The sequence below is a fragment of the Kitasatospora sp. NPDC097643 genome (assembly GCF_040302625.1).
GTDB lineage: Bacteria > Actinomycetota > Actinomycetes > Streptomycetales > Streptomycetaceae > Kitasatospora.
Genome location: NZ_JBEOSA010000059.1, coordinates 1 through 57287, shown reverse-complemented (window position 1 = coordinate 57287; position 57287 = coordinate 1). Strand labels below are relative to the sequence as shown.

Sequence of the window (57287 nt, the reverse complement as noted above, 5' to 3'; positions counted from 1 at the left end):
GGTGCGCGGCATCGGGACGAGTGGCGCGCGGGCCCCGGCGCGGCGGCTGTCCAGGGCGGCGGCCATGGTCCGGACGGTGGAGCTCTGGAACAGCTCGCGGATGCCGAGTTCGGCCCCGAGGGTGGTGCGGATCCGGCTGATCAGGCGGGTGGCGAGCAGCGAGTGGCCGCCGAGGGCGAAGAAGTCGTCGTCGATGCCGACCTGTTCCAGGCCCAGCACCTCGGCGAACAGCGCGCAGAGGATCTCCTCCTGCGGGGTGCGCGGCGCCCGGCCGGTGCTGGTGGCGGTGTAGTCGGGGGCGGGCAGGGCGCGGCGGTCCAGCTTGCCGTTCGGGGTCAGCGGCAGCGCGTCCAGGAGCACGACGGCGGCGGGCACCAGGTACTCGGGGAGCCCGGCGGCGACCGCCTCCCGCAGGGCGACCGGGTCGAGCCCGTCCTCCCCGACGACGTAGCCGACCAGGCGCTTGTCGCCGGGCACGTCCTCGCGGGCCAGCACCGCGGCCTGCCGGACGCCCGGGTGGCGGCTCAACGCGGCCTCCACCTCGCCCGGTTCGATCCGGAAGCCGCGGATCTTCACCTGCTGGTCGGCCCGGCCGAGGAACTCCATCACCCCGGAGGCCCGCCAGCGCACCAGGTCGCCGGTGCGGTACATCCGCTCGCCGGGTTCGAAGGGGTTGGCGACGAAGCGTTCGGCGGTCAGCCCGGGCCGGTTCAGGTAGCCGCGGGCCAGGCCGACCCCGGCGAGGTGGAGCTCGCCGACCACGCCCGGCGGGACCAGGTTCAGCGCGTCGTCCAGCACGTAGGCGCGGGTGTTGGCGATCGGGCCGCCGATCGGCGGGATCCCGGTGCCGGGGCCGAGCGGCAGGCTCATCGTGGCGCAGACCGTCGCCTCGGACGGGCCGTAGGCGTTGATCACCCGGCGGCCCGGCAGCCAGCGGGCCACCAGCTCCGCCGAGGCGGCCTCCCCGGCCAGCACCAGCGTCATGCCCTCGGGCAGGCCGCCCTCGGCGGGCTGCTGGGCCAGCGCGGCGGGGGGCAGGGTGACGTGGGTGACGCGCTGCGCGGCCAGCAGCTCGGCCAGCGGCTCGCCCGGCATCAGCTTGGCGGCCGGGGCCAGCACGATGGTGGCGCCGGTCAGCAGGGCGGTGCTCAGCTCGGAGAAGGCCGCGTCGAAGCTCAGCGAGGCGAACTGGAGCACCCGGCTGCCGGGTTCGATGCCGAACCGTTCCACCTGGGCCGCGACCAGGTTGGCGATGCCCTGGTGGGTGACGACCACGCCCTTGGGCCGGCCGGTCGAGCCGGAGGTGTAGATCACGTAGGCCGGGCGCCGGGGGTCGCCGCCGCCCGGCAGCGGCTCGGCGGACCGGCCCGCCGGCGCGGGCGCGATCTCGGCCGGGACGAGCACCCGGACGCCTTCGGGTGCCGCGAGCGGCGCGTCCGTGAGCAGCAGGGTCGGCCGCGCGTCGGCCAGCATGAAGGCCACCCGGTCCGCCGGGTAGCCGGGGTCGATCGGCAGGTAGGCGGCGCCGGACTTGGCGACGGCCAGGGTGGCCACCACCAGCTCCACCGAGCGGGGCAGCGCGAGGGCGACCAGGGTCTCCGGCCCGGCGCCCTCGGCCATCAGGTGGCGGGCCAGCCGGTTGGCGCGGGCGTCCAGCTCGGCGTACGTGACGCTCTGGTCCTCGAAGACGACGGCGGTCGCCGCCGGGGTCCGGGCCGCCTGGGCGGCGAACAGCCCGGGCAGGTCGCCGGCCGGGACGGGCCGGTCGGTGGCGTTCCACCCGGCGAACGCCTGCCGGTCGGCGTCCGAGAGCAGGTCGAGCGCGCCGACCCGGCCGTCGGGGGCGGCGGCGGCCCCGGTGAGCACCCGCACCAGGCAGTCCAGCAGCCGGCGGGCGGTCTCGCGGTCGAAGAGGTCGGCCGCGTACTCCAGCGAGCCGGTCAGGCCCGCCGGTGCGCCGGTCTCGTCCCGGCGTTCGGAGAAGGCCACGCCGAGGTCGAACTTGGCGCGGTCCCAGCCGACGGTCTCGAAGGCGGCCTCGACGCCGGGGAACTCGGCCCGGGCCTCGGCGGTGTTCTGCACCTGGAGCAGCACCTGGAAGAGCGGGTGGCGGGCGCTGGACCGGCCGGGGTTGACCAGCTCCACCAGACGCTCGAAGGGCACGTCCTGGTGCTCGAAGGCGCCGAGGTCGGTCTCCCGGACCCGGGCGAGGAGCTCACGGAAGGTCGGGTCGCCGGAGACATCGGTGCGCAGCACCAGCGAGTTGACGAAGAAGCCGACCAGCTCGTCCAACGCCTCGTCGGTGCGGCCCGCCGCCGACATGCCGATCGGGATGTCGGTGCCCGCGCCCAGCCGGGAGAGCAGGGCGGCGACGCCGGCCTGGAGCACCATGAACAGCGTGCCGCCGTCGGCCTGCGCCAGCTCGGCCAGCGACCGGTGCAGCTCCGCCCCGACCGGCATCGACACCACGCCGCCGGCGTACGACGGCTCGGCCGGGCGCGGCCGGTCCGCGGGCAGTGCCAGCTCCTCCGGCAGCTCCGCCAACTCGCCACGCCAGTAGTCGAGTTGGCCGGAGACCAGGCTGTCCGGGTCATCCTCGGTGCCGAGCAGGTCGCGCTGCCAGAGGGTGTAGTCGCCGTACTGCACCGGCAGCGGCTCCCAGCCGGGCGCCCGCCCGGCGCAGCGGGCCTCGTAGGCGAGGGCGAGGTCGCGCAGCAGCGGGGCCATCGACCAGCCGTCGGAGGCGATGTGGTGCAGGACCAGCATCAGCACGTGCAGGTCCGGGCCGAGCCGGTACAGGGTGGGTCGCAGCGGCGGCTCGACGGTGAGGTCGAAGGGCCGCTGCGACTCCGTCTCCAGGGCGGCCGTCAGCCCGTCCTCCGCGCAGTCGGTGACCGTGAGCCCCGGCCGGGCCTCGTCGGCGGCCAGCACCCGCTGGTACGGCTCGCCGTCGACCTCGGGGAAGACGGTGCGCAGGGGCTCGTGCCGGTCGGCGAGGTCGGCGAGCGCGGCCTCCAGGGCGGCGACGTCGAGCTCGCCGGTCAGCCGGAGGGCGACGGGGTTGTTGTAGGTGCCGCTGGCGCCCTCGAGCCGGTTGACAAACCACAGGCGCCGCTGCGCGGAAGACGGGGGTATCACGGGGACTCCTTCACCGCGGCCGCAGAGCCGGCCGGGCCTTCGGGGCGCCGGCCGGTCTCTGCGCGACGGCGGCGGACGCTGGGGGCTACGAATGGGGGCGGGTGAGGGGGCGTTCCGCCGGTCAGCCGGCGTCGGGCTGGCGGCGGCGAAGGGCCGGGCGGGCCTTGCGGGCGCCGGTCAGCCGGGTCGCGAGGGCCGCGACGGTCCGCGCCTCGAAGATCGTCCGGATGCTCACCTCGACACCCAGCGCGGTGCGGATGCGGCTGATCAGCCGGGTGGCGAGCAGGGAGTGCCCGCCGAGGGCGAAGAAGCTGTCGTCGATGCCGACGCCCTCCAGGCCCAGCACCTCGGCGAACAGGGCGCAGAGCGACTCCTCCTGCGGGGTGCGCGGGGCCCGGCCGGTGCTCAGGGTGCGGTAGTCGGGGGCGGGCAGGGCTCCGCGGTCGAGCTTGCCGTTGGGCGTGATCGGCAGGGCCTTCAGCACCACCACGGCGGCCGGAACCATGTACTCGGGCAGCAGGGCGCCGAGGTGCTCGCGCAGCGCGGCCGGGTCGAGCCCGTCCTCCCCGACCACGTAGCCGACCAGGCGCTTGTCGCCGGGCACGTCCTCGCGGGCCAGCACGACGGCCTGCCGGACACCGGCGTGGCGGCTGAGCGCGGCCTCCACCTCGCCGAGTTCGATCCGGAAGCCGCGGATCTTCACCTGCTGGTCGGCCCGGCCGAGGAACTCCATCACCCCTCCCCCAGCCTCCGGCCGGGGGGACCCCCAAGTGCGCCAGCGCACCAGGTCACCGGTCCGGTACATCCGCGTGCCGGGCTCGAACGGGTTGGCCACGAAGCGCTCGGCGGTCAGCGCCGGCTGGCCCGCGTAACCGCGCGCCAGGCCCTCGCCCGCCATGTACAACTCCCCGGCCACACCCGGCGGCACCAGGTTGAGGTAGCCGTCCAGGACGTACACCTTCTTGCGGGCGATCGGCCGGCCCACCGGCAGCGACACGGCCGCGCCGTCCGCCTCCACCGCGGTGTGGCACATGGTGAAGATCATGTTCTCCACCGGCGAGTACCCGTTCACCAGCCGCAGCCCCGGGTGCTCCGCCATGATCCGGCGGACGTGCGACATGGACGCCGCCTCGCCGCCGGTCATCACGTGGGCGAGCCCGGCGAAGGTGCCCGGGTACTCGTCGAGCATGAAGTTCAGCAGGCTCGCGGACAGGTGGACGGTGGAGACCTTGTGCTCGCCGACCAGCCGCTCGATCACCGCCGGTTCGGGCCGCTGACCGGGCTGCAACACACAGGCCGCGCCCGAGAACAGCGCCCCGAACAGCTCCAGCGCGAAGGCGTCCCAGGACACCGGCGAGCACTGCAACCACACCTGCTCCGGCTCGAAGCCGACGAACTCCTGGTCCGTCAGCGTCGCCACCAGCGCCCGGTGCGAGGCCACCACACCCTTCGGCCGCCCCGTCGACCCGGAGGTGAACATCACGCAGGCCACATCGTCCAGGCCCACCAGCGTGTCCAGGTCCCCCGCTGCTCGCCCGGCGATCTCCCCCGCCAGCGCGTCCAGCCGCAGGACGGCGGCCGCCACCTCGGGTACGGACCGGGCCCACGTCCCGTCGGTGACCAGCACCGGCGCCGCGGTCTCCCGCAGCACCGTGCTCCACCGCTCGGCCGGGAAGTCGGTGTCCAGCACGGTGTACCCGGCGCCCGCCTTCAGCGCCGCGAGCACCGCCACCACCAGCTCGACGCCGCGCTCCAGCAGCACCCCGACCACGTCACCGCGCTCCACCCCGGCCGCCGTCAACTGCCGCGCCAACCGGTTCGCCCGCGCGTTCAACTCCCCGTACGACACCCGCTCGTCCCGGAACAGCAACGCCGGCGCCTCCGGGGTCTCCGCCGCGAACCGCTCCACCACCTCATGCGCACAGGCCGTGACCCGCTCACCCGCCGGACCGTTCCAGTCCTCCAGCAGCAGCCGCAACTCCTCGTCCCCGAGCAGGTCCAACTCCCCCACCCGCACATCCGGGAACGCCGCCACCGCCTCCAACACCCGGACCAGACACGCCCCCAACCACTCCGCCGTCCGCCGGTCGAACAGATCCGCCGCGTACTGCAGGGTGCCCGTGATGCCGCCCGTCGTGCCCGGGCCGCTGCGCCGTTCGGCGAGTTCCAGGGTGAGGTCGAACTTCGCCCCGGCCGCGTCGGCGACCCGGAAGTCCACGTCCAGGCCGGCCAGGTGCAGGCCCGAGGCTTCGGTGTTCTGGAGCACCAGCATCACCTGGAAGAGCGGGTTGCGGGCCGGCGAGCGCTCCGGGTTGAGCTCCTGCACCAGCAGCTCGAACGGGACGTCCTGATTCTCCAGGGCCGCCAGGTCGGTGCTCCGCACCCGCGCCACCAGTTCGCGGAAGGTCGGGTTGCCGGAGACGTCGGTGCGCAGCACCAGGGTGTTGACGAACATGCCGACCAGGTCGTCCAGCGCCTCGTCGGTCCGGCCCGCGACCGGGGTGCCGAACGGGATGTCGGTGCCCGCGCCCAGCCGGGAGAGCAGCACGCCGACCGCCGCCTGGAGCACCATGAACAGCGTGCCGCCGTCGGCCTGCGCCAGCTCGGCCAGCCGGCGGTGCACCTCCGCCGCGATCTCGACCCGGATCATGCCGCCCCGGTGGGAGGCGACGGCCGGCCGGGGCCGGTCGGCGGGCAGCGCCAGCTCCTCCGGCAGTTCGGCCAATTCCCGCTTCCAGTAGGCGAGCTGATGGGAGACCAAGCTCTCCGGGTCGTCCTCGGCACCGAGCAGCTCGCGCTGCCAGAGGGTGTAGTCGCCGTACTGCACCGGCAGCGGCTCCCAGTCGGGCTCCTCGCCGGCACGGCGTGCCGCGTAGGCGGTCGACAGGTCCCGCAGCAGCGGGGCCTGCGACCAGCCGTCGCCCGCGATGTGGTGCATGACCAGCACCAGCACGTGCTCCTCGGGGGCGACGGTCAGCAGTGCCGCGCGCAGCGGCAGGTCCGTCGAGAGGTCGAACGGCCGGGCGATGTACTCCGCGACGAAGGCCTCGACCTCCGCCTCCACGCGCTCCTCGACGGCGAACGGGATGTCCACCTCCGCCGCGTCCGTGATCCGCTGCCAGAACTCCCCGTCCCGTTCGAGGAAGGCCGTCCGCAGGGCCTCGTGCCGGGTCACCACGTCCCCGAGGGCGGCGCGCAGGGCGTCGGCGTCCAAGGTGCCCCGCATCCGCACGACCATGGGAATGTTGTACGTTCCGTTCGGCTCCTCGAACTGGTTGATGAACCACAGCCGGCGCTGGGCGAATGACAACGGGATCACGGGAACTCCTCAGGGTCCTGCGGGTTCGGTCAGTTCGACGCGTTGATCAGGCTCGCCGGCCGCATGTCCGTCCAGGCGGCCTCGATGTGGGCCAGGCAGGCCTCCCGGGTGTCCTCGCCGTGGGCCACCGTCCAGCCCTCGGGGACCTGGATCGAGGCCGGCCACAGGGAGTACTGGCCCTCCTCGTTGATCAGGGCCCAGTACGACGCCTCGGGGTTCTCGAACGGGTTGCTCATGACCCGGCTCCGTTTCTCGAAATCCTTTATGGGGCTTGCCAGTTGGCGGACAGCCCAGGTTCTGGTGTCGACCCTGTCGACCCTACGAGCGGCAGGTCCGCCCGGGCGGCACTCGGCGAGGCAGACCGGCGGCAGTTTCGGCCCGGCCGTCCGGTCCGGCCGCCTCAGTCCAGCCGGGCCCGGCCGATGGCCGGACGGACCAGCGCGATCGCGGCGGCGGCCGCCGCCAGGGCCCCGTGCAGGGCCATCGTCGCCGCCAGCCCCATCAGCTGGACGAACCAGCCGAGCATCAGATTGCCGAGCGGCGCGGCGATGAAAACGGTCATGCTGAGCACCGACATCACCCGCCCCCGGACCTCCGCCTTGCTCCAGAGCTGCACCAGCGAGGACAGCACGTTGCCGACCAGGCCGGACAGCACACCCAGCCCGAAGTACACGGCCACGGCCGGCACGATCGAGCCGAGCTGCCCCAGCACGACCAGCAGCGCCGCCTGCGCCGCCACGCCGTACACCACGACCCCGCCGCTGCGCCGTTTGGTCGGCCACACCACCGTCGCCAGGAAGCTGACGACGGCGCCCAGCGTGAAGGCGGTGAGCAGCGCGCCCACCCCCAGCGGGTGGCCGTACTGGTCGGCGAGCAGCACCAGGCCGACGTTGACCGGCCCCATGCTGGCGAGTTCGCTCAGGCCGATCAGCACGATCAGCCAGAGCAGGTCGCGGTGGCCCCGGATGTAGCGCAGTCCTTCGCGGATCCGGCTGCCCAGGCCGTCCTGCGCGGGCGCTCCGGCGGCCGGTGCCGGTGCGGCCCGCACCAGGGCGGGCACCCGGACCAGGAACACCGCGAGTGCCGAGAGCGCGAAGCTGGCCGCGTCGAAGGCGGCGACCAGCGCGGTGCCGCCGAGCCCGATCAGCAGCGCGCCGACCGGACCGCCGAGCGCCTGGCCGCCGCGGGTACCCAGCGAGTAGAGCGAGTTGCCGCGCAGCAGGTGCTCGCCCGGCAGCAGCCGGGGTCGCAGGGCCCCGGCGGCCGGCATGAAGAAGGCGTTCGCCAGGTTGGTGAGCAGCAGGACGAGGGCGAGGACGGCCACCGACAGGTCGGCGAGGTAGGCGACGGCGGCGGCCGCGCCCTGCACGGCGCAGCGCAGCGCGTCGGAGACGATCATCACCTTGCGCGGGCCGACCTTGTCGACGACCGCGCCGCCGATCAGCATCCCCGCCAGCGAGGGCAGCGAGGACAGCGCCAGCACCGCGCCGACCACGGTCGGCGAGGCCAGTTCGGTGAGCAGCACGGTGAGCGCCACGAACCAGGCGGAGTTGCCGATCGCGGAGAAGCCGTTGGCGGCCACAAAGCCCAGGTAGCCGAGGCGGAACGGGCTGTCGTACGAGACCGGCTCCGGTTCGTCCTCCCGGGCGAGGGTCTCGGTCTCAGCCATGGAGGTGTCCCTCCGTGGGCTGCGGGACGCGCTCGGCGGTGGTCGTCGGGCCGAACCAGACGTCCTCGGGGGTGAGCGCACCGCTGGTGTAGACCCCGAGCGCGCTGGTGACCAGCCGCAGTTCCAGGGCCAGGCACTCCAGCAGCCGGGTCAGGCCCGCCTCGGGGTCCTCGTCGGCGGCCAGCAGGGCGGCCCGGCCGAGGCCGACCGCGGTCGCGCCCAGCGCGAGCGCCTTGGCCGCGCGGGCGCCCTCCCAGATCCGCCCGGAGGCGAGCAGGCAGCCCTGCGGCGCGCCGATCCGGTGCAGGCACTCGTGCAGCGGCAGGCCGACCTGTGCCGGGAAGAGCCCGGGCACCCAGCCGGAGCCGCCCTCGGCGCCGTCGACGGTCACCGCGTCGGCGCCCGCGGCCCAGGCCACCCGGGCGGCCTCGGCGACGTCCCGGGCCGGCGGCAGCTTGACCCAGACCCGGGCGCGCGGGAAGTTGTTGCGCATCAGCCGGATCTGCTGGCGCAGGATCTCGTCGGTGAAGGTGCCGGGGCTGCTGCTGCGCAGCACCCGGGGGTCGTCCGGGCCGAAGACGTCCTGGAGCTGGAAGCGGTCGGCGAGCGCGGCCGCCTCCCCGCGCGGCAGCACGGTCATCCCGCCGAGGCCGGGCTTGGCGCCCTGGCCGACCTTCAACTCGAAGCCCAGGCGCCCGGATTCGAGCAGGCCGCGGGTGCGCGGGTCGCTGTAGACCAGGTTCCACACCTCGGCGTCGGCGTCCTCGGTGCTCTGCTGGACGACCAGCCCGCCGAGGCCGTCCGGCAGGTGTTCGGCGTAGGCCTCGATCCGGCGCAGCAGCGAGCGCTGCTCCTCGGTCTCCACCCGGCCGTAGCCGCTGACCGGGACGATGTTCTCGCCGATCGCCATCGGGACGCCGAGCCGGCCGGCCTGCCGGGCGACGGCGGTGCCGAGGTCGCGGCTGGCGACCTGGGTGGAGCCGAAGGCGGAGACGTAGACGGGCAGCGCGGCGGAGAACCCGCCGATCACGGTGGACAGGTCGACGTCGGAGAAGAGCGGTTCGCGGCCGAGGTCGATCAGCTTCTCCAGCCGCTGCGGCACGAAGACCGGCGGGACCAGCCGGGCCCGGTCGAGCGGGTCGCCGACGGGGCGGCCCTCGTCGCCGAAGAGGGTGTGGCCGTAGCTGTCGACGTCCGGGAAGGCGGCCGCGGCGCCCGACCTGGCCCGGGCCCGGATCGCGGCCTCGGGCAGGCCGGCGGCGTGCAGCGCGGTCACGGCGAGACCGTCCCGACGAGCTTGGGGAAGGCGCTGGCCTGCCAGACCGCCTCGACGCCGGCGATGTAGCGGGTGAGCCGTTGGAGGCCGATGCCGAAGCCGGAGCTGGCCGGGATGCCCTCGCGAACGGTCTCCAGGTACCAACCGTACTTGGCCGGGTTCTCGCCGGTCTCCCGCATCCGGGCGACGATCCGGGCGTAGTCGAACTCGCGCTCGCTGCCGCTGCACAGCTCGCCGTAGCCCTCGGGGGCGATCAGGTCGAAGTTGCGCAGGACACCGGCGGTCTCCTGGCTCTCCCGGTCGTAGAAGCCGCGCGAGCCCTTCGGGTAGTCGGTGACGAAGAACGGGCGGCTGGCCTTGCCGGAGAGCAACGCCTCGCCCGGCCAGTCGAGTTCGGCGTCGGGGCTCTGCCCGTGGCCGAGCTCGTGCAGCCGCTCGACGGCGGCGGAGTGCGGGATCCGGTCGAAGGCGGTGCTGATCAGGTCGGCGAACACGCCCGGGTCGCGGCCGAGTTGCTCCAGTTCCGCGTCGTGCTCGGCGACCACCCGGGCGGTCATGTGGCGGACCAGGTCCTCGATCAACTGGAGGATGTCGTCCCGGGTGGCGCCGGCGACCTCGACGTCGAGCTGGTGGAACTCGGTGAGGTGGCGGCCGGTGCCGGCGGTCTCCACCGGTTCGAGCCGGACGTTCGGCGCCACGTAGAAGATCTTGTCGAAGGCCAGCAGTGAGGCCTGCTTGTAGAGGATCGCGCTGGTCATCAGCTTGTAGCGGTGCCCGTAGTAGTCGATGTCGACCTGCTTGGCGCCCCGGTTGCCCGGGTCGGTGACCGGGCCGATGATCGGGGGCAGCAGCTCGGTGAAGCCGTTGTCGCGCAGGAACTCCCGGGCGGCGGAGAGCAGTCCGCTCTGCAGCCGCAGCACGCTGCGGGTGACCGGGGAGGTCAGGTGCTGCCGGGGGTGCGGCAGCCGGGGCGCGCCGTGATCGAGCGGTGTGTCCGTGGTCTGCGGTGTGCCGGTCTGCGGGGTGGTGGTCATGGCCTGGCGTCCTCCGGGGTGGTGGGGTCGGCGGTGATGGATCGGGCCGCCGGGCGGCCGAGTTCGGTGCGGTCGTAGGTGTGCTGCACGTACGACAGCGAGCTCAGCAGTCCGGCGGAGGTCAGCGGGCGGGTCCGGGCGGTGACGGCGGACGGGCCGAGCGGCATCGAGCCGAGAGCCGTCCAGCGCAGCCGGCCGGAGCCGTCGATGGTGCTGCGGGAGCGCCCGGCGTTGTCCGGGTGCAGGCAGAACGGGACGTCCAGGTAGCCGCGTTCGAAGGCCAGCGGCAGCGAGCGGGCGACCGTCCCGTCCAGGTCGAGCACCGCCTCGACGAAGGCCCGGGCCTCGGCGTAGACCTCGCTGTCCTGGGCGGTCGGGTCGGTCGCGGCCCGGGGGGTGTCGGCCGCCACCGCGGCGGCGTGCTCCAGGGCGGTGAGGTTCTCCTCGACGGTGGGGATCCGGAACGCCTCGGCGGCCGTCTTCACGATCAGCCGGGAGGCGCCGGAGCGCACCGCGAGCCGCGCCGAGGCGGCGAGCAGGTCGGCCGCCCCCTCGGGGGTCTGCGGGTACACGCCCATGTAGGTGTAGACCACGACGTGCCAGCTGGGCGTGGGCAGGAACTCGGCGGCGAGCCGGCGCAGCGCGGCCACCGCCTCCTCGTCCTGGTCGCCGTCGGTCTGCTGGGCGTAGCTCAACGAGACGTCGGGCACGCCGTTCTGGCAGAAGAACAGTCCTTCGAGCAGGCTCAGGGCGACCAGCAGCGAGGGCGGGCAGAGCTGGCCCATCATGCAGCCGCCGAAGGTCTCCAGGTGCGGCTCCTGGCCCGACTCCCGTACGGCGGTGAGCAGTCGGCAGCACTCGACCCAGTTCGCCACCGACTCGCGCAGCGGCACCCGCCCGTACGGCAGGCAGTACGAGGCCGGTCCGCCCTCGGTGGCGTGCAGGCCGGCTTCGGCGAGCGCGGTCATGATGGCCTGCGGCCGGGCCGAGCCGTGCCGGACCTGGATCGGGAAGCGGCCGTCCAGCGCGCCGTCGAGCACGGCCCTGGTGCGGGCGGCGCCCTGGGCGACGATCGGGTAGCCGTTGAGCCGGAGGCCGTCGGCGAGGGCGCGGCGGGCCGCGTCGTGGTCGCCGATCCGGGTGTAGCTGTCGAGGGTGAGGGTGCCGACGGTGGTGGCCCGGGCGCCCTTGACGGCCAGCAGGCCGTCCCGCATCTCCACGGGGTCGCTGAAGCCCATCCGCGGCTGGACGACCAGCTCGCCGCGGGCGTGCGCCCGGGCGACGAACTCGCCGAACGCCGACCGCCGTACCGGGATCGTCCGGGCGGCGAGCAGGTCGGCCGCCCCGCCGGGTTGTTCCAGCTCGGCGCTCATCGCCCACCTCTCCCTTCCAGGGCCCCGTGTTCCAAGGCCCTTTGTTCCGCGGCCCCTTGCTCCAGAGCCCCTTGCTCCAGAGCCCCGACGAAGGACCGGAAGGCCGTCACACCGGCCGAGTCGTCGAAGACCGCGTCGAACCCGGCCCGCATCAGCTCCGCGGACCGGTCGCCGTCCCCGGCGCCGCGCACGCCGAGCTTCCCGCCGATGATCACCGGCGCGCCGGCCAGCTCCGGGCAGGCCCGCAGCTGCTCGATGGCGTGCAGGCCGTCCTGGTAGCCGTGCCCGTTCACGCTGCTGAGCACGATCAGGTCCGGCCGGCGCCACTGGCATTCGGCGACCAGCAGGTCACCCGGCACGCAGGGCCCGAGGTTGGCCACCCGGTGCCCCAACTCCTCCAGCAGCAACTGGAGGTAGACGAGGTTCCAGGTGTGGGCGTCCGACCTCACCCCGGAGACGACGACACTGAGTGCGGTGCGCGCGATGGCCGACCGCGTGTTCTCTGCTTCCATAGTTCGCTTCCGCCGGGATGCCGCTCTTCGCGTCGCATCTGACGTCTCGATGAGATCGACTGTTTATCGACAGAGCAGAACCTAACGACGGCCCGGACCGGCGAAGGGCAGTCCCGGGGGCAGCAGAGCGGTAGTTTCAGCCCGACCGGACCGGCAGCCGCAGGCACCCGCCGACGGGCTGCTCGACGGCCCGCCGGGCGGCCTGCTCGTCGATCAGCGCCCGCACCAGGTTGAGCACCGTGAAGCGGCGCCGCGCGCCGTCCGCGGTCTCCCGGACCAGCCCGTGCACCAGCAGCGTGTGCACCGCCCGGGCGGTCCCGGCGTACCCGCCGCCCTCCTGGCCCAGCGCGACCGCCGCGTCGGCCACCGTCCACGGCCCGCGGTGCCCGCCCATCCGCTCCAGCACCCGCCGGTCGGCCGGCGACAGCAGGGCCAGGCTCCGCCCGAACTGCCCCCGGGCATCGGCGAGTCCGCCGGTGCCCGCCGGGGAGGAGGCCAGGGTCAGCGGGTTGCGGGCGGCCAGCGCCAGCAGGTCCTCCGGGCCCTCGGTCAGGAACCACTCGGCGGCGTGCGCCAGCGCGCAGGGCACCCCGTCCAGCCGTCGGCAGATCGCCGCCACGGCCGACACCGAGACCGCGTCCAGTCGGAAGCCCGGGTGGAAGCGGTGGATGTGCGAGACCAGCAGCCGCACCGACTCCACCCCGGCCAGCGCGGCGACGTCGGTCACCGACGCCGCCGGGACCCGCAGCGGGCCCATCGGGACGACCTGCTCCCCCGCCGTGCCCAGCGGCGCCCGCGCGGTCACCACCACCCGCAGCCGGGGACAGCGCTGCAACAGCCCGACCACGTCCCCGGCGTACCCGTCGACCGGGTCGAAGCCGTCGATGACCAGCAGCAGCGGGCGGTTGCCGATCAGGCCGCCGAGCGCGGCGAGCGCCCGGCCCGGATCGTCCGCCGCCTCCCGCAGCAGCCGCCCGACCGGCAGGTCCGCGAGCCGGCCGGCGGCCTCACCCCGGTTCACCAGCCCCTGCCAGGGCAGCCACAGCACCGACCAGCCGCACCCGGCGTACACCGCGCCGGCCAGTTCCAGCGCCAGCCGGGTCTTGCCGATCCCGCCGAGCCCGACGATGCTCAGCGAGCGGTGCCCGTCGGCCGTCAACAGCCGCATCAGCGTGTCGAGTTCGGCGAGGCGCCCGACCATCGGGGTGGTCGGCGCGGGCGGCGCGACCGGCTCGACCAGCCCCCGCCGGGCGCCCGCCGCCGGCGCGAACGCGGCCGACTCCAGCTCGGCCCGCCGCGAGTCGTTCAGCCGCAGCACCTCGCTCAACAGCCGGACCGTCTCCTGCCGCGGCCGTTGCGCCTTTCCCAGCTCCAGGTTGCGCACCGCGCGCACACTCACCGTGGCCAGGTCCGCCAGCTGTTGCTGGGTCAGCCCCCGCCGATTCCGGTGGTCCCTGAGGAGTTCGCCGAACCGAGTCCCGTCCATGATGCTCTCCCGCGCAGATTCCCGCCCTGTCGACCGGTGCCCTGTGAGGCTCGAGGCCGCCGTCGCCGCCCTCCCGGGTAGGAGGGCGACTCCAGTGACCTTCCCGGCCGGGGATCCATGGCGGATCTCCGGGCGATCTGCGCGGACCGAATCCGCAGGTCGGCGCCCCGCCCGGGTTGGCGGGCGGGCGGGGCGCAGGTGTCAGCGACCGGTGTGGTGGACGAACCGGTAGGTCTCCCGGTCCAGCTCGGTGACCTCGACGCCGATCCCGGCCGGCACGTCGATCCGGGCCTGGAGGGCGGCGAGCACCCGCGCCGTGAGCTCCGCCCGCTGGGCGGTGCTGCGCCCGGCCAGGAGCTTGATCTGCACCAGCACCAGCTGCTCCCCGGTCGTCCCGTCACCGACCGTGAACTGCTCGGCCGGGCGGAACAGCGTCTTGCACTCCCCCACCGTGGTGTCGATCACCTCGGTGATCAGCTTGTGCACCTCCTCGGCCAAGCCGGCACGGTCGAACTCCAGACCGGCCGAGTGGTCGACCAGGATCTGCGGCACGGAAACCTCCCAGGATCAAGGGCCATATCCAACAAGCCCCGTGACGCTACACCAGGGCTCCGGCGGGTCCACCCGCGGGAGGTCAGCCGCCGTCGTAGTCGGTGGCGGCCAGCACGGCGAGCCGGCGGCCGTCCGGGGTGAGGGTGAGCAGGCCGATGTCCATGCTGTCCCGGTTGAACCACTCGTTGGCGGGCTGGAAGCCGTACCAGGCGCAGTCCCCGGCCCGTCGCTCCACCTCGGCGACCGAGGCGCCCGCGGGTGCCCCGACCAGGGCGGCCAGCGAGCGCCAGGCGGCCAGCCGGCCGTAGGCGCCGTACCACCAGTTCTCGTCCTCGCGGCCGCCGCCGATGGCCGCCGCCCCGAACAGCCGGGACCAGGCCTCCGCCGCCGTGCCGGGGACGACGGTCAGGTGCTCGGGGTCGGCCGGGACGCCCTCCAGGCAGTCCAGCGGCAGCCCGGCCAGCAGCGGGTGGAGCGCCCGCGGCTCGGCGAGCGGTTCGGCGAGGAGGAAGACGGCCGCCTCGACCCGGCCGTTGAAGCGCCGTGCCCAGCGCTCCACCGCCGCGGTGAGGTCCGGCTCGTCCGGGCCGATCTCCACCGCCGGGGCCCGGCCGCCGCGCGCCACCGGGGCGCCCTCCGGCAGCCCGTACTGGACGCCGTAGCCCGCGCCGCCCCGGAAGTAGCGCGGCAGGTCCGGCCGGCCCTCCGACGGGGTGAGCGACCAGGGCAGCGGGGCCAGCGGGTGCTCGGCCCAGAACGGCGAGGCGGCCGCCCAGGCCACCGCCGCGGGCAGCTTCTCGGCGACCGGCACGCCCCGCAGGACCAGCTCGTGGATCAGGCAGGCGCGCAGCTCGTCCGGGGTGTCGTCGTACGCCCGGCCGGGCGCGTACAGCACCGCCAGGTCGGCCGGGCGCCGGTGCTCGGCGAGCACGGCGGCGGCCCGCCGGGCCGGGAGCCGGGTGCGCGCGCGGGTGGCCAGGCCGAGCCGCATGGCGAGCGTGACGTTCTGCGGCCCGGGGGCGGTGACGACGTCCCAGAGGATCCGGTCGAAGAGGTACTGGTGCTCGGCGCCCGCCGTGCCGGAGCCGTAGCGCGTGTGCAGCGCGGCGCCGAACTCGGCCAGGTACCCGGTGTCACCGCGCTCCAGGTGCTCGTCGAGGAGCCGGCACACGTCCCCCACCTCGAAGTGCCCGGCCAGTCCGGCCACCAGCTGCTCGATCGTCTCTGCCACGCGGCGAGCTTAGGCGTTGCCGTCCGACGTCTTGTCAGCCGGGCCCGCCCCTCCCTACCGTCGAGTGGCGCAAGCTGACAGACCGTCTCACAAGCCGTCGTACCACCCCCCGCGAAGGAGCGACGATGTCCCGGTCAGGTTCCCGGCGCCGTCCCGGCGTCCGTACCCTCTGCACCCTGGCGGCCACCCTCGGCCTGCTCGCCCCGGCCGCCGCCACCGGCACCGCGAGCGCCGCCGGGCCCGCCCTGCGGGAGGTGATGTTCGTCGGCAACAACTGGGACGGCACCGCCGACGTCATCGAGTCCTCCGGCGCCCTCACCAGGGTCGGGCGGATCAACGTCATCCCGGACAAGGACCAGCGGCTCGCCGAGATCTACCTCAACCCCGTGAAGCTCGGCTTCTTCCTCGGCGTCCGGCTCGGCCCCGGCGAGGGGCACGACCAGTTCGTCGACGACATGTACACCACGCCGGACGGCACGGCGGTGGTCGTCTCCCGCCCCAGCTTCGCCGACGTGGTCTCCCTCGACCTCGCCACCGGCCGGATCAACTGGCGCTTCCCGGTGGCCGGTTACCGCTCCGACCACATGGCGCTGTCGCCCGACGGCACCCGGGTCGCGGTCTCCGCCTCCACCGCCAACACCGTCCACGTGCTGGACGTGCGCACCGGCTCCGAGCTCGGCTCCTTCCGCACCGGCGACAAGCCGCACGAGAACATCTTCACCGACGGCGGCCGGCGGATCTGGAACATGTCCATCGGCAACGTGGAGACCGCCCTCGACGCGCCGTGGCTGGACTGGACGAAGGGCGACCGGCACATCACCGTCGTCGACGCCACCACCTTCGCCACCGTCCGGGTGATCGACATGCGCAAGCGACTCGACGAGGCCGGTCTCGGCGGCCTGTCCAACGCCGTCCGCCCCGCCGTCTTCTCCCCGGACGGCTCGAAGCTCTACTTCCAGGTGTCGTTCTTCAACGGCTTCCTGGAGTACGACGTCGCGGCCGACCGGATCACCCGGGTGAAGACCCTGCCGACCGACCCGGCCGCCAGTGGTGACCGCACCACCTGGCCCAACGACTCCCGTCACCACGGCCTGTCGATGAGCCCGTCCGGCGACCGGCTCTGCGTGGCGGGCACGGTGGACGACTACGCGACGGTGGTCGACCGCGCCACCCTCCAGGAGGGACCGCTGGTGCCCGCGTCCAAGCCGTACTGGGCGACGGTCAGCGGCGACGGCCGGTCCTGCCTGATCTCCGAGAGCGGCGCCGACCGGGTCACCGCGATCGACTTCGCGACCGGGCTCAGGACCGTCTCGGTCCCGGTCGGCCACCACCCGCAGCGGGTCCGCCTCGGCCACGTGCCCGCCGACTGGACGGGCCCCACCGGAGGCTGACCCCCCGGGGCGTGCGGCACGACCACCGCACGCCCCGGGGCTGCGACTCAGCCGCGCGGCAGCACCAGCGACTGGACCTCCGGGAGCCGGCGCCAGTCGCTGGACACGATGCTGGCGTGCGCCGCGGCCAGCTGCGTGGTCCGGGCGCGGGCCTGGTCGGCGGTCGGGTCGGTCGCGCTGATCGCCGGCGCCACGTTCTGGGCGTCCGTCATCACCAGCAGGTAGTGCGAGCGGTCGTACCAGGCGGTGTCGATGCCACCGGTGTAGGCGGCGGCGTCACCGTCGAAGACCACGAACCAGGGCCGGATCCCGGCGTCCGAGCCCGTGTAGGCACTGCGCGGGTCGCCGCCGGCGGCCCCGTGCACGGCGGGGAACAGCTGGGCGTCCCCGACCCGCCCGGCGGCGGCCAGGTCGCGCAGGTGCCGCCCGTACTCGACGTCGGTGTGCAGGGTGTCGAACGGGTTGCCCTCCTCGACCGTGCCGGGGATCGCGTAGAGCAGGACCTTCCCGGCCAGCGCCGAGCGGCTCGGCCAGTTCCCGGCCCGCACCGCCTCGTCCACGCTGGTGTACGCGCCGCCGCCGGGCTTGGCCAGCAGGTCGGCCGGGCGCAGCACCGCCGAGCCCAGGTGGGCGGCGATCAGCGAGTCCAGCTGGGTCGGGCCCATCCCGTGGTTGGCCGAGAAGCCCGCCTTCAGCTCCAGCTTGACCACCAGCGGACCGGCGCCCGGGTGGGCGCCGAGCCAGACCCGGATGTCGTCGAGGCAGTTCTCCAGGTTCTTGTTGGCGCCGCCGCTGTAGAGCTGCGCGGGGGTGCTCGCGGCGGTGCAGTTGTTGGCGTTGCCGAGCGGGTTGGAGTGGCTGACCTTCCACTCCTTGGTGATGATGTCGGTCCAGACGTCCAGCTCGATCATCCCGGTGCCGGTGTCGAGCCCCTGGGCCAGGTACGGGAACGCGGCCGGGTCGTAGGTGTTGTGCAGGCCGACGGTGGTCGCCGAGCCGAACGGCAGGGCCCCCGTCCCGGTCGCGGCGGCCCCGGCCGCCTGCGCCGGGAGCGTCGGGACCAGGGCGGCCGCCGAGGCGAGCAGGCCGGTCGCCAGGAAGCCGGCCATGGTGCGGCGTACGGTCACAGGTACTGTCCCCCCGAGTCGGATGTGTGTCCCGGCCGCCCCGGTACGGGCCGCCGGGCGAAGCATCGCCCACCGGGGCGTGCTTCGGATGACGAGGGGACGACCATAGCGTGACGACTTGTCATGTCATCCCACCGGGTACCGCCGGGTAACATCCGGCCCGCTCTCCGCGCCACGGGTCAATGGCGGCCGTGATGCGGCGTCACATCGGATACTGGGACACCCCACCCCCGAGGAGGCCCCCGTGTCCCTGGTCCGCGTCCACAACTTCTCGGTCTCGCTCGACGGCTACGGCACGGGCGAGGGGCAGAGCCTCGACGCCCCCTTCGGGCATGCCGCCGACCGTCTGCACCGCTGGTTCTTCGGGACCAGGGCGTTCCGCCGGATGCACGGCGACGAGGGCGGCGAGGCCGGCGTCGACGACGCGATGGCGCGCGCCTGGGGCGACGGCATCGGCGCGGAGATCATGGGCCGCAACAAGTTCGGCCCGCAGCGCGGCCCCTGGGAGGACCACGAGTGGCAGGGCTGGTGGGGGCCGGAGCCGCCGTTCCACACCCCGGTCTTCGTGCTCACCCACCACCCGCGGCCCAGACTGGAGATGGCCGGCGGCACCACCTTCCACTTCCTGGCGGCGGAGCCGGAGGAGGCGCTGCGCCGGGCCCGGGCGGCCGCCGGCGGCCTGGACGTGCGGATCGGCGGCGGCCCGAGCACCGTCCGCGCCTTCCTGGCGGCCGACCTGATCGACCATCTGCACGTGGTGGTGGTCCCGGTGGTGCTCGGTCGCGGCGTGCCGCTCTGGGACGGCCTCGAAGGGCTCGAACAGCGCTTCCGCACCGAGTCGGTGACCACCCCGAGCGGTGTCACCCACCTCACCTTCACCCGCCGCACCTGAGCAGCAGCCCGGCGCAGCGGCCCAGGACCCGGCCCGAGCCGCAGCCCCGAGCAGCCGGAAGGGCCTCCCCGCGCCACCCGGGGGGAGACCCTTCACCGCGTGTGTCAGACCCGGTCGGCGGCGATCAGCACGTACTGGAACGAGCCGTCCTTGTACGAGTTGATGAACGCCTCCTCGATGCCGGTGACCAGCGAGGAGGTGGCGCGCAGCTCCCAGTAGGGCAGGGTGTCGGGGGTCAGGTCGATCACGGCCTGCGGCACCAGCCGGTTGTCGGCCATGGCCCGCAGGTACTCCCGGCGCGAGTGGATGTTGCACTCGAAGTGCGCGTTGATCTGGGAGACCCACTTCGACGGCTGGCCGTACTTGGGGTTCCAGCAGCCGGTGATGGTCACGTAGCGGCCGCCGACCGCGAGCACCCGGGAGTGCTCGGCGAAGAGGTCGTGCAGGTCCACGTACATGCTGGACTCGTTGTTCCAGGAGCCCGCGATCGTGCCGTTCTCGAAGGGCATGTCGAGCATGTTGCAGACGCGGGAGCGGACGAAGTCGCCGATGCCGAGCTCGCCGGCGCGGTTGTTGCCGAAGTCGGCCTGCTTGGAGGAGAGGGTGAGGCCCTCGACCTTGCAGCCGAAGCGCTGGTGGGCCATCACCATGGAGCCGCCGCGGCCGCAGCCGGCGTCCAGCAGGGTGCCGTCGGCGGGGATGTCGCCCAGGTGGTCGAGGAGCACATCGGCCTGGGCGGACTCCAGCCGGTGCAGCTCGCTGATGACCTTCTTCTCGCGCTCGCTGTCGGCCGGGTCGCCGATCGCGGCCTCGTCGACGGCGCCGATCCCGTAGTGGTGGTGGTAGAGGCCGTCCACGTCGCCCAGGCGCAGGTTGACCGGCCGTGCCTCGTTGTTCCAGTAGCGGGCGATGTCGCCCTGGTAGGGGGTGGCCGGGCCGGGGATGACGGCGGTGTCGGTGGCGGGGGTGTCGATGATGGACATGCGGTGGGGCTCCTTGGTTACCAGAAGTCGGGCAGGCTGTAGCGGAAGGTGTTCGTCTGGTGCCAGTAGTGGTTGCCGTCGACCCACGCGGCCACGCCGCGTAGGAACCGCACCAGGGTGGGGACGGGGCAGGCCGCGGCCAGGGCCGCCGCCTCGGCCTCGAAGGTGTGCATCAGGTCGTTGTGGACCTCGACCGCCTTGAGGTACCCCTCGCGGTGCGAGCACTCCTCGCGCTCGGCGATCACCACGGGCAGGTTCAGGTGCAGTCCGGGGACGGACAGCTCCTTGGTGTACGAGTACAGGTCGTTGACGATCGTGGCGGCGTTGGAGGCGAGGCCGATCACCCGCTGCATGGCGGGCAGGGCGTGCAGGTCCGAGGGCAGCTCGTAGCCGTCCACGGTGTCCGTGATGGTCGGGCAGGGGCGGAAGTTGTTGAACTGGCGCATCGCCAGGTACTCCCACACCTCCGGGACGTAGCCCGTCTCGTTCCAGGCCGCCTCGGCGAGGTAGCCGAGGTGCAGCCGGGCCATGTCGTGCCGGAACCGGTCCGCCTGGGAGGGCGTGGCCGCGCGGGTGAAGTACTCCATCGCCGAGCGGTAGCCGCGCCGGGGGGAGTCCGAGGCGAGCGACTCCTGCCACTGCGGGTGGTACTCGGGGGTGGTGTGCAACGGGTCGAGCGCGGTGTGCGCCAGCAGCAGGCGCCCGCCGAGGCCGACCGGGGATCCGCCGTGGTCCTCGCAGTACTGGTCGTCCAGCGCGTTCTCGGCGACCATGAGCCGGGCGGCGAGCATCACGTGGTCGGCGCTGGGGGCCTCGGGGTGGCAGGCGACCATGTAGCGGCCGGTGGAGAAGCCGTCGAACTGGTCCTCCCACTCCGGCGGGTAGATCTGCGCCTCCTCCACGGCCCAGGCCTTGATCTTGAGGCTGACCTCCTCCACCCGGACCGGGTCGGGCTCGGGCACGGGGTGGTGGTACAGCCCCGGGATCGGGTCCCCGGCCTGCGGCTTCGCACCGGACGGCGGCGCCGGGGCGGCCGGCGCGGGCTGGGGCACGGACGGACGGGTCAGTTGCAGACCCGCCGTTCCCAGCCCGCTGGGACCGCGCAGGATCCGTTCGATGGCGGTGGGACTCACCGCCGGCTCCGGTGGCTTCTCCGGTCTGGTACCCAGGGGCATGACGGTCTCCCTGCGAGAAAGGATCGGAAAATATGACAGGTCGTCATCTCAACCGCCGGGAAGGGGATTCTCCGGTTTCGGCCCCGTCCCGGTCGGTTCCCAACCGTAGGCGGCACGGCTCGCCCAGCCACGCTCCGGACGATCTTCTACACCCGATAAGGTGAACGTTCGCGCCTACGGCGTTTGAAACGCCATTACTTGATGCATGAGGGCGCGGCGCGCGCCGGGCCTCCACCACCCGCGCCCGTAAGGAGGAGAAGAATGACACCCGGCACCGTGACCCGACGGCGCCGGGAAGGAAGTTCAGCGCGATGGAGAACCAGGACCGGCGGCACGACCGGGGCCGGAGCCGCACCGCACTCGTCGAAGACCTCATGGAGCGGTTCCCCGAGGTGCCCCGGGAGGCGGTGATCAAGGAGGACCTGCTGCGCGGCGGCATGGCCTTCGACGAGTCCGCGCTCAGCGGCAGCGCCGACGGGACCGGCGGCGCGGTCAAGCCGAAGTCGTACTTCATCTTCTCGTTCGACCACCGCACCCTGCCCGAACTCGGCGCGGCCGCGCTCAACCGGCCGCCGGAGGAGATCGTGCTGACCGGCGGCCCGTACGGGCTGCGCCGCACGGTGGTGTCGGTGCGGGTCAACCCGGACTCGCCGTACCGGGTCGGCGCCGGCGAGGACGGCGCGCTCGGCCTCTACCTGGACGGCGCGCGGATCGCCGACGTGGGCCTGCCCCCGATGCCGGACTACTACCGGCACACCCTGGCCAACGGCAAGTCGGTGATGGAGGTGGCCCCGACCATCCAGTGGGGCTACCTGATCTACCTCACGGTGTTCCGGGTCTGCCAGTACTTCGGCGCCAAGGAGGAGTGCCAGTACTGCGACATCAACCACAACTGGCGCCAGCACAAGGCCGCCGGGCGCCCCTACACCGGGGTCAAGCCGGTCGAGGAGGTGCTGGAGGCGCTGGAGCTGATCGACCGCCACGACACCGCCCGCGCCTCGCAGGCGTACACCCTCACCGGCGGCGCGATCACCTCGCACGTCGGTGGCCGGGACGAAGCGGACTTCTACGGGCAGTACGCCAAGGCGATCGAGGAGCGCTTCCCCGGCCGGTGGATCGGCAAGGTGGTCGCCCAGGCGCTGCCGCGCGCGGACGTCCAGCGGTTCCACGACTACGGCGTACGGATCTACCACCCCAACTTCGAGGTCTGGGACAAGCGCCTGTTCGAGCTCCACTGCCCCGGCAAGGAGCGCTACGTCGGCCGGGACGAGTGGCACCGGCGGATCCTCGACTCCGCCGAGGTGTTCGGCCCGCAGAACGTGATCCCCAACTTCGTGGCGGGCGTGGAGATGGCCCGGCCGCACGGATTCAGCACCGTCGACGAGGCCATCGCCTCCACGCAGGAGGGCCTGCGCTTCTTCATGTCCCACGGCATCGTGCCGCGCTTCACCACCTGGTGCCCCGAACCCACCACCCCGCTCGGCCGGGCCAACCCGCAGGGCGCGCCGCTGGAGTACCACATCCGGCTGCTCCGGACCTACCGGGCGACGCTGGAGGAGTTCGGCCTCTCCTCCCCGCCCGGTTACGGCCCGGCGGGCGCCGGCAACGCCGTCTTCTCGGTCAGCTCGTTCATGGACTCGCTCCCCGCCTGACCACCCGTCCGTTTCCCCGCGACCCGCCCGCACCGCGGGCTCCACCACCCGGCCCCGACCACCGGTGCGACGAAGATCACGCGCACGGCCATTCGCCCCCCTCCGGTGCCCGGAACCACGGCGTCGCGCGTGTACCTACCGAAGCGAACGGTTCCGCATGCGCCGTGCGCGCGCCTGCGCGCCCCCCGCGTAACCCCTTGGCCCGGGGGGCGCGACACGGTACCGTCCCTGCGACAACTCAAGACGACGGTGCGTGGAAGTCCGGTCCGAGGCCGGCACGGTCGCGCCACTGTGAGACGGGCCCCTGGGGCCCGGTAAGTCAGACCCGCCTCCGTCGTCCGTGCTCCACCAATACGGGACGCGTGTTCCCAGAAGGAGAAACGGCCATGGCTCACCCCATCGCGCCCGCCGCCCCCGCCGCGCCGGCGGTCACCCCCATCTCGGTCAAGGCGATCCTGCCCTGGGCCGTCTTCTTCGGCATCCTGCTGATGGCCCTCATCTACTTCGTCGGCGCCGAGCAGGGCGCCACCTCCCTGATCTCCGGCGAGGACGTGCACGAGTGGGTGCACGACGGCCGCCACCTGCTCGGCTTCCCCTGCCACTGACCAAGGGGAACCACCTCGTGAACTCCGCAACCGTCAGATCCCTGCTCGTCCGCGGCATGCTGGCCGGCCTCGTGGCCGGCCTGCTCGCCCTGGTCGTCGCCTACCTGCTCGGCGAGCCCAAGGTGGACGCCGCCATCGCCTACGAGGACGCCCACACGGCCGAACACGGCATGGAGGTGGTCAGCCGCACCCTGCAGTCCACCGGCGGCCTGGCCACCGGCGTGCTGGTGTACGGCGTCTCGTTCGGCGGCATCGCCGGCCTGGCCTACTGCTTCGCGCTCGGCCGCATCGGCCGGTTCTCCCCCCGGGCGACGGCCGCACTGCTGTCCGGGGCGGCGTTCCTCGCCGTCTACCTGGTCCCGTTCCTCAAGTACCCGGCCAACCCGCCGTCGGTGGGCGACCCGGAGACGATCGGCGAGCGCACCACGCTGTACTTCCTGATGATGGCGCTCAGCGTGCTCCTGGCGGTTGCCGCCGTGATCGCCGGCAAGCGCCTCGCCCCGCGCCTGGGTTCCTGGTACGCGACCGTGGTCGCCGTCCTGGGCTTCGGCACGGCCGTCGGGCTCGCCTTCGCCTTCCTGCCCGCCGTCAACGAGGTGCCCGAGGACTTCTCCGCCACCCTGCTGTGGCAGTTCCGACTCGCCGCCCTCGCCATCCAGCTCACCCTCTGGGCCTCCTTCGGGCTGTTCTTCGGCCACCTCGCCGAACGCCTGCTCGCACCGAAGCCCACCGCCGCGACCGCTCCCCGGGAGACCACCCCGGCCCCGGCCGCAACCACGCACTGAGACCGGACCCGGGCCGGGCCGGAGGCGACACCCCGTCGCCCCCGGCCCGGCTCGGCCCGTTCCGCCACGCCCTCCGCTCAGCCACCCGCCGCCGGCCGGTCGGGCGAGCGCACCCCGGGCAGCCGGACCTGGTTGCAGTGCCCCCGCAACAGCATCGAGAGCTCCCGGCCGGGCTCGACCCCCAGTTCGCGCCGGGTCAGTCCGCGGTAGCTGTCGTAACTGCGCAGCGCCTCGATCAGGTTCCCCTCCGCCAGGTGCGCCTCGATCAGCACCCGCTGGGCGCTCTCCCGCAGCGGCTCGACGCCGACCGCGACCATCGCCGACTCCACCGCCTCGGCGCAGCGGCCCGCCGCCACCAGGTGCCGGCTCAGCGCCTCCAGGCCGTGCAGCAGCCGCTGCCGGATCCGCTCACGCTCGATCAGCACCCAGTCGTCGTACCAGCCGGGCAGCAGGTCCAGCGCGTCGGCGCGCCACCGGAAGGTGCAGAGGTCGTCGGGGGTGGCCGTGCCCGCGATCAGGCGCCCGGCCCAGTCGCACAGCACGTACAGGTCGACGACGGTGTTCTCGCGCACCGAGAGTGAACACTTGTCGGAGTCGAGGACGTCGATCCCGGCCGCCTTCAGCCGCCACAGCGCCGACCGCAGGTTGCCCGCCGCACGGAGGTCGTCGCCCAGCGGCCAGAGGGTGCCGGCGGCATGCCGGCGCTCGACCCGGCCCCCGTTGAGAGCGACGAAGGCGAGCAGCCGTTTACTGCCCTCGGGCACCTCCAGGCGGCGCCCCGCATGGACCACCCGCGGAGTGCCGAAGAGGTGCAGGGTCGGCGCGTCGCCCTGAGTCGGGATCAGGATCGGCGTTTCCAGAGACGGAGCAAGCATGACGGTCCTCCCACTCGAAGCCCGGCCCCGATGCTAGGTGCGCGCCGTCACCCAATCGTCACCGTGCGCAACCGGATGGTGCTTGCCCGTCCTTTTCCCTCCGTACTCCTGCTCAGCTCTGCCCACTTCCGACCCGACAGCCCCGGAGGAAGTCCGCCACCAGCGTCAGCACCGCCCCGGCGTCGGTCGCCCAGCTCCGCGACTCGGCCGACGACTGCCGCAGATCCGTACTGGCCGTGACCGTTATCAGGAACCGGCCCGACGCCTGCGGCTCCACCCGCACCACGCACACCCCCGCGTACGGCAGCTCCTCCTCGTCCACGGGTCTCACTTCTGGGTGTCCTCTCTGCAGACCCGCTGCCGGCTGCGGGCGAACGCGACCCACCCGCCTGTCCAGGAGTCGTTCGCACCGAAGCCCGTCACCGGGATCAGGATGTCCACATCGGCCATCGAGTCGATCTTGATGCGGTCACGGTGCTGCGCCTGCTGCACGGCCTCCGCGACGTCGGCCCGGGTGCATTCGCAGAAGTGAAGGCGGAGGGGCAGCTGCTCGCCGACGCCGAGGAGCCTGGGCACCTCCCGCAACAGGTGCTGCCCGCCGTCCGCCTTCACCGGCAGGTACCCGGCCGGCGGCAGTTCGTCGAACCCGCGGTCGACCAGCGGCGCCGGCTGCTGCTGCTGGCCGGCGCGCGCTTCCTCGATCCGCTTGCCGACGTTCTCGATGGCCTCCTCCACCTTCGCCTTCATCGCCAGCGCCACCTGGGACCGGGTGGTCGCGGCCTTCGCCACGATCTCCAGCAGCTCCGCCCGGGTCCTCGCCAGCTCCTCCTCGGCCGCCGCGTTCGCCGCCAGGTCCGCCAGTTCGCCCCGCCACTCCGCCAACTGGGCCTGGAACTGGAGGATCTGCGCCACGAACACGTGCCACGGCCGCATCCCCAACTGGCCCTGCCACCAGCGCTCCGGTGGCGGCGCGCCGACCTCCCGGCGGGCGGTCCAGGTGTCCACGACCCACTGCGTCGGGTCGTTCCCGATCGGGATGACCACGCCGAGCCGGACCGGCGGCCGCCCGTAGACGATCGGCGGCTCCCAGTCGGACGGCAGCACGCTCGGGGTGTCCAGCCACGGCGTGTCGAGCCGCTGCTCCTGCGCGAACAGCCGCGAGGCCAGCCAGTTCCGCCGCCTGGCGGCCTGCACCGCGCCGAGATCGGGCGAGGTGTCCGGCACCAGCGCGACCCGGACGCCCTCGGCGGTGAACTGCCGGTTGGTCGTCCCACCGGTGCACGGGTCCTCGCACAGCAGCCCCTGGACGGCGGCCTCGCCGTACTGCCAGTCCGCCGGGGACACCACCACCCACCAGAAGGTGTCGTTCTCCGGCTTCAGCTTCTTCAGCGACAGCGACACCTGCCGCCCGGAGCGCAGCGGCCGGCCCGCCGAGTCGATCGCCAGCCCGGCCCCGACCTGCAACACCCCGCGGTCGACAGACAGCTGGAAGCCCTCGACCACCCCGGGGCCGCCGGACCGGCCGACCGCCCGGCTCAGCGCCTGGGCGTAGTTCTGCATCCGGTCCAGGTGTTCAGCCCGCAGGAACAGCCCGTCGAAGGGGTGCAGGCGGTCGATGCCGCCGCCCGCGGTCTCCGGCGAGCCGTCGGAGTTCTCGTCGGGCGTGCCCGTCGGGGCGGCGGTGCCGGCCGGGGCTCCGCTGTCGGCGATGGTCATCACTCGGCCCTCCCGGCCTCGGCGGTGTGGTTGAGCTGCGTGGTGACCACGGCGTCGTGGCCGTCGTCCCGGCCTGCCGCCGGTCCGTCCTTCAGGCCCGCGAACGGCACCCACGGATCCGTCCCGTAGCAGGGTTTCGGACCGGTGCCCCGGATCAGGAGCCGGACCAGCGGGTGGGCGGGCGGCTGTTCGAGGTCGACGACGGCCCGGGTGTTCCCGTCGGTCAGCCCGACCGAGACGACGGTGCTCGTGGCCCAGCCCGCGCCGTGCGTGGAGAGCGAGGTGATGCTGAGGGCCTGTTCCAGCGAGGTGCGGTCCACCGGCTTGTCGAAGCAGAAGTTCAGGCAGGTGTTGCCCCGGGACCAGAGCAGCGAGCGCGGATCGAGCCGCGGCCCCCCGGCGTCCTCGCGCAGGGTCTCGCCGAGCAGGGCGGGGGCCAGCCCGCAGAGCAGTTCCTGGATCGCCCCGGTGGGCAGCAGTGCCGTCCGCGCCTGCTGCCGGATCTCCACGTTCGCGACGCTCACCTCGCCGGGCCGGGTGACCACGTCGAAGGTCAGCTTTGCGAGCACCACCGGCGCGTGGTCCTCCGTCACCGGGAAGAGCTGCGGGCAGGAGTCGCCGTCCTCGCGCTCGGGTGCGTCCTCGATCGCGTCGCAGGCCGCCAACCGGCGGAACTCGTCGAGGAGTTGCTCCGCCCGGCAGCCCGGCGGGGCGGACCGGACCCGGTCGGCCGCCTCGGCCGCCTGGCGGCCCGCCGCGTCCTCCGCGCCGGCGACCTCGTCCAGCCCGAACAGCACCCGGACCCGGTGGTAGGGGCGGCGCCGGGGCGGTTCGTCCAGCCGGATCGCCAGCCGGACGGTCTCCGCGACCCGGGAGTAGTCGTCGTGCCGGCGGGTGATGTCGCACGGGTCGGCCAGCGCCGGGACGGGCCGGCTCGCGCAGGTGCCGAACTCGGCCACCAGCCAGGCCGTCACGCTCCGGCCCTCCCCCGTGCACGGGTCCGATCCGGTGCCGGTCGGCACCGGGTGGTCGGCGGCCCAGCGGGTGGCCCAGGCGGCCAGCGACGGGCACCCCTCGGCCTCCAGGGCGAGTTCGCGCCCCCAGCCGTCCACCGCGAGGCCCGGCGCGACGTGCAACCGGTCCCCGTCGGCGTCGAGCCTGACCCCGTACCCCCAGACCACGCCCGGGCCGTGCAACCAGGCCGCGTGCAGCATCTGCTTGCCGCGCGGGTTGCCCATCAGCACCCGGAAGTCGTCCTCGCCGAGCAGCATGCCGAAGGCCACCCGCAGGGCCTGGTACGGGGTCACCGGCAGCTCGTCCTGCCGGCACGGGTCGGCGGCGGCACCGCCCGAGCCACCTGAGCCACCCGACCCGCACGGTCCGCACGGACCGGCGGCCCCGCCGTAACCCGACGAGCCGGACGTCCCGGACGGGTACCCCGTACCGCCCCCCGCCGTCGTCGTCGTACCGCCGCAGCCGCACGGTGCACCGCTGCTGCCGAGCGCCGTCATGGTCTCTCCTCCCTGATGGACCCGGCGGCGGCCGCGCCGAGCGCCCGCAGCGCCCGCTCGTCCGCGACCGCCCCGGGTGGGGCGGCCGATTCCGCCGGGAACGGCCGGTTCGCCTTGGCGTACTCGCGGCGCATCGCGTCGATCAGCTGCCGCTGGCCGACCCGCCCCCCGGCCTCCGCCGCGCGGAAGGCGGCGGCGATCGCGGCGTTGCGGATCCAGCCGCCGGGGACGGGGTAGCGGTGGGCGAGTGCCGCGAGGTCGACGCCGTCGTCCCGGACGGCGGCCGGCAGGTGCAGCTGCCAGAGCCGGTGCCGGTCCGACTCGCCCGGGAGGTCGAAGGTCACCACGAAATCCATCCGGCGGACGAACGCGGCGTCGATGTTCTGCCGCAGGTTGGTGGCCAGCACGGCGAGGCCGTCGAACCGGTCCAACCGCTGGAGCAGGTACGCCGTCTCCAGGTTGGCGAAGCGGTCGTTGGCCTCCGAGATCTCCGTCCTGGTCCCGAACAGGGCGTCGGCCTCGTCGAGGAACAGCACCGCCTGCATCCGCTCGGCCGCGTCGAAGGCGGCGGAGAGGTTCTTCTCGGTCTCGCCGATCCACTTCGAGACCACCTGTGAGACGTCCACCACCAGCAGGTCCGTCCCGGCGGCCGTCGCCAGCACCTCGGCCGCCAGCGACTTGCCGGTACCGGGGGCGCCGCTGAGGAGCAGCCGGACCCCGCGGTCGGCGCGGGCCGTTTCCCGCAGCCGCCAGTCGTCCAGCACCACCGACTGGTACGCCAACCGGGAGACCGCGTCGCGGAGTTGGCGGTCCGGCTCGGCCGAGAGCACCAGCCGCTCCCAGGGCGCCTGCGGGCTGACCAGGTCCACCCCGGGCGGCAGGACGGCCCCGGCCCTGGTCCGGATCGCCGCCGAGACGTCCGTCCGGTCGCCGTCCGGCGCGAGCTCGGCGGAGCTGTACACGTCCAGGGCGACCTGCGCGGTCAGCGCCGGGTCGAGCGGGTGCCGGGCGGCCAGCTCCGGGGCCTGCGCGGCCGCGTCGGGCAGGGCGGCCCGCCACGCGGCCCGCCGGTCCTCGGTGTCGATCGGCCCGACCGGCACGGTGAGCACCGGCCTCTCCGGGCCCGGCCGGACGGCACCCGGCTCGGCGCAGACCAGGATCGGGCCGACCACCCGGCGCAGGTCCAGCAGGGTCGGCCCGGCCCCCTCCTCCGGGCGTGGCGCGACCAGGACGGGCACCCCGCCCCGGGCCGCCGCGTGCAGACCGAGCAGGCCCAGCCCGGAGGGGTACTCGGGGCGGGTCCGGCCGGCCACCGGCCGCAGCCCGGCGGCGCGCGCCAGCACCGCGCAGCGGCTCAGCGCGACGGTCTCGTCCCGCGCGGTCACGATCACGGTGCGCGGCGCGCAGGAGCGCAGTGCCGCGACGGCCCGCTGGGCGGCCGGCCGGGCGAGCCACCCCTCCAGCCCGGCGACCGGCGGCCCGACCTCGACCTCGGTCAGCGCGGCCGGCCAGGCGGCGCAGCCGTGCAGCGCCTCCCACAGCTGGTCGGCCAGCCGCAGGCTGCGGTCGTGGAACGTCCCTTCGCCGGTGACCGCCAGGGCACCGCTGCGCACGGCCGCCCCCTCGTGCAGCAGCCGGCGCAGCTCCACCCGGTCGACGACCGGGCCGGCCGCCTCCTCGCGGTGCGGGCCGTGGCCGAGCAGCAGGGCGGCCAGGCCGACGCTCGGGTGCGAGTCGCCGCGCGGGTGCATGGTGCGGAAGATCCTGGCCAGGCCCTCGTGTTCCTCCGGGAGCCCGGCGAGCAGCAGCAGGTCGAGCTCCGCCCCGGTCAGCCCCAGACGGCGCACCAGCCGGTGGACGGGTTCGGCATCGGCGGCGTACGGCTGCGCGGACTCGGCCGCCGCCTCGGCCCAGTCGCGCAGGAACTCGACCGAGTCCCCGGCCGACTCCGGGTCGCAGGTGTCGTCGAGCAGCCCGGCCAGCCGCACCGCCACCACGGCTGCCCGCGCGGAGAGCCCGCGGCTGACCGCCTCGGCCTCCGCACCCGCATCAACTCCCGGACGGCTACCGCCCGTTCCGTTCAGCTCACGCATAGACGTACCTCACCACCGCACCGAGCCAGGGCACCCACCCCGGGTCCAGGTCCAGCCCGGCCCGGCGGGCCGCCAGGTCGGTCTCGGCCACCGAGAGCCGGACCTCGATCCACCCGGGCTCGGCCCACACCTCCCCGCTGCGCCGGGCCACCGCCCGTACCGCGGCCCGGCACTCCGCCGGACCACCCGCCACACCGAGGCGTGCGGCGGTGGCCGCGGCCCAGCCGTAGGCCAGCTCCCGGACCCGGACCCGTTCGGCCCGGGTGGGCCGGGGGGCGGTCAGCAGGGCGGCGGCCCGGTCAGGGCCGACGCCCGCCAGCGCGAGCAGCCCCGCATCGTCCGGGGCCGCCTCCGGCAGCAGTTCCCGCCCCACCCGGTACAGCACCCACCGCAGCGGGCGGGCGCCCAGCGCGGCGTCGTCCAACGCCCGCTGCGGGAGGCCCACCTCGGCGGCGGTCGCCAGCAGGAAGATCAGCCCGGCCCAGGCGGTGCGTCCGCCGCCCCCGCCGCGCTCCACCGGATCCGCCTCGGCCTCCACGGCGAAGTCGGGCTCCACGTCCGGAGGTTGTTCCTCGAACGGGGCCTTGCGCCGGCCCGTCCCGGACTCCTCGGCCGACCCGGTCGGCGGCGCTTCGGCCGCCATCTCCGGTGCTGCATCAGCGCGTTGATGAGACGGAAACTCAGCTTCTGCACGCACTGGTTCCTCGAACTCGGCAGCTCCTTCCACCGCTGGAGGCCGCTCCTCCGCCCCTCCCTCCGCGGCCACCGGCACCACCGGAGCCGGGTCCTCCCCCGGGACCGACCCCGACGGCCGGGCGGCCAGGCCGAGCACCGCCGCCAGCTCCGCCGCGAGCGCCTGCGGCAACCCGGGGTGCGGCCGCCGGTGGAGTGAGCCGGGATCGGCCTCGGCCGCCGCCAGCACCGCCCAGGCCGCCAGCGTCGCGGGCCCCGGCCGCAGCCGGGCCGAGCGCGCCAGCCCGGCCAGCGCCGAGCCGGCCAGCAACGTCCGTGCGAGCCCCCGGACGGGCGCGGCCGACGGGGCGTCAGCCTCCGGATCACCGGACCGGCCGGCCGATCCGGGCCCGCACCAGGAGGCCACCGCCGCCAGGGCCGCCACCGCCTGCCACCCGTCCTCGCCGAACAGCCGGTCCAGGACGGGCAACCCGCCGTCCACCGCCGCCCGGAGCACCGCCGCCGCCACGTGCTGCGGCGCCCGGCCGAGCGCCGCGAGCACCGCCGCCCGGGGCTCGACGGTGGCCGACGGATCACCCGGCCGCAGCGCTCCGGCCTGCTGCCAGGCCCAGAGCCGCTCGGTCCGCCCGGCGGCCACCCCGGCCACCACCTCGGCGAGCAGCTCGACGTCGTGCCGGTAGTGGACGACCTCGCCGCGCCCCTCCCGGACGGTCCGCTCGATCGCGGCGGCCATCGCCGCCGACCAGTCCTGCCCGCTCGCCTGGCCGGGCCGGTCCAGATCCAGCGGCACGGTCAGCCGCAGCCGCCGCACGCACCAATGCCCGGGCGGCAACCGCACACCCCGCAACGCCCGCTCCAGCCCGCCCTCGACGACGCACCGCAGCGGCGCCCCGAGCGCCACCGGACCGGCCTCGACCGAACCGTCGTCGTGCAGGGTCGCCGAGAACCGCCCGATCACCACCGCCGGCCCGCTCATCCGCCCCTCACCACCCGCACCCACGACCGCCCGGCCGCCACCACCCGAGCCCGCACCCCACCCGTGCCCCCACCAACACCGGACGCCACGCCAACCCCGTCCACCGCGCCGCACCCCACCACCACCGGCCCCCACACCACACCGAGCCACCCCACCACCACCCGAGCGCTCACCCCACCCTCACCGCCCCCATGACCGCCGACTCCCCCACCCGGGCCGCCGCCGTCGGCACACCGACCACCCCGTCCTCGCCGACCCGCACGTGCCCCACCACCGCCGGCCCCCACGCCGCGCCCGGCCCCACCACCGAGGTGAGGGCCACGTGCAGGCTGCGGCCGACCCGCATGCCGACACCGAGCGGGCAGATCTCCGCCAGTGTGTGCGCGGGCTTGTGCAGCTCGACGATGCTGCGCACGACGTCCAGCCGCTCGCCCTCCAGCGGCGCCGCGATCAGCACCGTGAACCGGTGGGCCGTCGCCGTGTACCCGTCCTCGTCGGCCTTGACGCCGCCCACCGCGAACCGGCCGAGGGTGGCCGTCGCCCGGGCCGCGCCGCCGACCGCCGGGGCCGGCGGCCCGCCCGGGCCGGTGCCGAGGACGGCGCCGCCGAGCCCCCGCATCCGCCAGTTCTCGACGACGGCCACCGGCGTCTGCAGGTAGATCCGGAGGATCCGTTCCAGGCACGCCAGGGTCCCGCGGATCCGGTACAGGTCGTACGCCTGGGCGACGAGGGCCCGCCGGGCGGCGATGGGCCAGCGCCGGTCGAGGGCGAGCCCGAGCAGACCGGCCAGCCAGCCGAGGGCCTCCTGCGGGGTGGCGGTCGGGTCGAGCAGGACGGCCCGCAGGGCCGCCCGCCCGTCCAGTTCGTGCAGCAGGCCCTCGGCCGGGGCGAGGAAGCGGTGCAGGAAGTCGGCGTCGTCCTGGTCCCGACTGAAGGCCCGCGGCAGGTGGTCGAGCAGCCGGTGGCCGGGGCGTTCGACCCGCAGGCACCGCACCCGCGGGGTGAGCCGGGCCGTCCCGGCGAGGTCGAGGACGACCCAGAGGTAGCGGCCGGGTGCCTCGTCGACCGGGGCCTCGTAGGTCTCGAACGCGTCGTCGGGGGCGATCTGCGCCCAGGGCCACTCCCGGCCGGTGGGCCGACGGAACAGCCCGCCCGCCGGCCTGAGTCGGGCGAGCCGCAGCGCGGAAGGCAGCGGCGGGGTGCGGTCGCCGTGGCGGATGGCGCGCCGCCCCTGGACGGCCGGCGTCCACGGCACCGGGTCGGGGACGTCGTCCTCGTCGCTGGTGAGGAAGCCGACCCGGACGTCGGTGCCCGGGGGGATGCAGGCGTCGAGGAAGATCCGGCCCCAGCGGGTGCGGTAGGCGCCGGCGTCGAGCCGGTAGCCGATCACCCGTCCGGTCTGGACGTAGCGGGCCGCCGGCCCGGCCGTCCAGCCGAGGCCCTGGTCGGAGGTGAACGCCGTCCGCCCGTCGGGGGCGACGGTGACGGCCCCGCCGTCGTACCCGGGTGCCTGCACCGGTTCGGTCTCCACCCAGCCGTCCCCGTCCGACCGGTAGCGCCGGAACGGCTGCCCGGGCCGACCGGCGACGGTGAGCTGCCCGTCGGCGGCGAAGGCGAGGTCGCTCGCCGGGCCGACCTCGACCGGGTCGGTGCCGTCCGGCCGGGCGACCACGGCCCGCCCGCCGCACGGCGCGGTCCAGAGCAGATAGGGCTGCCCGGCCCGGACGGCGACCCGGGTGGGCGTCCAGCCCGCCGCGTGCAGCGGCCCGCCGAGGGCCGGACCGCGCACCGGGCCGCGCCGTCCGCGCAGCAGCACCAAGCCCGCCGGCTCGCCCAGCAGGACGACGGCGCCGTCGCAGAGCGCCGCCACGTCCAGCGGCCGCCGGTGCCGGCTGCCCGCCGTCCGCACCGGCACCCGGCGCAGCAGCCGCTCGGCCCACAGGTCGACCACGTGGACGGCGCCGCCGCAGGACTCGGCGATGTAGAGCCGCTGCGCGCTGTCCACCGCGAGGCCGCGGGGGGTGCGCAGCGCGCCGGGGTGCCCGGACGGCGCGGCCGGAGCCTCGGGATCGAGGACGTCGACCCGCCCGCGCGTCGGGTACGACCGGTAGGCGCGCCCCCACCGGTCGAAGGCCAGCCCGGCCGGATCCCCGGGGCCCGCCGACGGGGCCGGCTGCGCCTCCCAGGCCAGGCTCACCCCGCCACCGTCCAGCAGCGCCGTGCCGTCGTGGGCGCAGCGGGCCCACTGGTCGGGGTCGGTGAGCGTGCTGACCGCCCGGTCGCCGTCCATCAGCACACCTCCGGGGGCAGCGGGACGAGGACGGGGTCGCCGCCGGGGAGCGGGGTGGCGCCGTAGCCGGCGCCGGGCGGCAGCGGGGGCCCGGTGACGACGGTGATCTCGGCGAGCCGGGGCACCTGCCAGGCCTTGAGCTCGACCAGCGGGGTGGCCGTCCACGCGCCCTCGGGGCCCGGCCGGGTGGCCAGCCGGAGTTCGCCGTCGAGGTATTCGACGCCGTCCACCTGCACGGCGACGGCCTCCAGCTCGGCCCGTCGGACGGCCCGTCCGAGCGGCCAGCCGGTGCCGTCCGGGCCGTACGGCGGCACCGGCGCGAGGTACTGGCGGAGGATCAGCTCGACCCAGCGGCGGACGGCGTCCACCTGGTAGCCGTCGCGGACGTGCACGCCTGCCGAGACCGCGACGTCCAGGTACGTCGGGGGGATGACGTAGAGCTCGGTGGTGAGCAGCCGGCGCGGGTCGAGGTAGCCGGCGACCCTGCGCAGCAGGGCCAGGTCGGGCAGCGGCGCGCCGGGGTCGCGCAGGTCCTCGGTGGGGAAGACCAGGACGCTGACCACCCCGGCGGCGGACCTGCTGAGCGTGTCGGGGTGGAACAGCGGCAGCGTCTCGGCCCGCCGCACGCCGGGGACTTCGAGGGCGAGGGCCCGGAAGTCGTCGGCGGTGACGGCCCGGTCGCGCCGGTGCACCTCGGCGGGCAGGCTGTCCAGGGCGTCGGCGAGCGAGGCCTGGTCGGCGCCGCCGACGGCGGGCAGGACGTTCCTGGCCTTGGCCCCGACCACGCCGGTGAGGCTGGTGACGGCCCCGGCCGGGACGTTCCCGGCGGCGCCGCCGCCGTAGCGGTAGGAGACGACCCGGATCCGCTCGCCGATCTGCGGCACCTTGCCGCGGGTGGGGAAGTGGACGAGCCCGGCGGTGAGGTCGAGGGTGTAGTGGCGGTCGAGCGGCCCGGTGTCGGCGAAGGTCTCGACCTCCGTCCAGGGCTGCCAGCCGGCCGGCTCCTCGACCTCCAACCGGACGGTACCGGGGACGACCGGGTGCTGGGTGAGCCGGTACGTCTGGTCGGCCTCGGCGGTGCCGGTGCCGAGCAGTTCGGGGGCGGCCGTGCGGGCCTGGACCACGCCGACCGCGTTGACGCCGACCCAGCGGATCCGGTGGATGGCGTCGTTCTCGGTCGCGGGGCGGCGGACCCGCAGCCAGCCGACCACCCGGGCGGCGGTCTTGTCGTCGTCCAGCCGGGGCGGGCTGAGCAGGTCGCCGGTACTGGTGGGCGCCTTGACGTGGGTGGGGAAGCTGTCGGGCAGTTGCAGGGTGACCACGCCGGTGGCGGTGAGGCCGCGGGTGGTGTCGGCGAGGACGGTGAGGTTGGTGAACGCGGTCTCGGCGTGGCCCGCCCGGTCGGGGCCGTTCCAGAGCTCCCAGAGGAAGGCGGGCGGATCGGTGGTGAGGTCGCTCGCACGCAGCCGGGTGGAGTCCTGGTCGCGCGCCTCCAGGTCGTAGGGCCTGGGGAGTTCGGCGTCCTGGACGATCCCGAGGAAGATCGCCCGGTTGCGCAGAGCGGCCGGATCGGTGGTGTTCTTGCCGAGCAGGGCGATCCAGAGGCACTGGTCGAGCGTGCTGCTGACGTCCAGCGGGGGCTGCGCCGGGTCGAGCGGGTCGGTGGGAACGGCGGTGGTGACGTAGAAGCCGGGTTCCACGCCCTCGTGGATCCGGTTGCGCTGGTCGAGCGGCAGCGCGGCGACGGCGTCCTGACGTCGGCGGGCCTCGGTGGTGGAGGGCTCGGCGCGTGGTGCGGCGGTCTTGCCGAGGGCGAAGGTCTCCAGCGGCCAGGCGACCACCTCGCCCTCGGTCTCGAAGGGCACCGCCCCGGCGCGGGCCTCGGTACCGCGCAGCACCTGGACTCCGGCGGCCAGGTCGGTCTCCAACACCAGCAGGGCGTGGGCGAGTTGAGCGGGCCGCGGGCGGACGCCGAGCAGCCGGAGGAAGGCGACCTTGGTCGCGTCCGGGATCTGGTTGAAGCGGAAGAGCAGCGACTCGCCGAGGTAGGCGAAGAGCTCCAGCAGCGCCACCCCGGGGTCGGTGGCGTTGTGGTCGGTCCACGTGGGGTTGTAGACCGGGATGCGCTTGATCAGCTCGTCGCGGAGCTGAGCGAAGGTGCGGTCGTCGAGGATCGGACCGATCAGGGCCATGGCCAGCTCACCCCCTGCCCGTCATCGCAGGTAGAACGGATAGACGAGGTTGTCGGGCCGCAGGTCCACCAGCCGGACGTAGGCGATGTCGATCCAGACCATGGTCGGCTCCTCCCCCGGGGTGACCGACACCTCGGTCACCCGGATCCGCGGCTCCCAGCGGGCCAGCGCATTATTGATCTCCTCCCGCAGCGCGGCCCGGGTGGCGGCGGAGTTGGGCGCCATCAGGTACTGCCGCAGCCCGCAGCCGAAGTCCGGCCGCATCACGCGCTCGCCGGGCTCGGTGTCCAGGATCGTCTCGATCGACTGCCGGACCAGCGCCATCCCGCTCGCCCAGGCCAGCCCCCCACCGTCCGGCCGGAAGGGCAGACGGACCCCGGTGCCGAGCAGGACGTCGGCCGGTGCTCCGGTGGGAGTGTCAGTTGCTGCCATACGGTCGATGATGCCGAGGGAGGCGTCACCGGTGCGTTATTTGGCGGCGCCGAGCGCTTCCCACTCCTTAGGCATCTTGGTCTTCATCTGCTGGATGGCATTCGCGTACTTCGTGGGGGGCTTGATCTTCTTCTCGTTCTGGATGTCGTCCACATCCATCTGGATCGCCTGCTTGAACTTCCCCTCTACGAGGAGGTCGGACTGCTTCTTGCGCCACTTTGCCGCCTTGGCGCCCGGCCCCCAGCTGTTGGTCTTCCTGTGGTCGTCGATCTCCATCTCGACGGAGGGGGCGCTGCGCTTCGTCACGGCGTCCAGAGCCGCCTGGACCTTGGCGGCTTTGCTCCCGGTGGCCTTGATCTGACGTGTCTTCGCATCTGCAATGGCCGCCCACGCAGGCATGTGGTTGCGTTCGGTGCCCTGTTTCGCCAGCTTCGCGCCGCCCTTGGGGTTTTCCCGTCCCAGATCTTTGTACAGCCCACCTTCGAACGGGATGACCTTGACCTTGGGATTCTTCTTCGTACCCGGGCTCATCCGGGCGTCGATCAGCGCCTCGTTCCCCTGCCGCTGCTCCTCCAGCCGGGTGAACCCGTAGGTCTTCTTGATCCCGGCCAGGGCCGTCCGCAGCGCGTCCTCCTCGAAGGGCTCCTTCAGTGACTGCTGCGCGAGCTCGCCGATGGCCTGGATGCCACCCAGCCAGCGCTTCTGCTTGGCCGGGTCCGGCACCTCCTCCTCGTCCTTGCCCTTGCCCTTGCCCTTGCCCTTGCCCTTCCCCGGTTTCGCCGCCGCCGGCTTTCCAGCAGCGGGCTTGCCGACAGCAGGCTTCGCCGCACCACCCTTCGCCGGTTTCCCCTTCGCGGGCGCCGCGCCGGGGCCCTCCTTCCACGCGCCGGGCTTCTTCTCGTCGTGCCCCGACTTCTTCTGCGTCTGGTCGCCCATCAGATCGGCCATGAACTTGTCCGCGCTGAACGCGACTTCACCGAAGGTGATCTCCGGGACCTTGCCCGACCCCAGGACGTACTCCACGTCCGCCCCGATCCCGAACTCCCCGGGCAGCGGGTACTCCAGCTGGAACAGCGGCCAGGTCCACCGGTGGCTCGGGGCCGGGGACCACCAGGGGCTCACCAGGGCGACGAACAGGTCGCCGCCGAGGCCGAGGAACGGCTGGGCGGCGATCTCCATGTGCCCGCCGAGGTAGAACTCACCCTGCTTGCCGGCCTTCGGGTCGGCGACCTCCCGGTAGCCGATCCTCGGGGTCGCCTCCACGTACCCCCGGATCCCGGCGAGGGCGTTGAGCGCGACCCCGGCCTTGATGTCGTGGCCGAGGAGTTCCAGGCCCGCGCCGCCCTCCGCGATCAGCCGGATGCCCGCGAAGGCGTCGATGTGGAGGGTGCCGGTGATGCCGAAGTTCTTCAGCACCTCGGGTTTGGTGGACCACGTCCCGGAGAGCTCCATCCGGTCCAGCGTGGCCGGGCCCAGCACGGCGACCAGTTCCAGCCCGATGTTGGCGAAGACGAAGATGTTGCCGACCAGCGGGACACCGTAGAGGGCCCGGACCTCCAGTTTGGGCAGCGCCTTGGTGTAGTCCTTCTGCTCGAACAGCGGCTTGGTCATCCGGGGCGTGATCTTGCCGACCAGGGTGACGTCCCCCTTGTGGTCGACCACCACCATGGCCTCGCCGCTCAGCCACTCGGCGAGCTGCACCTTGACGTTGCCCCAGCCGGCCACCACCCGCGGCCCGGGCCGCGGCCCGGCCGCTGCCGGTACGGGCGCAGCCCCACCCTCAGCCGGTCCGGCCGCAGCCCCGGCCGCCTCACCGCCGGGGACGGACGGCCTCGGTGCCGCCGTGTTCGCCTGCGCCGCCGCCACCTGCTCATCCGTCAGCTGCTTGGCGGTCTTCTCGTCGGCGGCGACCAGTGTCACCTGGCCGTCGAACTTGTCGTTGGCGTAGTGCACGCTGCCGCGCACGTCGACGACGCCCCCCGCGAAGGAGGCTGTCACCGTCCCCTGGAAACCCTTCAAGGCCACCTCGACGGTGGCCTCACCGGTCAGCCGGCCGTCGGCCTCCCGCTTGACCGGTACGTTGATCGTCGCGAGCCCGGGCACCGTGCCGGTGGCCTTCGCGTCGAAGGTGACCAGCTCGTTGGCGAAGCCGATCGAGCCGGTGGCGGCGAGGAAGCCGCCGAGCTTGAAGTGCAGCCCGTTGGCCTGGATGATCAGCTTCGGCCCGTCGAGCCGGTTCTCCACCCCGGGCAGCTTCAGCTCGCTGATCCCGGCCAGCCCCAACTGCTCGGCGTAGGTCACGACGTGGCCGATCAGCTCGGTCGGCCCGGTCAGCAGCTTGCCGTTCACGACCGCGGACGCATGACCCTCCACCGTGCCGCCCACCACCCGCACGGCGAGCGCAGGTTGGATCCCGTACCGGGCGAGCGGCAGGAAGAAGGGGTGGGCCAGGGGCAGCCACTGGTACTCCTGGCCCGGCCCGGTGGTCAGCCCCTCCCCCTCCTTCCGCAGGTGCAGCGTCCCGCCGGCGAGGGTGCCCAGCCGGGCCCGGACCGGGCCCCCGGCGGCGCCCTTCTTCTCCAGGTACTCGGTGACCGCCGGGGTGGGCGCCAGCGCAACGCCGCCCTGGAGCTCCAGGACGTCCTTGGGCACGTCCGGCGCGACGGCAGGGGCCGCCGGGCCGGCGGCGCCACCGCCCGCCCCAGCGGCTCCCGGGCCCTTGGGGACGACGCCCGAGAGCTGGCCGGCGAGCCCACCCGCCGCCGGGGCGGTCGCGGGCGCGGCCGGGGTCGGCGGGGCCGCCTTCGGCGCGGGTGGCGCCGCTTTCGGCGCGGGTGCGGGCGGCTTGGCCTCGCGGGCGGCGGCCCCGGCTGCGGCGGCCATCAGCGGGCTGCACGGGGGTGGTCGGGCGGGTCGCTCAGGTCGGTCGGATCGGTCGGAGTCATCGGCCACCTCCGCAGAGCGGGTCGGGCGGGGAGGATTCGACGGGCGGCGGCGTCGGCGTCGCGGCCGTGTTCGGGTCGAGGGTGGTCACCAGGTCGACGGCAGCGTCGTGGGCATCCGGCGCGCCGGCCTTGAACTGCGACGTCGCGGCCATCGTGGCCGTGGCACCCGTCGCGATGTCCGGGTCCGACGCGTCCGGAGCGCCGAGCAGGGCGTCCAGGCCCTTCCTGCTCGCGTCACCCGGGGCGGCGGTGTCCGGCAGCGACGCGAGGACGGCGCCCGGGGTGGTGTTGAAGTACGCCTTGAGCGCCCCCAACGCCACCACGTCCGGCGGCAGGCAGAACCGCAGCGCGAGCAGCCACCACAGCTGGAAGGCGAGCACCACGATCGGCAGGAAGAGGCTGAACAGGAAGAACGCCACGATCATGAACAGTTCCAGCGCGAAGGTGCAGATCCGGAAGTCCGCACCCCCCACCTGTCCGCTGCCCGGCTTCGGGATCTCGGTGCCCGTCGGCAGCTGCGAGCCCGGCGGACTCGTGATCGCCACCCCGCCGGGCCCGGCCGGGCGTCCGGCCCGGGCGGCGAGGGCCCGGAAGTCAGGCATCGTGATCGACACCTTGCGGTTCTTGGTGCCCTCCGGGTCGTAGAACGCGGCCAGGCTGAACGGTTCGGTCGGCGCGCTCCAGGACTCCTGCGGCGGACAGTGCTCGTGGCCGGGGGCCGGGGGCCGGCGGGCGACACAGTGGATCTCGTACACGTGCTGGTCGTCGAGTTTGGGCGTGCCCTGGTCGTCGTGCTCGCCGGAGAGGGTCGGGACGAGGCCGAACCAGAGCGAGCGCTTGGCCGCCGGCCCGCACTCCCAGGCGGGCGTCGGGATCCGCCACATCGTCATTTCCTGCTCCGGCTCGGGCTTGCCGTGCTCGTCCAGCGCGCCCTTCGGCACCCAGTGCGGTCCCTTCGCCCCGGTGGTCCAGGTCTGTAGGACCGGCGGCGGGAGCTCGGCGAAGAGCTCGCGGTGTTCGGCCTCGAACCGGGCCCGGTAGGCGCGGTCGGCCCAGAGCACGTTGACCAGGTCCCGGTCGTGCAGGTGCTGCGCCTTCACTCCCTGGGCGGCCAGCAGGTCGGTGGTGAGCCGCTTCGCGAGCCGGCGCACCCGCTGCTCGGCGCCCCTCGGTACCAACTGCTCCTGGCGCCGCATCACCATCCGCACCTGGACGCCCTCGGCCGAGGCGCCCGGCAGCGGCAGGCCCGGCTGGTCGCAGAACAGTTCGACGACCACGGCGTAGAACCGGTTGTGGCTGGGCTGGTAGAGCTTGCGCAGCGGTGTCGGGGTCATCGTGTGGGTGGCGAACCGTAGGCGCCCCCGCCCGGCCTGGCCCGCCGGGACGGCCACGGGGTAGGAGTACACGTCCTCCGCCTGGTCGAAGGTCAGCGAGACCCGCGGGTCCTCCGTCAGGTGCCGGACGAAGTCGGGTGCGTCGTACTTCTGGATCGCCGGCGCCTTGGCCCGGTCGTGGAAGCGGTCGTACCGGCCGCGCTCGCAGACGTACCAGGGCGCGCGCAACTGGAAGCCGTGCTGCCCGCTCACCAGATGTTCCCCGCGCCCGGGGTGTACGCGGGCGACATCACCATCTGCTCGGCGACCAGGGTGCCGACCTGGACCAGGCCGCTGAAGGTGGCCAGCGGTGCGTCGACCTTCACCACCGGGGCGGTGACGTCGACCGACACGTTCGCGGTGATCTCCACCGAGGTGTCGGTCAGCCGGATCACGCAGCCGGTGGCGTGCTTGACGGTGACGGTCCGCGCGGCGTCGTCCAGGCTCACCTCGTGGCCGGAGGCCATGGTGATCCGCACCTTCGACGCGCCGCCGCCGGTGTCGTCGAACTCCAGCCGGCTGTCCGCCCGGGAGCGCAGCAGCCGGATGTTGTTCGCCGCCTCCGGCTCGTGCGGCAGGCTCTCCCGCCCGTTCCAGGCGGCGCCGAGGATGTACGGGCGGCGCAGGTTGCCCGCCTCGAACACCACCACCACCTGGCTGCCGACCTCGGGCAGCACCAGCAGGCCCTGGTCCTTGTCGGCGTACGGCGAGCAGAGCGTGGCCCAGGCCCGGACGTCCCGGTCGCCGTCGGTGCCGAGCCAGGGGAAGCGCACCTCGACCCGGCCCAGCTTCCGCTCGTCCACGATGTTGGTGACCAGGGCGGGGTAGGCCCCGTGGTAACCGGGCACGGCGCCGTCCACCGGTCTGGGCAGAGCCATCAGTTCACCTCGTTCAGGGTGGCCCGCTCCGCTTCGAAGCGGGTGCGGAATCCGTGTTCCAGGTCGAAGCCGTGGCGCAGCCGGGTGACGTAGTAGCCGCCACCGTTGAAGGGGGCGCCGACGTCCTGGAGGGTGAGCCGGCTGCCGACGACGAGGTCGGGCGTGCCGTTGGTGAGGCCGGTGACGGTGACGAAGCGTCGGCCGCGCCGGAGCATCTCGGCCCGTGCCCAGGCGTTCGCCTCGGCGGCGTCGAGGGCGACCTCGCGGACCCGCAGGCTGGTGCTGGGGCCGAGCGCCCGGCCGAGCAGTCGGACGCCGAGCCGGCCGCCGGAGGTCTCGGCCTCGACCACCTCGGGCCCGGCCCGCTCGTCGACCGCCTCGCGCCGGTCGGCGTCGTACCCGGTGACCACCACCTCGCTGCGCTGGTGGGCGAGGTCGGCCGCGAGCCGGACGGAGAGCAGGTCGCGGCCGAGGACGAGGGTGACGGCGGTGCCGGGGCGGGCGGCGCGGGTGCGCAGGTGCAGGGTGGTGCCGGTGCACCAGAGTTCGGCCTGGATCAGCCGGGCGCGTTCGCGCAGGAAGGCGAGGTCGCTCTGGTTGAACTGCTGGACGACGTCGTAGCGCGGGCCGACCGCGTCGACGTCGGCCCGCAGGCCGTGCTCGCGGGCGATCGCCTCGGCCAGCTCGCCGTCGGTGGTGTGCGGGTAGCTGCGCGAGCGGCGGGTCATCCGCAGCCGCATCAGGGCGTCCTCGGCGTGCGCCACCACGACGGGCGGGTCGCCGTCGCCGAGGACGAGTTCCAGCCCGGAGACGGCGCCCTCGAAGACGGTGCGCTGCTGCGCGTCGGGGCCGAGCGCGACCTTGAGCGCGCTGCCGAGGTCGATGGTCCTGCCGTCCAGGTGCGCGAGGTTCTCCTGCGGGCCCTTGGCGCCGATACCGCTGGCCAGGAAGGTCGCCTGGAGGGTGCGCAGGCCCTCGACGCCCTCGCAGACCTCCAGCCGGACGCAGTCCCGGCCGAGGTCCCGGACGAGGTCCCCGCCGACGGTGAAGACCGGTGCGACGGCCGTGACGGCGGGCTCAGTCATCGAAGCCCTCGGCGGCGACCCGCGCAGCGAGCCAGCCCGCGCGGTGGAGGGCGTCGCCCAGCCGCTCGGCCAGCTCGGCCTCCTTGACCGGGCCGCCCTGCCCGCCGGCCGCCGCCGGCCCGGGGCCGCCGACGGGGACGACGTCGGTGTGGACTTCGCCGATGTGCACGCTCATGGCCGGCCTCCTCCGGGCGGTCGCCACCTCAGGGTGCTGGGCGGTGCGTCACGGCGGCGTTGCTCGCAGTCCGCCGCGAGGCGGGCGGGCGTCACCGGGGGCAGCCGTTCCCACGGGGGTGTCACGCCGTCGGGCTGCGGGGTCTCCTGGGCCCGGGCCCGGCCGGTCAGGCCGAGGGCGCCGCCGGCCGTCACCTCGGCGAGGGTGCCGGGGTCGGCGCGGCTGCGCAGCGGGACGCCCCGGCCGTAGGTGAGGGCGCGCGGGTCGGTGCCGAGTGGGGCGGCCGGGGTGGTGGGGTCGGCTGCCGGGGGGCGCCCGCCGTAGGTCGATCCGGCGGGCCCGGCCGCACCCGGCCGCCCCGGCGCCATCCCGCCCGCCGACCCGCCTGCCGTCCCGCCCGTCGACCCGCCCGCCGGGACGGCGAAGGCGCCGCGCGCCTGATCGACCGCCAGCGCCGCCCGGGCGCCGACCACCGTGTTCACCGAGGCGGCGATCCCGCCCCCGGCCGAGAGCGCGAAGCCCGCCGCCGTCGCCGCGTCGACGCCCGCCACCGCCGTCCCGATGTCGCCCCCGGCCCCCACCCCGGCAGCGCCGCCGCCACCAACGCCGCCACCGGCCGGGCCGCCGCCCGGCGGGACGCCGTCGACTCCCAGACCCAGCGCCCCGGCGAGCCCGGCGACCGATGTCGCCGCGACCTCGCCCGCGAAGCCCGCCGAGAGCCCGACGCTCCCGCCCGCCTCGACCTCCACCCCGAGCTGGACGTTGAAGCCGGCCGTCAGGGAGAGCGGGCTGTCCAGGCCCCGCATCGCCCCGCGCCAGGCCGCCGGGTCGAGCCCGAGCCGGGCGAGCAGCTGCTGGGCGCTCTCCCCGGCCTGGGCCTGAGCCAGCTGCTGCGGCCGGGCGGTGCCGGCGGTGCCGGGGGTGGAGCCGGGCCGGGCCGCGCCCGGGTCGGTCGCGGCCCGGGCGTCCCGCCGTCCGGCGCCGGTCTCGTTCGCCTCGTAGGTGAAGTTCTGTTCGGCGATGGTGACGGCGACCTTGGCCCGCAGCGGGGTGCCGTCCGGGGCGAACAGGTCGAGTTCCTCGTTGACCTGGGTGACGATGCCGTTGAAGCGGAGCGGGCCCCAGACGAAGCGCACGACCGGTGGCGGGTCGCCCTTCTTCTTCGGCGGCGGCTCGACGAACTGCCGCACCACCGCCGTCCAGTCGCGGACGTCCACGTACTCGCCGGGCCCACCCTGTTCGGCGGTGTCGAAGGCCAGGTCGAAGGAGAGGGTGGCGCCCTCCTGCGCGGGGTTCTGGCGTTTCTGGGTCCGGGTGCTGGTGCCGCCCCGGTCGACGTTGTTGTTGCGGCTGAGGCGCAGCGAGACCGGGTTGAACTGGACCTCGACGACCGGTCCCTCGCCCTTGACCACGGGCGGCTGGTCCTTCGTCGCGGCCTTGGTGACGGCGAGGCGTTGCAGGGTCGCGTGGGCCAGCTCCGGCATCAGGTGCCCTCCAGTCGCAGGCCCTCGTGGGCGATGTGCAGTTCCTCCATGGCGATCTCACCGGTCCTGGCGTTCAGCGCCGGCCCGGTGACCTTGACGGGGAGGCCGCGGACGAACCGCCAGTGGGCGACGGTCCGCGCCCCCGTCGGGTCCAGGACCTCGATGTCGCCGTCGTAGCGGACGGCCCGGCGTTCGCCGCCGACGATGCCGTACAGCCAGTCCCACAGCGCGGTGTCGGCCCGGCCGCCCCGGGTGGGGACGAGCATCCCGCGTTTGAGGACGATCGGTTGCAGCTTGACCCGGCCGATCCCGCGGACCAGCCCGTCGTTGCGGCCGCCCTCGGGGTGGTCGCCGACCTCCATCTCCAGCTCCAGGCCGGTGCACTCCTGGAAACCGCCGTCACCGAGCCGGTCGGGCCCGTCGGTGCCGCCACCCGCCGCGCCCCGGCCGGTGCGGGAGGCCTCGGACGGCTGGTCGGTCAGCGAGGGCGGCGGCGCCGCGGTCGGCCCCGGCGAGGTGCTCCGCCCCAGCGAGACCCGGAAGTTGAACCCCTGCACCAGATCGGCCATCACTCACCCTGTCACTCTGACGTCGCCGTCCGCGTCCTGCGCGATCCGCAGGACGAGGTACTCCAGGGGCTGGGCGGGCGCCACCCCGATCTCGGCGACCAGCCGGCCGAGCCCCTGCGACCAGCCCGGGTTGAGCTCCTCGTCGCAGCGGACGAAGAAGGCCTGCGCCTCGGTGGCGCCGGCGAACGCCCCGGCCCGGAACAGGTCGCGCAGCAACTGGGTGACCGCGCCGCGCAGTTCGGCGCGCAGCTGCGGCGAGTTGGGTTCGAAGGCGAGGCTCTGCGCCTGCCGTTCGAAGACCAGTCGCAGCATCGTCATCAGTCGCCGGACGCTGAGCTGCCGGTAGTCCGGATCCCCGGACAGAGTCCGGGCGGAGGCCAGCCGGAAGCCGTCCCACTCGGCGGCGAAGACGTCGACGCCGAGCAGGTGGAGTTCGTCGCGCTCGGCCGCCCCGGGCAGGTCGGCGGCGGTCACCGCGTCGCGGGCGATGGCGTTGGCCGGGCCCCAGGGGATGCCGAGCCGGTGCTCGCGGTCGGCGATGATGCCGGCGGCGAACGCGGACGGCGGCACCAGGACGGCCCGCCGCTGCGGGTCCGCCGGGTCGACCACGCCGAGCCAGGGGTGGTGGGCGGCGGCGAACGAGCTGTCGAAGCCGGCCCGCCAGTACGCGATCTGGTGCAACGCCAGCCCGGGCGGCACGTCCAGCAGGGCGGTGAAGCGGCGCTGGCGCTCCGCCAGGGCGACCATCCGCCGCTGCCGGCGCAGGATCTCCGCGAGGTCGCCCGGGGCGCGGCCGTCGAGCAGGACGGCCCGTTCCGGCTGCGGCGGGTAGACCATCGGGACGGGCGGGGGCGGGCAGGGCACCCCGGCGCCGGGCCTGGGCTGCTCCGGCAGCTCGGTGCTGCCGGCGGGCACCAGGTAGTCCCAGAACAGGTCGGGCACGGAGAGCAGCGCGACCTCGGGTTCCAGGGCCAGCCGGTCCAGGCCGATGAACGCGTTGGTGTCGTCGGCGGTCTGGTACCCGCCGATCGGGAGCAGCTCGGCCGGCGCGTCCCCGAAGAGGCTGTCCGCCGTGATGCCGGCCCAGCGGTCCGTGCCGGGCCGGTCGAGCACGGCGTCGACGGTCGGGAGGGTGGCGTCCGGCGGCAGCAGCAGCTCGGGCCAGTCGCCGTCCGGCGCGATCAGCCGGGACTCCTCGGTGAGCACGGTCCGGACCCAGCGCGGGTGCGCCACCGAGAGCCCGAGGTCGGTGAAGCGCTCCTGCCGGGCGAGGGCCGGGTCGGGATCGGTGACGGTGACGGTCGCGGTGACGACGCCCACGTCGAGGCCGGTGCCGGGCGGGGTGGCGGGCGGCCGGTCCAGGACGGCGGCGCGCTCGCGCGGCGCCGATCCCTCGGTCGGCTGGACGACCTGGACGACCTGGAAGAACTCCCCGGCGGGCGGCAGCCCCTGGCCGCGCAGCCGCAGCAGGGTGCCGGCCGGCGCGGCGACCGCCTCGGGCAGGGCCAGCCGGTCGCCGTCGACCCGGCCGGGGAAGCTCCGCGTGGCGGTGAACTCCCAGCGCACCGCGAGCCGCCCGCCCCACGTCCCCTCGTCGGCGGCGAGCAGGCCGAGCTCCACCGGGGTGCCGTGGTCCGGCCCGGCCAGCCGGACGACGTGCCGGGCCACGGCGGCGAGCGCGGCCGGGTCGGGCGCGCGCGGCAGCGGCGAGACCCGCAGTACGTACGCCCGGCTGCCGCCCTGGGCGAAGAACGCCCGGACGGCGTACGGCAGCAGCCCGCGGCCCTCGAAGGCGCCGAAGCGCTGGACGTAGTCGGTCCAGCGGTCAACGGCCACCGGCCGGTCCACCGGCCCGCGCGGTGCCACCCCGACGAACCCGGCCACGTCCAGCCGGACCGGCCGGAAGGCGGGCGCCGCCCGCCGGGCGTCCCGGTAGACGCCCGGCGCACCGAGCCGCAGCCCGGGGGTGCTGATCGGGGTGCTCACCTGATTTCTCCCAGGAAGCCCCAGCCTTCAGGCCGGGAAGGCTTTGGTCCTTGGATCGGGGCCGCGACGCGGAGTGATCTTCGGAGGCTCTGACGTGAGTCGTTGTCAGTGCCTGACGTTAGGTTGGCCTGGTGCATTTGAGGTACGCCTTTCGCATCTACCCGACGGAAGGTCAGCGCGCTGCGCTGGCCCGGACGTTCGGATGCGCGCGGGTGGTGTACAACGACGCTCTCGCAGCACGGAAGGACGCCCGGAAGGCCGGGCTTCCTTACCCCAAGAGCACTGATCTCCAGAAGTTGGTGATCACGGCGGCGAAGAAGACCGCCGAGCGGGCGTGGCTGGCCTCGGTCGGCGTGGACCCTCTGATCCAGTCTCTTCGGGATCTGGATTCGGCCTACCGGAACTTCTTCGACTCGGTGTCCGGCAAGCGGGCCGGCCGTCCGGTAGGGCTGCCGCGCTTCAAGTCGAAGCGGGATACCCGGCAGTCGCTGCGGTTCACCCGCAACGGGTTCCGGATCCGAGGCAACGGCAAGCTGAACCTGGCCAAGATCGGCGACGTACGGGTGAAGTGGTCCCGCGCACTGCCCGCTGATCCGTCGTCCGTGACGGTCGTGCTGGATGCGGCCGGGCGGTACCACGTCAGCTTCGTCGTGGACATCGAGCCGGACGTTCTGCCCGAGGTCGACGCCGAGATCGGCATCGACCTCGGGCTGGCCACCTACGCCGTCCTCTCCGACGGCACGGTGATCGACAACCCTCGATTCCTCCGCAAGGCAGAGAAGAAGCTCAAGGCCGCCCAGCGGGACCTGTCCCGCAAGGCCAAGGGATCGAAGAACCGGGAGAAGGCCCGCCGGAAGGTCGCCAAGGCCCACGCCAAGGTGGCCGACACCCGTATGGACTGGCTGCACAAGCAGACCACCAGGATCATCCGCGAGACCCAAGCGGTGTACCTGGAAGACCTGAACGTGCGCGGCCTCGGCCGTGGCCCTCTGGCCAAGTCCGTCCACGACGCCGGCTGGTCCACCTTCCGGCGGCTCCTCGAAGAAAAGGCAGCTCGCTACGGGCGCACCATTGGCATCGTGCACCGCGCGTTCCCGTCCTCCCAGCTCTGCTCGGCATGTGGCCACCGCGATGGACCCAAGCCCCTCGCCGTCCGCGAGTGGGCTTGTAGCGCGTGTGGTGTGCTGCATGACCGTGACCTCAACGCTGCTCGAAACATCCTGGCCGCCGGACAGGCGGACAGGCTAAACGCCCCTGGAGGGCCGGTCAGACCCGGCGTGGCGATCCCACGCCAGGCACGGCCCGTCGAACGGGGAACCCGTCTCGGCGACCGGCGAATCACGGGTTTCCGTGCCGCAGGCGCAGGAGGAATCCCCGCCTCATAGGGCGGGGAGGATGTCAAAGGGACGCGAAGTCGATCCGCTCGGCGACGAGGTGCAGTTCCTCCATCGCCACCTCGCCGCCGCCCTTGCCGGCCAGGGTGGGGCCGACCCACTTCTTGGGCTGGGCGGCGTGCAACGTCCAGGCGCAGACGGCGGTGCGGGCCTCGTCGTAGAGGGTCACCACGACGGTGCGGGGGTCGTGGCGGCCCTCCCGGGTGTCCTTGATCCAGTTGAACAGCCGCAGGTCGCCGATGATCCCGCGCTTGAGGGTGACGTCGTCGGTGACGTTGGTGTTGGCGATCTTGCGGACGTGGTTCTCCTTGTCGTTGCCGTTGCGGTACTCGGAGAACTTCACCTCGTTGCCTGCGCCGGTGAAGTCGGAGAAGCCGCCGGCGATCTGGTCCTCGCCGCCGGCGTCGCCGAGTTTGACGAGGAAGTTGAAGGCCCCGTACGGGTTGTTGCGAATGGCCATGTGCTGCCTCCTGGGCTGAGCGGGATCGGGGACGGCGTGCCGATGTGACGGGTGCTCAGACGAGCGGGGCGTCGGCGGTGAACTGGCCGATCCGGAAGATCACGAACTCGGCCGGGTAGGTGGGGGCCACCCCGATCAGGCAGATCATGCGGCCGTTGTCGATGTCGTTCTGGGTCATGGTGGTGCGGTCGCACCGGACGAAGAACGCCTCCTCGGGCTTGGTGCCCATCAGCGCGCCGCTCTTCCAGGTCACCAGCAGGAAATCCTCGATCGACTGGCGGACGGACGCCCAGAGCCGTTCGTTGTTGGGCTCGAAGACGGCCCATTGGGTCGACTTGTCGATCGAGTGCTCCAGGTAGATGAAGAGCCGTCGGACGTTGACGTACTTCCACTCCGGGTCCGAGCTCATGGTGCGCGCGCCCCAGACCCGGTTGGACCGGCCCTCGAAGAAGCGCAGCGCGTTGATCCCCTCGGGGTTGAGCACGGACTGCCGGTCGTAGGTGACGTTGGTGACGAACTCGCTCATCCCGTGCACGACCTCGTTGGCCGGGGCCTTGAACACCCCGCGCTCGATGTCGCTGCGGGCGTAGATCCCGGCGACGAAGCCCGAGGGCGGCACCTCCAGCATCGGCGTGGGCCCGCCCGGGTCGGGCCGCCTGGTCGGGTCGACGATCCGCAGCCACGGGTAGTAGAGCGCCGCGTAGGTGCTGTCGAACTGCGAACGGAACTGGCGCACCCCGGTCATCGAGCTGTTCGGCGGCGGGTCGACGATCGCCATCCGGTAGTGCAGCTGCTCGCAGTGGTCGATCAGTCCGTCCACCGCTTCCTTCTGCGGATCCTCCGCCAGGGTGACGGTGTCGGGCATGGCGACGATGGCGATGTCGTCGATCTCGCCGAGCGCGGTCAGGCCGGTGGCGGGCTTGTTGAGGTTGTCGGGGTCGGCGGCCCGGCCCTTGAGGTCGTCCGCCGTCGGCTCCGTGCCGTTGCCGCCGCCGGTCAGGAAGCCGCGCTGCTGGGCGTTGAACTTCAGTAGCTCGGCCAGCCGGTCGCCCGGGGCGACCTGGGCCCCCGCGGCACCGTCCGGGAGCTCCAGCCAGACCAGGCAGGACTCGTCCGCCGGATCCCGGGGCTTGAGCACGTTCTCTGCTGCGCGCGGGTGGAGCCGGTCCAGTTCGAGCTCGTTGTAGACGTCCAGCCGGTCCGTGCCGAGCCGGACGCTGACGGCCAGCGTGATGTGGAAGGCGGCCGTCCCCGCGGCGGGGGCGTCGACCCCGCCCTGGGCGTTCCGGTAGCCGAGGCTGCCGTCGGCCGCGCGGTCCACGATCTTGACGGTGGCGGAGGCCGGCGGCGTCTTGTCGGCGGGCGTGGGCGGCTTGCCGTCGGCGCCCAGCCCGAGCACCTCGACGGCCGCGCCCGGCTGGACGCCGGTGAGCTTGAGCGTGGTCGTGCCGTTCGTGGTGGAGGGGATCAGCACGTTCTTGCTGCGCCGGAACGCCACCGCGATGCTGATCTTCGCCCCCGCCACCCCGGGCCAGCGGGCCCACCAGCGCACCAGCGGTGTCCCGGTCGGCGGCGAGGACACCGAGGCGAAGTTCGCCGGCACGTCGATCTCCGAGACACCGTTCGTCGTCTTCATGGCGAAGGGGAAGACCCGGGAGACGTACAGCCGGCGGCCGCCGTTGGCGAAGAAGGCGCGCGCCGCCAGTGCCAGGTAGCTGACCTTGTCGTCGTCCAGCAGCAGCCCGCCGAAGGCGCGTTCGTACTCGGTGAAGCTGGTCACCAGGGTCGGCCCGGGCACCAGGGTCGGCCCGCCGGTGACGGTGTACGGCACCGGGCCGTAGGCCGTCCGCCCGGCCATGCCGAAGGTGCTGGTGGGCACGCCTTCGATCGCCCGTGAGCGGAAGCTGGTCTCCTCGACGTAGACGCCTGGGGTCAGGTACTCGGGCATGCGCGCGGGCCTCCTCGGTCGCGGTCAGATGTGGGGCAGGTCGGTGGCGGGCAGCACCCGGCCGACGGTCAGACTCCGGAGCACGTCCCGGGAGGCGGTCCGGTAGCCGGGCGGCAGGGCGACGCCCCGCAGCACCGGGTTGTCGAGGTCCTGGTCGGTGGGCGGGGCCTGACTGCGCGGGACGTCCTCCACCACCAGGTCGGCGAGCGGGTCGTCCGGGTCGACCGGTGGGAGGTGCACCCGGTCCGGGACGGCGGTGCGCAGCACCACGTCGAAGGCGGAGGGCGTGGGGTGGGACTGCTTGCCGATGCCGTCGACCAGCAGCAGCACCTGGCCGTGCTCGTCGCCGTGCGCCCAGCCGATCCGCACGCCGCCGGCGGCGAAGGCCTCGACCCTGGGCCAGCGCACCGGCTGCCCCAGGTAGGTGACGCGCAGTCGGAGGCCGGTGATGCCGCCGGTCACCGGGTACGCCACGCCGGGCAGCAGCCAGGGCCGCAGCAGCCGGGAGGCCGCCGGGACGTATCCGGCGGTGGGCGGGCGGGCGTCCGCGCCGGTGAGCTCGGCGAGGGTCCAGAGCGGGAGCCGGAAGCGGCGTGGGACGAAGCGCCGGTCCGGGTCGTCGAGCCGCAGCACGACCACGCGGCCGCGGACGCCGCCGGTGCCGTAGCGCAGCACCGAGCCGCCGGCGCCGTGGCTCTCCAGGGGCTGGACGGGGCCGCCGGGCGGCGGGGCCTCGCGCCCGACCCGGACGCCGCCGGCCGGGCCGGTGGTGCGCGCGTCGAGCGGGCGGACGGCGAGCGCGAGCCGGTGCAGGACGTCCACCCGGCCGGCGTCGACGGTGATCGCGTCGCCCGCGCCCGGGGCGGTGGTCATCGGGGGATCCCGGAGAGGCGGGAGCCCACCGTGGTGACCTGCTCGGCGACCGGCTGGGCCGCGCCGTCGATCCGGACCACCCGGGCCAGGTACGGCAGGCAGAGCCGGTAGTCGGTGGTCATCGCCTGGAAGGCCTCGCTCAGCGAGTCCATCGCCAGCTCGTCCGAGACGACCTGGACCGTGTCGCCCGGCTCCCAGGCGCCGCTGGGGTCGAGCGTCGGGCCGGTGAGGACGCTCTCGCTCTCCAGGGTCCGCGCGGCCAGGCCCAGCCACTCCAGCTCGTAGTCGACGGTGTGGTCCCAGGCGGCGAGCATCATGTGCATCCGCAGCGGCAGTCGCGGCAGGCCGTCCTGCGCGGAGACGGCGCCCCAGCCGGCCCTGGTCTCCCGGTCGATGCTGAGCCGGTAGCAGTACACCGAGACGGCCGGGTAGGCGATCACCGCGCCGGGGGTGTCGACCTTCTCGAAGTCCAGCGGGCCGGCGAGCACCGCGGTCGGCCGCCGGTCGGCGCCGTCGGGGATCTCCTCCACGAAACGCCGGTTGAGCAGCGCGACCACGCTGCGTCCGACGGCGGCGAGTGCCCGGTATCCAGCCATGGTCCGATGCTGGTCCCCGCCCGTCACCGCAGCGTTGCCGCCGTTCGGCGATGGCCGGGCGACGGCGCGGTGACAGTGCCCGGCGCACACTCGACGGGCCTCCGCTCCCGCACGCAGGAGCTCCTTCCTCACCCCGGAGAACGCCCATGAGCTACGGAACCCCGCACCCTCCCGGACACGGCTGCTGCGACGTGGACGCCATCGACGAGCTCTCCTGCAAGGCGGCTGGCATCAAGCGGCAGGCCGAGGTCACCGACGCGAGTTTGCAGGACCTGACGGCGTTCCGGGCCGCCCTCGGCACCGCCAAGACCGACTACGGCAAGGCCGTGGCGACCGCCAAGCCCGACGTCAAGGCGGCCGAGGACCAGGTGAAGGCGATCCGCGAGCAGCTGCGCTGCCGGCTCGACGAGGAGCAGCGCGACTGCGTCGAGCAGGCGGTGCAGAACGTCTACGGCCGGATCGCGCAGTGCGTCGGGGAGCCCGGCTGTCGCGAGTGGGACTGCGACTTCAGCACCGAGGGCCACCAGGGCGACCCGGTCGCCAAGCTCGCGGGCCTGATCGCGCACTACCGGGAGGAGGTCGGCACGACCTCGGCGTACTTCAAGGACGTCCTCCTGGCGGAGATCGCGGCGTTGCCGAAGCGGGCGGCCCAGCTCAGGACCGACGCCGCGCAGCTCGCCCATGACGCCGCCGACCCGACCGGGTCGTCGCTGGACCTGTACGCGCGGCTGCTGGTGCTCGACCGCCAGGTCAAGGGCGTGTGGAACGGCTTCCCGGGCGTGCAGGACTACGTCGACTGCCTGTGCCGGACGTTGATGTACATCCTCAAGGGCTGGGAGGCGATCGTCATCCTGGAGGGCTGGCAGGCCGTCCGCGCCTGCAAGGACAAGGCCCAGCAGGACCAGTGCAAGCAGCTGCTGGAGCACACCCTGGACGAGGTGAGGGCGGAGGTCGCCAAATGTCCGCCGGGTGACTGCGGGCCGCGTGGGGGGAACTCCGGGTCGTACCCCGGGAAGCCCTGCTGAGGCGCCGTCACCCGAGGCGATACCCGGGCCTCCCGGCGTCCCGGGCGGGCCCGGCGGGAGCTCCGCCGGCGTCGGTCCGGCCGTCGGGCTGGTGCTCCTGGTGGTGGTCTGTCACCTGCGGCGACGGTGATCCGGGATTGCGCCGAGCGGGGCGGGCGGTCCAAGATCATCGGGTGTTCAAGATCGCTGTCTCGACCCTCCGACTGCGCTGGGCGTCCTTCGTCGGAAGTCTCCTCGCACTGGCGCTCGGGGTCGGGCTGATGGCCACCGCGCTGCTGGCCATCGCCGCCACCGGCAGCCTGCCCGAGCGGTCGCAGTACCGCTTCGACGCCGCGCCCGTGCTCGTCCTGCCGGACGTCTCCGTGCGGTTCACCGACAGCAGTGGCGAGCCGCAGGTGCAGCCGCTCGACCACCAGCCCGGCCTGCCGGCCGAGGTCCTGCGGGCGGTGGCCGGCACCGGGCGGGCCGTGGCCGACCGCACCTTCTTCGCGCAGCTCGCCGACGGCCCCGGGACGCAGGTGGGACACGGTTGGTCCGCCGCCGAGTTCGGCGGTTACCGGCTCACCGCCGGCCGCCCGCCGCTGGCCGCCGGCGAGGTCGTGGTCGGCGGTGGCGACCCGGCCGCCGTGGGGCGCCGGGTCCGGCTGCTGACGGCGGCGGGCCCGCAGGAGGCCACCGTCTCGGGCGTCACCGGGCCGGTCCCGTTCGAGCACGCGCTCTTCTTCACCGACGCCGAGGCCGAGCGGCTCGCCCCGGACGTCACCGCGATCGTCGCCACCGCCCCGGCCGAGCGGGTCCGCGAGGCGCTCACGGGCGCTCCCGCCAAGGTGCTCACCGGCCCGGACCGCCGCCTGGGCGACCCCAACCGCGACGCCGACCTCGGCCGGCTCGACAACGTGCTCACCCCGCTCGGGGTCGCGGCCGGTGTCGCCGCGTTCGTCTCCGCCTTCATGGTCGCGGGCACCTTCGCGTTCTCCGTCGCCCAGCGCCGCCGCGAACTCGCCCTGCTGCGCCTGATCGGCGCGAGCCGCGCGGACACCGCCCGGCTGGTCCGCCACGAGGCGATGCTGGTCGGCGCGCTCGGCTCCGCCGCCGGCTGCCTGCTCGGGCTGGGCGCCGCCCCGCCGACCGGCCGGTGGCTGGTCGACCACGGCCTCGTCCCGGCCGACTTCACGGTGCCGCCGAACGGCTGGGCGCTGCTCGGCGCGGTGCTGATCGGCCTGCTCACCGCCACCGCCGGGGTGGTCGGCGCGGCCACGCGGGCGGCCCGGCTCGGCCCGATGGACGCGCTGCGGCAGACCGAGCAGGAGGGCACCTCCCGCGCCGCCGCCGTGCTGCGCTGGTCGGTCGGCGCCCTCGCGCTGCTCGGCGGTGTCGCCGTGATGGCCGGCATCGCGCTGCGCGCGCCGCAGTTCGCCGCGAGCGCGGGCGGCTCCGCCGCACTCGCGCTCTGGACCGGCGGCGCGTTCGTGGTCCTCGCCGGGGTGCTGGTCGCCCCGGTCGTCCGGCTGCTCACCGCGGTGCCGTCCGCGCTGCACGCCCGGTTCTCCCGTCGGCCGGGGATGGTGTGGCGGACCGCCCGGGCGGCCGCGACCGGGTCGGGGCGGCGGACGGTCGCGACGGCGACCCCGGCGGTGATCATCGTCGCGCTGGCCGGGTGCCTGTTCGGTTCGGTGGACACCATCAACGCCGCCCGGGTGGCCCAGGCCCACCAGCGGCTCGCCGGCACCGACTTCGTGGTCACCCCCACCGGGGTGCCCGGCCTGAGCCGGGCCGTCGTCGACCGGCTGCGGGCCGTGCCGGGCGCCACCGTGCTGGCCGAGACCCCGACCACCCTGTACGCGGTCGAGGACGGCGCGATCGTGCTCGGGCGGACGGTGATGACGGCCGACCCGGCCGCCCTGCGCGCTGTCGCCCGGCTGCCGCTGACCTCCGGTTCGCTGGACGACCTCGGGCCGGGCGCCGTCGTGCTGAGCGCCGAGTGGCCGGGCTCGCCGAAGGCCGGGCAGTCCGTGCCGGTCTGGCTGGCCGACGGCACCGAGACCCGGCTGCGGGTCGCCGCCGTGTTCGCCTCCGCCCAGGACGAGGTGCAGGGCTACCTGCCCGCCGTCGACACCGGGCGGCCCGCCCTGGCCTCGGCCGCGTACGTCCGGCTGGCCGAGGGGGCGGACCGCGCGGCGGCCGGCGCCGCACTGCGGGCGGCGGTGGCCGGGCTGGGCGTCCGGGTCGGCACGCCCGCCGAGGTGGCCGACGCCGCCCGCGACGCCAACGAGCAGGGCTCGCGGCTCGGACTGGAGATGATCCTCGGCTGCTCGCTGCTGTACACGGCGGTGTCGCTCGGCAACACCCAGGTCATGGCCGTCGCGGGCCGCCGGCGCGAACTGGCGCTGCTGCGGCTGACCGGCGCCACCCGGGGGCAGGTGCTGCGGATGCTCGCGGCCGAGGCGCTGATGTGCGTGACCGGCGGCGTGGCGCTGGGCGCCGTCGCCGCGCTGGTCAGCACGACGGGGGCGTGCGCGGCCCTGCGCCGGGTGGTCGGCCCGCTCACCCCGGCCGTCCCGTGGCGGTCCGTCGCCGAACTCGGGCTGCTGTGTGCCGTGGTGGCGCTCGCCGCGACGCTGGTCCCGGCCGCGCTCGCGCTGCGCGGCGGCTCCGCGAGCCTGACCGCCGCCCGGCGCTGAGCCCCCTCCCGGCTTCCGGATCGGCCGGTCAGCCCGTCAGCCTGTCGGCCGGTCAGCCGGTCGGCGCGATCCGGAAGCCGGCCGGCCAGCGCACCTCGTCGACGACGTACGGGTGGATCGCGAAGCCCTCGGGCGTCTCGCGGAAGCCCGGCAGCTCGCGGGCCCGGGCGATCCGGGCCTCGGCCGACTCCCGGGTGGCGTAGAGGCCGAGCACCTTCACGTCGTCCTCGTTGTCGTCCCAGTACAGCGGCTCGCCGTCCTCGTACGGCTCGGGCACCGTCGGGTCCTCGGCGGTGGGCAGATGGTGGTGGTGGGTCAGCAGGTAGACGGTCCGCGGCATGCGGGCACTCCTCGGCGGGCGGACGGCAGCGGTGAAACAGCGGCGGCGGCGGGTCAGTGGACCACGGTGATGTAGCCCTCCGTCCAGTGGTCCTCGTCGGGCAGCAGCGGGGAGATCCGGAAGCAGTCCGGCTCGTCACGGAAGCCCGGCAGGGTACGGGCGGTGGCGAGGTGTGCGGCGGCGGTGGCCTCGTCGTGGAAGACGCCGAGCAGGCGCCACTCCTCCTCGTCCAGGTGCAGCTCGCCGTCCGGGTCCCGGTGGCGGGTGCTGCCGTCGTCCTCCACCACCAGGTGGCGTGCGTGCCAGAGCAGGTAGAGCTGCTGGTCGTCCATCTCGGGCCGCCCAAGGGGTCGTCGGGACAGGAGTCACGAGGGTACGGGTCGGGGGCCCGACGGTCGTCGGCGGGAGTTGACGGTAGCGCGGGCTGAGGAACTACCGGTCCTGCCGATGCGCAGGCTGGCCGTGGAGCGCCCCGCCGAGGTGCCCGGGCCGTTGAG

Annotated in this window: 44 protein-coding genes and 1 pseudogene (1 of these 45 running past the window's edge); 8 read left to right on the top strand and 37 right to left on the bottom strand. The window is 74.2% G+C overall.

The window, feature by feature from the left end:
• From ABTY15_RS30145 to ABTY15_RS30095, 11 genes and pseudogenes are all read right to left on the bottom strand, one after another.
• Positions 1-3138: pseudogene (locus tag ABTY15_RS30145) on the bottom strand (amino acid adenylation domain-containing protein) (its annotated part extends 812 nt beyond the left edge of the window); the annotation flags it as partial.
• Between the two features lie 121 nt (positions 3139-3259).
• Positions 3260-6457, bottom strand: a complete 3198-nt coding sequence (locus tag ABTY15_RS30140; protein WP_350602214.1) for a non-ribosomal peptide synthetase — start codon at positions 6455-6457, stop codon at positions 3260-3262.
• Between the two features lie 29 nt (positions 6458-6486).
• Positions 6487-6693, bottom strand: a complete 207-nt coding sequence (locus ABTY15_RS30135; RefSeq protein ID WP_350602213.1) for an MbtH family protein — start codon at positions 6691-6693, stop codon at positions 6487-6489.
• Between the two features lie 164 nt (positions 6694-6857).
• Positions 6858-8126, bottom strand: coding sequence for an MFS transporter (locus ABTY15_RS30130; RefSeq protein ID WP_350602212.1), 1269 nt, complete (start codon positions 8124-8126; stop codon positions 6858-6860).
• On the bottom strand, positions 8119-9402 hold the full coding sequence (locus tag ABTY15_RS30125; RefSeq protein WP_350602210.1) for a glutamate synthase-related protein: 1284 nt from the start codon (positions 9400-9402) through the stop codon (positions 8119-8121). The genes ABTY15_RS30130 and ABTY15_RS30125 overlap by 8 nt, the downstream gene beginning before the upstream one ends.
• Positions 9399-10436, bottom strand: a complete 1038-nt coding sequence (locus ABTY15_RS30120) for an asparagine synthetase A (RefSeq protein ID WP_350602209.1) — start codon at positions 10434-10436, stop codon at positions 9399-9401. Before ABTY15_RS30120 ends, ABTY15_RS30125 begins: the two co-directional genes overlap by 4 nt.
• Complete coding sequence (locus tag ABTY15_RS30115) at positions 10433-11809, bottom strand: methylaspartate mutase (RefSeq protein WP_350602207.1); 1377 nt, start codon at positions 11807-11809, stop codon at positions 10433-10435. The genes ABTY15_RS30120 and ABTY15_RS30115 overlap by 4 nt, the downstream gene beginning before the upstream one ends.
• Positions 11806-12321: a cobalamin B12-binding domain-containing protein gene (locus ABTY15_RS30110; protein WP_350602205.1), complete on the bottom strand. Its 516-nt coding sequence runs from the start codon at positions 12319-12321 to the stop codon at positions 11806-11808. The genes ABTY15_RS30115 and ABTY15_RS30110 overlap by 4 nt, the downstream gene beginning before the upstream one ends.
• 136 nt (positions 12322-12457) lie before the next feature.
• Positions 12458-13807 (bottom strand): helix-turn-helix domain-containing protein, encoded by a 1350-nt coding sequence (locus ABTY15_RS30105; protein ID WP_350602204.1) that lies wholly within the window; start codon positions 13805-13807, stop codon positions 12458-12460.
• Positions 13808-14008: 201 nt separating this feature from the next.
• Complete coding sequence (locus tag ABTY15_RS30100) at positions 14009-14359, bottom strand: 5-carboxymethyl-2-hydroxymuconate Delta-isomerase (protein ID WP_350602202.1); 351 nt, start codon at positions 14357-14359, stop codon at positions 14009-14011.
• Between the two features lie 82 nt (positions 14360-14441).
• Positions 14442-15590, bottom strand: coding sequence for a DUF6183 family protein (locus tag ABTY15_RS30095; RefSeq protein WP_350602200.1), 1149 nt, complete (start codon positions 15588-15590; stop codon positions 14442-14444).
• Positions 15591-15715: 125 nt separating this feature from the next.
• Between ABTY15_RS30095 and ABTY15_RS30090 the strand changes: the two genes are divergently transcribed.
• On the top strand, positions 15716-16981 hold the full coding sequence (locus ABTY15_RS30090) for a YncE family protein (protein WP_350602199.1): 1266 nt from the start codon (positions 15716-15718) through the stop codon (positions 16979-16981).
• 47 nt (positions 16982-17028) lie between these two features.
• Here ABTY15_RS30090 and ABTY15_RS30085 read toward each other — a convergent pair whose 3' ends face one another.
• The gene (locus ABTY15_RS30085; RefSeq protein ID WP_502893628.1) at positions 17029-18090 is read right to left on the bottom strand and encodes a phosphatidylinositol-specific phospholipase C domain-containing protein; all 1062 of its coding nucleotides are present in this window, start codon (positions 18088-18090) and stop codon (positions 17029-17031) included.
• 262 nt (positions 18091-18352) lie between these two features.
• On the opposite strand from ABTY15_RS30085, the gene ABTY15_RS30080 reads away from it, so the two are divergent.
• Positions 18353-19000: a dihydrofolate reductase family protein gene (locus tag ABTY15_RS30080; RefSeq protein WP_350602196.1), complete on the top strand. Its 648-nt coding sequence runs from the start codon at positions 18353-18355 to the stop codon at positions 18998-19000.
• A 104-nt stretch (positions 19001-19104) separates the two neighbouring features.
• On the opposite strand, the gene ABTY15_RS30075 is transcribed toward ABTY15_RS30080, so the two are convergent.
• Both ABTY15_RS30075 and ABTY15_RS30070 read right to left on the bottom strand, forming a co-directional pair.
• Positions 19105-19983 carry a geranyl diphosphate 2-C-methyltransferase gene (locus ABTY15_RS30075; RefSeq protein WP_350602195.1) on the bottom strand — a complete coding sequence of 293 codons (879 nt, stop codon included), beginning with the start codon at positions 19981-19983 and terminating at the stop codon, positions 19105-19107.
• A 17-nt stretch (positions 19984-20000) separates the two neighbouring features.
• A complete protein-coding gene (locus ABTY15_RS30070; RefSeq protein WP_502893627.1) occupies positions 20001-21116 on the bottom strand; it encodes a family 2 encapsulin nanocompartment cargo protein terpene cyclase in 1116 nt (371 codons plus the stop codon).
• A gap of 353 nt (positions 21117-21469) precedes the next feature.
• Between ABTY15_RS30070 and ABTY15_RS30065 the strand changes: the two genes are divergently transcribed.
• The 3 genes from ABTY15_RS30065 (at position 21470) to ABTY15_RS30055 (ending at position 24200) form a co-directional block, all read left to right on the top strand.
• The gene (locus ABTY15_RS30065) at positions 21470-22810 is read left to right on the top strand and encodes a radical SAM protein (RefSeq protein WP_350602193.1); all 1341 of its coding nucleotides are present in this window, start codon (positions 21470-21472) and stop codon (positions 22808-22810) included.
• Between the two features lie 386 nt (positions 22811-23196).
• Entirely contained in the window at positions 23197-23415 is a 219-nt protein-coding gene (locus ABTY15_RS30060; protein ID WP_350602191.1) for a CbtB domain-containing protein, read from the top strand.
• 17 nt (positions 23416-23432) lie between these two features.
• Positions 23433-24200: a CbtA family protein gene (locus tag ABTY15_RS30055; protein ID WP_350602189.1), complete on the top strand. Its 768-nt coding sequence runs from the start codon at positions 23433-23435 to the stop codon at positions 24198-24200.
• 77 nt (positions 24201-24277) lie between these two features.
• Here ABTY15_RS30055 and ABTY15_RS30050 read toward each other — a convergent pair whose 3' ends face one another.
• The 17 genes from ABTY15_RS30050 to ABTY15_RS29970 form a co-directional block, all read right to left on the bottom strand.
• Positions 24278-25075, bottom strand: coding sequence for an AfsR/SARP family transcriptional regulator (locus ABTY15_RS30050; protein WP_350602188.1), 798 nt, complete (start codon positions 25073-25075; stop codon positions 24278-24280).
• Between the two features lie 112 nt (positions 25076-25187).
• Positions 25188-25406, bottom strand: coding sequence for a hypothetical protein (locus ABTY15_RS30045; protein WP_350602186.1), 219 nt, complete (start codon positions 25404-25406; stop codon positions 25188-25190).
• Complete coding sequence (locus tag ABTY15_RS30040; protein ID WP_350602185.1) at positions 25403-26791, bottom strand: hypothetical protein; 1389 nt, start codon at positions 26789-26791, stop codon at positions 25403-25405. The genes ABTY15_RS30045 and ABTY15_RS30040 overlap by 4 nt, the downstream gene beginning before the upstream one ends.
• Entirely contained in the window at positions 26791-28098 is a 1308-nt protein-coding gene (locus ABTY15_RS30035; protein WP_350602184.1) for a hypothetical protein, read from the bottom strand. Before ABTY15_RS30035 ends, ABTY15_RS30040 begins: the two co-directional genes overlap by 1 nt.
• 200 nt (positions 28099-28298) lie before the next feature.
• The gene (locus tag ABTY15_RS30030; RefSeq protein ID WP_350602182.1) at positions 28299-30395 is read right to left on the bottom strand and encodes an ATP-binding protein; all 2097 of its coding nucleotides are present in this window, start codon (positions 30393-30395) and stop codon (positions 28299-28301) included.
• A complete protein-coding gene (locus tag ABTY15_RS30025) occupies positions 30388-32064 on the bottom strand; it encodes a hypothetical protein (protein WP_350602180.1) in 1677 nt (558 codons plus the stop codon). The genes ABTY15_RS30030 and ABTY15_RS30025 overlap by 8 nt, the downstream gene beginning before the upstream one ends.
• Positions 32065-32233: 169 nt before the next feature.
• Positions 32234-34354, bottom strand: coding sequence for a phage tail protein (locus ABTY15_RS30020; RefSeq protein ID WP_350602178.1), 2121 nt, complete (start codon positions 34352-34354; stop codon positions 32234-32236).
• Positions 34354-36546 carry a putative baseplate assembly protein gene (locus ABTY15_RS30015; protein ID WP_350602177.1) on the bottom strand — a complete coding sequence of 731 codons (2193 nt, stop codon included), beginning with the start codon at positions 36544-36546 and terminating at the stop codon, positions 34354-34356. Before ABTY15_RS30015 ends, ABTY15_RS30020 begins: the two co-directional genes overlap by 1 nt.
• A gap of 21 nt (positions 36547-36567) precedes the next feature.
• Positions 36568-36978, bottom strand: coding sequence for a GPW/gp25 family protein (locus ABTY15_RS30010; RefSeq protein ID WP_350602176.1), 411 nt, complete (start codon positions 36976-36978; stop codon positions 36568-36570).
• Between the two features lie 36 nt (positions 36979-37014).
• A complete protein-coding gene (locus ABTY15_RS30005; protein WP_350602175.1) occupies positions 37015-39861 on the bottom strand; it encodes a hypothetical protein in 2847 nt (948 codons plus the stop codon).
• Positions 39862-39919: 58 nt separating this feature from the next.
• The gene (locus ABTY15_RS30000; protein ID WP_350602173.1) at positions 39920-41509 is read right to left on the bottom strand and encodes a hypothetical protein; all 1590 of its coding nucleotides are present in this window, start codon (positions 41507-41509) and stop codon (positions 39920-39922) included.
• Complete coding sequence (locus ABTY15_RS29995; protein WP_350602172.1) at positions 41506-42174, bottom strand: phage baseplate assembly protein V; 669 nt, start codon at positions 42172-42174, stop codon at positions 41506-41508. The genes ABTY15_RS30000 and ABTY15_RS29995 overlap by 4 nt, the downstream gene beginning before the upstream one ends.
• Positions 42174-43259, bottom strand: a complete 1086-nt coding sequence (locus ABTY15_RS29990; RefSeq protein ID WP_350602171.1) for a phage late control D family protein — start codon at positions 43257-43259, stop codon at positions 42174-42176. The genes ABTY15_RS29995 and ABTY15_RS29990 overlap by 1 nt, the downstream gene beginning before the upstream one ends.
• Positions 43252-43434 carry a hypothetical protein gene (locus ABTY15_RS29985; RefSeq protein WP_350602170.1) on the bottom strand — a complete coding sequence of 61 codons (183 nt, stop codon included), beginning with the start codon at positions 43432-43434 and terminating at the stop codon, positions 43252-43254. The genes ABTY15_RS29990 and ABTY15_RS29985 overlap by 8 nt, the downstream gene beginning before the upstream one ends.
• Positions 43431-44918, bottom strand: a complete 1488-nt coding sequence (locus ABTY15_RS29980) for a CIS tube protein (RefSeq protein WP_350602168.1) — start codon at positions 44916-44918, stop codon at positions 43431-43433. Before ABTY15_RS29980 ends, ABTY15_RS29985 begins: the two co-directional genes overlap by 4 nt.
• Entirely contained in the window at positions 44918-45487 is a 570-nt protein-coding gene (locus ABTY15_RS29975; protein ID WP_350602166.1) for a phage tail protein, read from the bottom strand. Before ABTY15_RS29975 ends, ABTY15_RS29980 begins: the two co-directional genes overlap by 1 nt.
• Positions 45488-45490: 3 nt before the next feature.
• A complete protein-coding gene (locus ABTY15_RS29970; protein ID WP_350602164.1) occupies positions 45491-47473 on the bottom strand; it encodes a phage tail sheath C-terminal domain-containing protein in 1983 nt (660 codons plus the stop codon).
• A 131-nt stretch (positions 47474-47604) separates the two neighbouring features.
• On the opposite strand from ABTY15_RS29970, the gene ABTY15_RS29965 reads away from it, so the two are divergent.
• Complete coding sequence (locus ABTY15_RS29965; RefSeq protein WP_350602161.1) at positions 47605-48858, top strand: RNA-guided endonuclease InsQ/TnpB family protein; 1254 nt, start codon at positions 47605-47607, stop codon at positions 48856-48858.
• A 13-nt stretch (positions 48859-48871) separates the two neighbouring features.
• Here the strand turns inward: ABTY15_RS29965 and ABTY15_RS29960 are convergent, their stop codons facing one another.
• From ABTY15_RS29960 to ABTY15_RS29945, 4 genes are read right to left on the bottom strand one after another with little or no spacing between them, the layout of a single operon-like run.
• Positions 48872-49327 (bottom strand): phage tail protein, encoded by a 456-nt coding sequence (locus ABTY15_RS29960; protein WP_350602160.1) that lies wholly within the window; start codon positions 49325-49327, stop codon positions 48872-48874.
• 55 nt (positions 49328-49382) lie between these two features.
• Complete coding sequence (locus ABTY15_RS29955; protein WP_350602158.1) at positions 49383-51275, bottom strand: phage tail sheath family protein; 1893 nt, start codon at positions 51273-51275, stop codon at positions 49383-49385.
• A gap of 24 nt (positions 51276-51299) precedes the next feature.
• The gene (locus ABTY15_RS29950) at positions 51300-52148 is read right to left on the bottom strand and encodes a hypothetical protein (protein WP_350602156.1); all 849 of its coding nucleotides are present in this window, start codon (positions 52146-52148) and stop codon (positions 51300-51302) included.
• Positions 52145-52744 carry a Pvc16 family protein gene (locus ABTY15_RS29945; protein ID WP_350602155.1) on the bottom strand — a complete coding sequence of 200 codons (600 nt, stop codon included), beginning with the start codon at positions 52742-52744 and terminating at the stop codon, positions 52145-52147. Before ABTY15_RS29945 ends, ABTY15_RS29950 begins: the two co-directional genes overlap by 4 nt.
• 146 nt (positions 52745-52890) lie before the next feature.
• Between ABTY15_RS29945 and ABTY15_RS29940 the strand changes: the two genes are divergently transcribed.
• Both ABTY15_RS29940 and ABTY15_RS29935 read left to right on the top strand, forming a co-directional pair.
• Entirely contained in the window at positions 52891-53769 is an 879-nt protein-coding gene (locus tag ABTY15_RS29940) for a hypothetical protein (RefSeq protein WP_350602153.1), read from the top strand.
• 173 nt (positions 53770-53942) lie between these two features.
• On the top strand, positions 53943-56450 hold the full coding sequence (locus ABTY15_RS29935) for an FtsX-like permease family protein (RefSeq protein ID WP_350602151.1): 2508 nt from the start codon (positions 53943-53945) through the stop codon (positions 56448-56450).
• A 52-nt stretch (positions 56451-56502) separates the two neighbouring features.
• On the opposite strand, the gene ABTY15_RS29930 is transcribed toward ABTY15_RS29935, so the two are convergent.
• Positions 56503-56790 carry a hypothetical protein gene (locus ABTY15_RS29930; protein ID WP_350602150.1) on the bottom strand — a complete coding sequence of 96 codons (288 nt, stop codon included), beginning with the start codon at positions 56788-56790 and terminating at the stop codon, positions 56503-56505.
• A gap of 53 nt (positions 56791-56843) precedes the next feature.
• Positions 56844-57122 carry a hypothetical protein gene (locus ABTY15_RS29925; protein ID WP_350602149.1) on the bottom strand — a complete coding sequence of 93 codons (279 nt, stop codon included), beginning with the start codon at positions 57120-57122 and terminating at the stop codon, positions 56844-56846.
• Between the last annotated feature and the right edge of the window lie 165 nt (positions 57123-57287).

What these genes read in the sequence shown, in the direction of transcription:
- ABTY15_RS30025 (WP_350602180.1), bottom strand. Translation starts at nt 32,064, where the DNA reads ATGAGCGGGCCGGCGGTGGTGATCGGGCGGTTCTCGGCGACCCTGCAC.
- ABTY15_RS30040 (WP_350602185.1), bottom strand. Translation starts at nt 26,791, where the DNA reads ATGACCATCGCCGACAGCGGAGCCCCGGCCGGCACCGCCGCCCCGACG.
- ABTY15_RS29940 (WP_350602153.1), top strand. Translation starts at nt 52,891, where the DNA reads ATGAGCTACGGAACCCCGCACCCTCCCGGACACGGCTGCTGCGACGTG.
- ABTY15_RS29955 (WP_350602158.1), bottom strand. Translation starts at nt 51,275, where the DNA reads ATGCCCGAGTACCTGACCCCAGGCGTCTACGTCGAGGAGACCAGCTTC.
- ABTY15_RS29930 (WP_350602150.1), bottom strand. Translation starts at nt 56,790, where the DNA reads ATGCCGCGGACCGTCTACCTGCTGACCCACCACCACCATCTGCCCACC.
- ABTY15_RS30030 (WP_350602182.1), bottom strand. Translation starts at nt 30,395, where the DNA reads ATGCGTGAGCTGAACGGAACGGGCGGTAGCCGTCCGGGAGTTGATGCG.
- ABTY15_RS30085 (WP_502893628.1), bottom strand. Translation starts at nt 18,090, where the DNA reads ATGGCCGGCTTCCTGGCGACCGGCCTGCTCGCCTCGGCGGCCGCCCTG.
- ABTY15_RS30075 (WP_350602195.1), bottom strand. Translation starts at nt 19,983, where the DNA reads ATGTCCATCATCGACACCCCCGCCACCGACACCGCCGTCATCCCCGGC.
- ABTY15_RS29945 (WP_350602155.1), bottom strand. Translation starts at nt 52,744, where the DNA reads ATGGCTGGATACCGGGCACTCGCCGCCGTCGGACGCAGCGTGGTCGCG.
- ABTY15_RS30015 (WP_350602177.1), bottom strand. Translation starts at nt 36,546, where the DNA reads ATGGCCCTGATCGGTCCGATCCTCGACGACCGCACCTTCGCTCAGCTC.
- ABTY15_RS30115 (WP_350602207.1), bottom strand. Translation starts at nt 11,809, where the DNA reads ATGAGCGCCGAGCTGGAACAACCCGGCGGGGCGGCCGACCTGCTCGCC.
- ABTY15_RS29950 (WP_350602156.1), bottom strand. Translation starts at nt 52,148, where the DNA reads ATGACCACCGCCCCGGGCGCGGGCGACGCGATCACCGTCGACGCCGGC.
- ABTY15_RS30130 (WP_350602212.1), bottom strand. Translation starts at nt 8,126, where the DNA reads ATGGCTGAGACCGAGACCCTCGCCCGGGAGGACGAACCGGAGCCGGTC.
- ABTY15_RS30010 (WP_350602176.1), bottom strand. Translation starts at nt 36,978, where the DNA reads ATGGCAGCAACTGACACTCCCACCGGAGCACCGGCCGACGTCCTGCTC.
- ABTY15_RS30110 (WP_350602205.1), bottom strand. Translation starts at nt 12,321, where the DNA reads ATGGAAGCAGAGAACACGCGGTCGGCCATCGCGCGCACCGCACTCAGT.
- ABTY15_RS30105 (WP_350602204.1), bottom strand. Translation starts at nt 13,807, where the DNA reads ATGGACGGGACTCGGTTCGGCGAACTCCTCAGGGACCACCGGAATCGG.
- ABTY15_RS30120 (WP_350602209.1), bottom strand. Translation starts at nt 10,436, where the DNA reads ATGACCACCACCCCGCAGACCGGCACACCGCAGACCACGGACACACCG.
- ABTY15_RS30060 (WP_350602191.1), top strand. Translation starts at nt 23,197, where the DNA reads ATGGCTCACCCCATCGCGCCCGCCGCCCCCGCCGCGCCGGCGGTCACC.
- ABTY15_RS30050 (WP_350602188.1), bottom strand. Translation starts at nt 25,075, where the DNA reads ATGCTTGCTCCGTCTCTGGAAACGCCGATCCTGATCCCGACTCAGGGC.
- ABTY15_RS30065 (WP_350602193.1), top strand. Translation starts at nt 21,470, where the DNA reads ATGGAGAACCAGGACCGGCGGCACGACCGGGGCCGGAGCCGCACCGCA.
- ABTY15_RS30135 (WP_350602213.1), bottom strand. Translation starts at nt 6,693, where the DNA reads ATGAGCAACCCGTTCGAGAACCCCGAGGCGTCGTACTGGGCCCTGATC.
- ABTY15_RS29960 (WP_350602160.1), bottom strand. Translation starts at nt 49,327, where the DNA reads ATGGCCATTCGCAACAACCCGTACGGGGCCTTCAACTTCCTCGTCAAA.
- ABTY15_RS29975 (WP_350602166.1), bottom strand. Translation starts at nt 45,487, where the DNA reads ATGGCCGATCTGGTGCAGGGGTTCAACTTCCGGGTCTCGCTGGGGCGG.
- ABTY15_RS30090 (WP_350602199.1), top strand. Translation starts at nt 15,716, where the DNA reads ATGTCCCGGTCAGGTTCCCGGCGCCGTCCCGGCGTCCGTACCCTCTGC.
- ABTY15_RS29990 (WP_350602171.1), bottom strand. Translation starts at nt 43,259, where the DNA reads ATGACTGAGCCCGCCGTCACGGCCGTCGCACCGGTCTTCACCGTCGGC.
- ABTY15_RS29925 (WP_350602149.1), bottom strand. Translation starts at nt 57,122, where the DNA reads ATGGACGACCAGCAGCTCTACCTGCTCTGGCACGCACGCCACCTGGTG.
- ABTY15_RS29985 (WP_350602170.1), bottom strand. Translation starts at nt 43,434, where the DNA reads ATGAGCGTGCACATCGGCGAAGTCCACACCGACGTCGTCCCCGTCGGC.
- ABTY15_RS30005 (WP_350602175.1), bottom strand. Translation starts at nt 39,861, where the DNA reads ATGGCCGCCGCAGCCGGGGCCGCCGCCCGCGAGGCCAAGCCGCCCGCA.
- ABTY15_RS29980 (WP_350602168.1), bottom strand. Translation starts at nt 44,918, where the DNA reads ATGCCGGAGCTGGCCCACGCGACCCTGCAACGCCTCGCCGTCACCAAG.
- ABTY15_RS29995 (WP_350602172.1), bottom strand. Translation starts at nt 42,174, where the DNA reads ATGGCTCTGCCCAGACCGGTGGACGGCGCCGTGCCCGGTTACCACGGG.
- ABTY15_RS30020 (WP_350602178.1), bottom strand. Translation starts at nt 34,354, where the DNA reads ATGGACGGCGACCGGGCGGTCAGCACGCTCACCGACCCCGACCAGTGG.